General features: G+C 38.2%; 46 protein-coding genes and 1 pseudogene (2 of these 47 cut by a window edge). 10 read left to right on the top strand and 37 right to left on the bottom strand.

Features of this window, described 5'->3' with window-relative positions; translation table 11 throughout:
- Together IGK54_RS00490 and IGK54_RS00485 are read right to left on the bottom strand one after the other, a co-directional pair.
- Positions 1–1,016: the 5' end (the start) of an EndoS/ChiA family endoglycosidase gene (locus IGK54_RS00490; RefSeq protein WP_002387476.1), read on the bottom strand. It extends 1,492 nt beyond the left edge of the window; 1,016 of the gene's 2,508 nt are visible here — the first part of the coding sequence; the start codon lies at positions 1,014–1,016; the stop codon falls past the left edge of the window.
- Positions 1,017–1,226: 210 nt separating this feature from the next.
- Positions 1,227–2,243 carry an NADP-dependent oxidoreductase gene (locus IGK54_RS00485; protein WP_185931596.1) on the bottom strand — a complete coding sequence of 339 codons (1,017 nt, stop codon included), beginning with the start codon at positions 2,241–2,243 and terminating at the stop codon, positions 1,227–1,229.
- A gap of 179 nt (positions 2,244–2,422) precedes the next feature.
- Between IGK54_RS00485 and IGK54_RS00480 the strand changes: the two genes are divergently transcribed.
- Together IGK54_RS00480 and IGK54_RS00475 are read left to right on the top strand one after the other, a co-directional pair.
- Positions 2,423–2,758 (top strand): ArsR/SmtB family transcription factor, encoded by a 336-nt coding sequence (locus tag IGK54_RS00480; RefSeq protein WP_002356136.1) that lies wholly within the window; start codon positions 2,423–2,425, stop codon positions 2,756–2,758.
- Positions 2,755–3,435 carry a type 1 glutamine amidotransferase domain-containing protein gene (locus IGK54_RS00475; protein WP_002386380.1) on the top strand — a complete coding sequence of 227 codons (681 nt, stop codon included), beginning with the start codon at positions 2,755–2,757 and terminating at the stop codon, positions 3,433–3,435. The genes IGK54_RS00480 and IGK54_RS00475 overlap by 4 nt, the downstream gene beginning before the upstream one ends.
- 90 nt (positions 3,436–3,525) lie before the next feature.
- Here IGK54_RS00475 and IGK54_RS00470 read toward each other — a convergent pair whose 3' ends face one another.
- From IGK54_RS00470 to IGK54_RS00445, 6 genes are all read right to left on the bottom strand, one after another.
- The gene (locus tag IGK54_RS00470; protein ID WP_002356134.1) at positions 3,526–4,977 is read right to left on the bottom strand and encodes a YfcC family protein; all 1,452 of its coding nucleotides are present in this window, start codon (positions 4,975–4,977) and stop codon (positions 3,526–3,528) included.
- 47 nt (positions 4,978–5,024) lie between these two features.
- Positions 5,025–5,717, bottom strand: a complete 693-nt coding sequence (locus tag IGK54_RS00465) for a Crp/Fnr family transcriptional regulator (RefSeq protein WP_002356133.1) — start codon at positions 5,715–5,717, stop codon at positions 5,025–5,027.
- A 24-nt stretch (positions 5,718–5,741) separates the two neighbouring features.
- Entirely contained in the window at positions 5,742–6,674 is a 933-nt protein-coding gene (gene arcC, locus IGK54_RS00460; protein WP_002356132.1) for a carbamate kinase, read from the bottom strand.
- A gap of 105 nt (positions 6,675–6,779) precedes the next feature.
- Positions 6,780–7,802, bottom strand: coding sequence for an ornithine carbamoyltransferase (argF, locus tag IGK54_RS00455; protein WP_161299076.1), 1,023 nt, complete (start codon positions 7,800–7,802; stop codon positions 6,780–6,782).
- 25 nt (positions 7,803–7,827) lie between these two features.
- Positions 7,828–9,054 (bottom strand): arginine deiminase, encoded by a 1,227-nt coding sequence (arcA, locus tag IGK54_RS00450; protein ID WP_002356129.1) that lies wholly within the window; start codon positions 9,052–9,054, stop codon positions 7,828–7,830.
- A gap of 296 nt (positions 9,055–9,350) precedes the next feature.
- A complete protein-coding gene (locus IGK54_RS00445; RefSeq protein WP_002387472.1) occupies positions 9,351–9,863 on the bottom strand; it encodes an arginine repressor in 513 nt (170 codons plus the stop codon).
- A 218-nt stretch (positions 9,864–10,081) separates the two neighbouring features.
- Here IGK54_RS00445 and IGK54_RS00440 point away from each other — a divergent pair, with 218 nt between their 5' ends.
- On the top strand, positions 10,082–10,561 hold the full coding sequence (locus tag IGK54_RS00440) for an arginine repressor (protein ID WP_002356125.1): 480 nt from the start codon (positions 10,082–10,084) through the stop codon (positions 10,559–10,561).
- A gap of 130 nt (positions 10,562–10,691) precedes the next feature.
- A complete protein-coding gene (locus tag IGK54_RS00435; RefSeq protein ID WP_185938135.1) occupies positions 10,692–11,642 on the top strand; it encodes an alpha/beta hydrolase in 951 nt (316 codons plus the stop codon).
- Positions 11,643–11,818: 176 nt separating this feature from the next.
- Here the strand turns inward: IGK54_RS00435 and serS are convergent, their stop codons facing one another.
- The 4 genes from serS to IGK54_RS00415 are packed head-to-tail and all read right to left on the bottom strand — an operon-like array spanning position 11,819 to position 15,813.
- Positions 11,819–13,090, bottom strand: a complete 1,272-nt coding sequence (gene serS, locus IGK54_RS00430; RefSeq protein WP_002356123.1) for a serine--tRNA ligase — start codon at positions 13,088–13,090, stop codon at positions 11,819–11,821.
- A gap of 26 nt (positions 13,091–13,116) precedes the next feature.
- A complete protein-coding gene (gene sdaAA / locus IGK54_RS00425) occupies positions 13,117–14,010 on the bottom strand; it encodes an L-serine ammonia-lyase, iron-sulfur-dependent, subunit alpha (protein WP_002356122.1) in 894 nt (297 codons plus the stop codon).
- A gap of 14 nt (positions 14,011–14,024) precedes the next feature.
- Complete coding sequence (sdaAB, locus tag IGK54_RS00420; protein WP_002387470.1) at positions 14,025–14,720, bottom strand: L-serine ammonia-lyase, iron-sulfur-dependent subunit beta; 696 nt, start codon at positions 14,718–14,720, stop codon at positions 14,025–14,027.
- On the bottom strand, positions 14,707–15,813 hold the full coding sequence (locus tag IGK54_RS00415) for a PTS sugar transporter subunit IIC (RefSeq protein WP_002383466.1): 1,107 nt from the start codon (positions 15,811–15,813) through the stop codon (positions 14,707–14,709). Before IGK54_RS00415 ends, sdaAB begins: the two co-directional genes overlap by 14 nt.
- Before the next feature lie 316 nt (positions 15,814–16,129).
- Between IGK54_RS00415 and IGK54_RS00410 the strand changes: the two genes are divergently transcribed.
- Positions 16,130–16,750, top strand: a complete 621-nt coding sequence (locus IGK54_RS00410) for a helix-turn-helix transcriptional regulator (RefSeq protein WP_002383467.1) — start codon at positions 16,130–16,132, stop codon at positions 16,748–16,750.
- Positions 16,751–16,808: 58 nt separating this feature from the next.
- On the opposite strand, the pseudogene IGK54_RS00405 reads toward IGK54_RS00410, so the two are convergent.
- From IGK54_RS00405 to IGK54_RS00370, 8 genes and pseudogenes are all read right to left on the bottom strand, one after another.
- A pseudogene (locus IGK54_RS00405) lies at positions 16,809–17,595 on the bottom strand (hypothetical protein).
- 155 nt (positions 17,596–17,750) lie between these two features.
- The gene (locus tag IGK54_RS00400; protein ID WP_002389593.1) at positions 17,751–18,512 is read right to left on the bottom strand and encodes a formate/nitrite transporter family protein; all 762 of its coding nucleotides are present in this window, start codon (positions 18,510–18,512) and stop codon (positions 17,751–17,753) included.
- Positions 18,513–18,688: 176 nt separating this feature from the next.
- Positions 18,689–21,514: an LPXTG cell wall anchor domain-containing protein gene (locus IGK54_RS00395; protein WP_430603107.1), complete on the bottom strand. Its 2,826-nt coding sequence runs from the start codon at positions 21,512–21,514 to the stop codon at positions 18,689–18,691.
- Entirely contained in the window at positions 21,511–21,750 is a 240-nt protein-coding gene (locus IGK54_RS00390; RefSeq protein ID WP_002356115.1) for a hypothetical protein, read from the bottom strand. Before IGK54_RS00390 ends, IGK54_RS00395 begins: the two co-directional genes overlap by 4 nt.
- 344 nt (positions 21,751–22,094) lie before the next feature.
- On the bottom strand, positions 22,095–23,600 hold the full coding sequence (locus tag IGK54_RS00385; RefSeq protein ID WP_002379255.1) for a helix-turn-helix domain-containing protein: 1,506 nt from the start codon (positions 23,598–23,600) through the stop codon (positions 22,095–22,097).
- Positions 23,601–23,681: 81 nt separating this feature from the next.
- On the bottom strand, positions 23,682–24,596 hold the full coding sequence (locus IGK54_RS00380) for a diacylglycerol/lipid kinase family protein (protein ID WP_002407569.1): 915 nt from the start codon (positions 24,594–24,596) through the stop codon (positions 23,682–23,684).
- A 273-nt stretch (positions 24,597–24,869) separates the two neighbouring features.
- Positions 24,870–30,968: a fibrinogen-binding MSCRAMM adhesin Fss1 gene (fss1, locus tag IGK54_RS00375; protein ID WP_430603105.1), complete on the bottom strand. Its 6,099-nt coding sequence runs from the start codon at positions 30,966–30,968 to the stop codon at positions 24,870–24,872.
- Between the two features lie 482 nt (positions 30,969–31,450).
- Entirely contained in the window at positions 31,451–31,600 is a 150-nt protein-coding gene (locus tag IGK54_RS00370) for a hypothetical protein (protein WP_002363506.1), read from the bottom strand.
- Positions 31,601–31,678: 78 nt separating this feature from the next.
- On the opposite strand from IGK54_RS00370, the gene IGK54_RS00365 reads away from it, so the two are divergent.
- Together IGK54_RS00365 and IGK54_RS00360 are read left to right on the top strand one after the other, a co-directional pair.
- Positions 31,679–33,166, top strand: coding sequence for a helix-turn-helix domain-containing protein (locus IGK54_RS00365; protein WP_142957468.1), 1,488 nt, complete (start codon positions 31,679–31,681; stop codon positions 33,164–33,166).
- Positions 33,160–34,644 (top strand): helix-turn-helix domain-containing protein, encoded by a 1,485-nt coding sequence (locus tag IGK54_RS00360; protein ID WP_002359246.1) that lies wholly within the window; start codon positions 33,160–33,162, stop codon positions 34,642–34,644. Before IGK54_RS00365 ends, IGK54_RS00360 begins: the two co-directional genes overlap by 7 nt.
- Before the next feature lie 155 nt (positions 34,645–34,799).
- On the opposite strand, the gene IGK54_RS00355 is transcribed toward IGK54_RS00360, so the two are convergent.
- The 8 genes from IGK54_RS00355 to IGK54_RS00320 all read right to left on the bottom strand — a co-directional run bounded on the left by IGK54_RS00355 (position 34,800) and on the right by IGK54_RS00320 (position 39,694).
- Positions 34,800–34,979 carry a hypothetical protein gene (locus IGK54_RS00355; protein ID WP_002381345.1) on the bottom strand — a complete coding sequence of 60 codons (180 nt, stop codon included), beginning with the start codon at positions 34,977–34,979 and terminating at the stop codon, positions 34,800–34,802.
- A gap of 20 nt (positions 34,980–34,999) precedes the next feature.
- Positions 35,000–36,235, bottom strand: coding sequence for an MFS transporter (locus IGK54_RS00350; protein WP_002356101.1), 1,236 nt, complete (start codon positions 36,233–36,235; stop codon positions 35,000–35,002).
- Positions 36,236–36,601: 366 nt separating this feature from the next.
- Complete coding sequence (locus IGK54_RS00345) at positions 36,602–36,844, bottom strand: GlsB/YeaQ/YmgE family stress response membrane protein (RefSeq protein WP_002356092.1); 243 nt, start codon at positions 36,842–36,844, stop codon at positions 36,602–36,604.
- Positions 36,845–36,867: 23 nt separating this feature from the next.
- Positions 36,868–37,428 carry an Asp23/Gls24 family envelope stress response protein gene (locus IGK54_RS00340; protein ID WP_002356090.1) on the bottom strand — a complete coding sequence of 187 codons (561 nt, stop codon included), beginning with the start codon at positions 37,426–37,428 and terminating at the stop codon, positions 36,868–36,870.
- Positions 37,429–37,486: 58 nt separating this feature from the next.
- Positions 37,487–37,999 (bottom strand): Asp23/Gls24 family envelope stress response protein, encoded by a 513-nt coding sequence (locus tag IGK54_RS00335; protein ID WP_002383483.1) that lies wholly within the window; start codon positions 37,997–37,999, stop codon positions 37,487–37,489.
- Between the two features lie 12 nt (positions 38,000–38,011).
- A complete protein-coding gene (locus IGK54_RS00330; RefSeq protein WP_002356087.1) occupies positions 38,012–38,203 on the bottom strand; it encodes a DUF2273 domain-containing protein in 192 nt (63 codons plus the stop codon).
- Positions 38,204–38,215: 12 nt separating this feature from the next.
- Positions 38,216–38,788 (bottom strand): alkaline shock response membrane anchor protein AmaP, encoded by a 573-nt coding sequence (gene amaP, locus IGK54_RS00325; RefSeq protein ID WP_002381343.1) that lies wholly within the window; start codon positions 38,786–38,788, stop codon positions 38,216–38,218.
- A gap of 12 nt (positions 38,789–38,800) precedes the next feature.
- On the bottom strand, positions 38,801–39,694 hold the full coding sequence (locus IGK54_RS00320; RefSeq protein WP_002356084.1) for an SDR family oxidoreductase: 894 nt from the start codon (positions 39,692–39,694) through the stop codon (positions 38,801–38,803).
- Positions 39,695–39,967: 273 nt separating this feature from the next.
- On the opposite strand from IGK54_RS00320, the gene IGK54_RS00315 reads away from it, so the two are divergent.
- Positions 39,968–40,621, top strand: coding sequence for a Crp/Fnr family transcriptional regulator (locus IGK54_RS00315; RefSeq protein WP_002356081.1), 654 nt, complete (start codon positions 39,968–39,970; stop codon positions 40,619–40,621).
- Positions 40,622–40,663: 42 nt separating this feature from the next.
- Here IGK54_RS00315 and IGK54_RS00310 read toward each other — a convergent pair whose 3' ends face one another.
- From IGK54_RS00310 to IGK54_RS00285, 6 genes are all read right to left on the bottom strand, one after another.
- Complete coding sequence (locus tag IGK54_RS00310; RefSeq protein WP_430603102.1) at positions 40,664–41,446, bottom strand: Cro/Cl family transcriptional regulator; 783 nt, start codon at positions 41,444–41,446, stop codon at positions 40,664–40,666.
- A gap of 677 nt (positions 41,447–42,123) precedes the next feature.
- A complete protein-coding gene (gene ygjK / locus IGK54_RS00305; protein WP_002386404.1) occupies positions 42,124–44,463 on the bottom strand; it encodes an alpha-glucosidase in 2,340 nt (779 codons plus the stop codon).
- 176 nt (positions 44,464–44,639) lie between these two features.
- Positions 44,640–45,338, bottom strand: coding sequence for an N-acetylmannosamine-6-phosphate 2-epimerase (locus IGK54_RS00300; protein ID WP_430603100.1), 699 nt, complete (start codon positions 45,336–45,338; stop codon positions 44,640–44,642).
- Positions 45,339–45,479: 141 nt separating this feature from the next.
- Complete coding sequence (gene ruvB / locus IGK54_RS00295) at positions 45,480–46,496, bottom strand: Holliday junction branch migration DNA helicase RuvB (protein ID WP_002381340.1); 1,017 nt, start codon at positions 46,494–46,496, stop codon at positions 45,480–45,482.
- 12 nt (positions 46,497–46,508) lie between these two features.
- The gene (gene ruvA, locus IGK54_RS00290) at positions 46,509–47,123 is read right to left on the bottom strand and encodes a Holliday junction branch migration protein RuvA (protein ID WP_002359241.1); all 615 of its coding nucleotides are present in this window, start codon (positions 47,121–47,123) and stop codon (positions 46,509–46,511) included.
- A gap of 244 nt (positions 47,124–47,367) precedes the next feature.
- Positions 47,368–48,342 carry an Abi family protein gene (locus tag IGK54_RS00285; RefSeq protein WP_002410386.1) on the bottom strand — a complete coding sequence of 325 codons (975 nt, stop codon included), beginning with the start codon at positions 48,340–48,342 and terminating at the stop codon, positions 47,368–47,370.
- 399 nt (positions 48,343–48,741) lie between these two features.
- Between IGK54_RS00285 and IGK54_RS00280 the strand changes: the two genes are divergently transcribed.
- Positions 48,742–49,728 carry an LLM class flavin-dependent oxidoreductase gene (locus IGK54_RS00280; RefSeq protein WP_002356071.1) on the top strand — a complete coding sequence of 329 codons (987 nt, stop codon included), beginning with the start codon at positions 48,742–48,744 and terminating at the stop codon, positions 49,726–49,728.
- Positions 49,729–49,742: 14 nt separating this feature from the next.
- Positions 49,743–49,967, top strand: a complete 225-nt coding sequence (locus IGK54_RS00275; RefSeq protein ID WP_002356070.1) for a DUF896 domain-containing protein — start codon at positions 49,743–49,745, stop codon at positions 49,965–49,967.
- A 46-nt stretch (positions 49,968–50,013) separates the two neighbouring features.
- Here IGK54_RS00275 and IGK54_RS00270 read toward each other — a convergent pair whose 3' ends face one another.
- The 3 genes from IGK54_RS00270 to glmU all read right to left on the bottom strand — a co-directional run.
- Positions 50,014–51,693: a peptide ABC transporter substrate-binding protein gene (locus tag IGK54_RS00270; RefSeq protein WP_002361487.1), complete on the bottom strand. Its 1,680-nt coding sequence runs from the start codon at positions 51,691–51,693 to the stop codon at positions 50,014–50,016.
- Between the two features lie 135 nt (positions 51,694–51,828).
- Positions 51,829–56,082, bottom strand: a complete 4,254-nt coding sequence (locus IGK54_RS00265) for a 5'-nucleotidase C-terminal domain-containing protein (RefSeq protein ID WP_430603098.1) — start codon at positions 56,080–56,082, stop codon at positions 51,829–51,831.
- 440 nt (positions 56,083–56,522) lie between these two features.
- Positions 56,523–57,671: the 3' portion of a bifunctional UDP-N-acetylglucosamine diphosphorylase/glucosamine-1-phosphate N-acetyltransferase GlmU gene (gene glmU, locus IGK54_RS00260; RefSeq protein WP_002356067.1), read on the bottom strand. It continues 237 nt past the right edge of the window; the window shows 1,149 of its 1,386 coding nt (coding positions 238–1,386); its start codon lies beyond the right edge, outside the window — the gene reads right to left on this strand; it ends in the stop codon at positions 56,523–56,525.

The following is a 57,671-nucleotide window of genomic DNA, read 5'->3' as shown; positions in this document are numbered from 1 at the left end:
TTTGTCCAAAGTAAATTAGAAGGTTTTATCTGATTTAAATCGTCTTCATTATAGGTGCGACCATCGCGATCTAAGGCATAGAGGAACATGCCCCCTAAATTATTTTCATAAGAATAACGAGCTACTTTATACATGTTACTTTCCATATACGGCTCTTTTGTGTCATACCAGCGGTTGCGATCTTGCTCTTCTGGGAAAGTTAATCCTGGAACAAATCGTTCCCCATTGAGAACCGGACTTAAATTATTTAATGCTCGTTGCGTGCGTTGGTCATCGCTGCCATACTGTTGATACGCGAGAAAATCGAAACAGTCACTGACATCTTGTAAAGGTGGTAAATATTCTGCATTGGTATCATACAAAAATGGACGATCCGTTCCCGACTTCGGTCCAATGTATTTTGATAATGCACGAATGACACCATTAGATAGAACAATATCTTTTTCACTTGGACGAGTTTCCATGTCAATATCTAACCCATCAATTCCTAAATCATCGACAAATTTGGTTAACAACTCTTTCGCATAAGCATCAAATTCTGCTTCTGTAGGCGTTGTTCCTGCATAAGGAACTTTTAATAGCTCGCTGTAATCAATCCCACGAACTAAACGAACACCTCGTGCATGCAGTGCTGGCGCATACTCATTTTTTAACGTATCATAAAATGGCTGTGCAAGTGCTTCTTGTCCTTTTGGCACATAACTAAAGACATTCACAATGTCAATACCATAAGGAATATCGTGCATCGTTAGCCAATTTTCATCTGGCAATGTTGTATTAACTCCTTGCATCGTTTTGTCACGCCAAGCCCGATAATAAACCATAAAATGTTTCTCTTGGGTCGGCTCATTGGCTTGGCTGATCATTGGTTGATGAAACAGACTAAATAAGATAAACGCCAAGCCAACCAATAACGAAAGACCCAGCCAACTGACAATTGTTTCTCTGTTTTCTCCTTTTCTTGTCGATAAATTGTTCCCCACTTTGAACACCATTCCTTTCTGCACTCCGTTCATTTTTGTGTATCCACCTAAAAAGAAAGCGTATACACAACCATCAATAGAATAACAAAAAATAACGAATTTGCAAAATAGAAACTGGAAAAATGAGGATTTTCTATAAAAATCTTTTCCCGCCTAAAATCACTTTTGTTAGACGGCGTTTAAATGGTAAATTTTGAGACTTGCAAGAAAAACAGGCCTATTTTTCTTGCAAGTCTCCTTTACCTAGTCGTGATCAACATCGGCGATTTTCACAACAATTTTCCCTTGCGCTCGTCCTGTCAGTGAATAATCTACCGCTTCTTGAATTTGGCTAAAAGGAACGACTCGGTCAATTATCGGCTGTAATTTTCCCTGTTCAATGAACTCAGTGAGTAAAGCTAATTGCTCGCCATCTGGACGCATAAACAAAAAATGATAACTAACATCTGTGGCTTGCTCCAATCGATGAATCTTGCGAGTAGCTATTTTAAAGGCCCATTGTTTCCAAAGCGGCAAGCCATACTCTTTAGCAAAACGTTCGTTGGGAATGCCTGACAATGTAACAACTTTTCCCTGAGGTTTAACCACTGAAAAAGCTTTTTCTAAGATTGTCCCCCCCATTGTATCAAACACATAATCATAGTCGGATAAAACTTCTTCAAAATTTTGTGTCCGATAGTCAATCACTTCATCTGCTCCCAACGCTTGAACCCATTCTTTATTTTTACTACTCGTTGTGGTGGCAACGTAAGCGCCCGCTAGTTTTGCTAATTGAATCGCAATGGTTCCAATCCCTCCTGAACCTGCTTGAATCAGGACTTTCTGGCCTGGCTGTACATTCATAATATCATGTAGCGCTTGATAACTTGTCAAACCGACTAACGGAATGGCCGCAGCTTCTTCAAACGTTAAATTTTTCGGCTTCATAGCTACAGCCGCTTGATCCACTGCAATATATTCAGCAAAAGTTCCCACGCGATTTTTGGGTACTCGTCCGTAAACTGCATCGCCCAGCCTAAAATTTTGAACATTTTTTCCAACAGAAACAACAATCCCAGCAAAATCACTGCCTAAAATCAGTGGCATTTGATAATTTAAAAGCATCTTTACTTTGCCATCTTTTGTTTTTAAATCAATCGGGTTGATACTGGCAGCGATAATTTTGACCAAAACATCATTGTCATGAATGGTGGGTAAGGGCACCTCCTCGATTGATAATTCTTTTTGTTCGTATTTATGAATTAAAGCAGCTTTCATCATTGAATCTTTCCTCTCTTTCTATCCCTTTTATTGGTTTAAAAGTTTAAACCTTTAATCAATTAGTATCTTAACGAAGAATGGGATTCACGTCAAGTTTCAGCCCTCAGCGTATTTCATTGACAAAAAACACGAAAAATGGTTTAATCGTTTAAAAATACGAACCAAAGAGGCGAAAAAATATGAAAGAATTAGAAGAAATTCAAACAGAATTTACTGCGCTTAGTGATTTTTTAATCGCATTGGGTGATGAAAAACGCCAAGCAATTATTATTGCACTGTTAGAAGACCAGGCCTGTGTTGGCCGTCGTGTCACTGAGTTAACAGAGGCGACACAACTCTCACGCCCCGCGGTTTCTCACCACTTAAAAATTTTGAAACAAGCCAAATTAATTGATTGTCGCAGTGAAGGAACTAAAAACTATTACTCTCTTTCTCACGATACCACCAAAATTGAGCAACTCCAACAACTATTGACCCACATTACGTCGATTATGCCAGGGAGGAAGCAAGCATGAAAAAAATTCTCGTGGTCCTCACAAACGTCTCTCGTTATCACGGCACCGAAGAACCAACGGGCCTCTGGCTAGGTGAAGCTACGGAGTTCGTGGAAGAAGTAACTAAAGCAGGATTTTCAGTTGACTATGTTAGTCCCCAAGGAGGCTATGTCCCTTTGGATCCCCGGAGTATGAAATATGTAGATTCATCCATTATGGCAGTTTATGAAAGTGCTGATTTTCAAAAACGAGCGCTAGCACATTCCCTCTCTCTTGAAGAAATTGAGCCAGATGAATACGCAGCAATTTACTTTACAGGAGGCCATGGCGTTATGTGGGACTTTCCTGATAATCCTCAGTTGCAAGCAATCACTCGTAGCCTTTACGAACAGGGCAAATACCTAACTTCTGTTTGTCACGGAATTGCTGGCCTTTTAAATGTCAAAGATGCGTCAGGAAATTATTTGATTGCAGATAAAACCATTACTGGCTTCACTACTGCAGAAGAAATTTTAGCCATGAAAAAAGCAGTTGTTCCTTTCTTAAACGAAACAATTGCCAAAGAACATGGTGCTACTTTTGCGAAAAAGCGTCCCTATAAAGAATTTGCGTATCAAGATGGCCGTATAATCACTGGGCAAAATCCTTTTTCTGTCCGCGCTGTCGCAAGATTGTTAATTCAACAACTATCAAAATGAAACAACAGCGACTACTTTTAGGTAGTCGCTGTTGTTTCATTGCTTCTTCTTTTTTCCGAAAGCTGAAGCCCTAACATAAAAAATTTTTGATTAGCTAAAGAGTAACATCGCGCCAATTAAGATAATTAGGTTAATTAAGCCTAAGACAATCATTGGTTTGGCCATGAATTTTGTCCAAGTGGCATATTGAACTTTGGAAATTTCCAAACCACCCATTACGACACCAGATGTTGGCGTGATCAAATTAATCAAGCCACAACCTGAAGCAAAAATCATAACCATCACTTCTGGACTTAAACCAATGTTTTTAGCTAACGCACCCATTACAGGAATAGAAACGTACGCTAAACCAGAAGTTGAAGGAATTAGGAAAGATAAACCTAAGTATAAAACAAAGGCACCGATGACAAATAAGACTGGGGAGAGTCCTTGTAATAAGCCTGCCGCTTTATCAAGGATAAATGAATCTAAATACGTTTTAGACATCAAAACAGATGCCCCGCGAGCAACTACGATAATTAAAACAACGGATAACATATCTTTGGCACCGTCGATAAATGCTTCAATGGTTTCTTTTTCAGTAAAGCGACCAATCAAGGCAGCAATGATCCCTAAAAGGAAGAACCACATCGCTAAGTCGCCAAAGTACCAGTCACCGAAACTGTTGCCTGTTAAAACAGACGTCCAGCCTTTGAAAATCGTCACTCCAAAGTCGTTCCATGGAATTAAGGAAACAATCATAATGACAAAACAGAAAGCGAATACCATTAAGATTTTTTTATGACGATTCGTAAATGGCATTTCTTTCGACGCTGCTTGTCCATACGTTTTTTCCATATCCTCTTGTTCTTGTAAAGATAAAATTGTTGAACCTTTGTCAGCCTTCACTTTTTTCGCATAACGCATCACAATGAAAATAGAATAGCTAGTAGAGGCCGCCCACAAAATAGCACCGACAATTAAAATAATTCCTGTATTCGGCTGAATGCCAATACCTCGTAACGCATCCATCGCTACCCCTGTGGAGAAAGGGTTAACCGTTGAACCGATAACACCTGATCCTGCACCCAATAGCACAGTACCCACTGCGACAAACGTATCAAAACCAGCGGCGACCATGGTGGCACTCAATAAACCATAAAAAGGAATTGTTTCTTCTGCCATTCCATAAGTCGACCCACCAATAGAAAATAAAATCATTAAAATCGGAATGATTTTCAATTCGTTCCCTTTTAACTTTTTAACGACTGATTGAATCCCTGCTTCAAGAGCCCCAGTTTGTGTCACAATATTTAAAAAGCCACCGAGTACTAAAATAAAAATATTAATTTCAATGGCATCTTTAAACCCATTGAATGGAGCCATGATAATATCCGATAATTTGGCCCCTACCACGTGGTCAACCATTTTGCCATCAATTTCTCTTGGGGTAAATGGCTGGCCATTTAGCAAGACCGTTACGATACCTAAAACAATTAAAATAATAAATAAAATACTAAAAGACGAAAGCTGTTTTTTGTTTTTCTTCTTTTTTTCTGCCATATCCTTTTATACAGGAACCTACTTTCCTGTATCTCCCTTCTCTATGATTAATTACTCAATCGATCAATAAAGAATGGCGTATCTAGAAAAGTTAAGAATTTATGACTGTAGCTAATACGGTTCATTTGGACTAATTTTTTCATAACACTGCTTGCTGTTTCCCGCGTAGTTCCACTCATTCGTGCAATGTCATTAATGGTAATTGGACAAGTAATTGCAACGCGTTCTCTGTTGTCAATTCGTTCTCCTAAATCATTTAATAACATCGCCAGTGATGTCACAATCCGTTCACATGCATCATTGGTTGTTCCTTTTTGGATTTTGATCATGCTTTCTTTTAAAAGGACCGATTGTTCTTGAATCCAATGAATCAATTGCTGGGGATTATTTTGGAGAAAACGCTCAAACAGTTTAACTGGCACAAACACAACCTCAATATCCGTATAGGCAATCGCGGAGTCGTAATGAACCTCATCTTGAAACAGTCCGATTCTCGGAAAAAGAGCCTGCTTTTTCATAAAATGCAGATAGGAAAAATTACCACTGCGATCATTTTTTTCAATTTTAATGACACCTGAAACCAATAAAATCAAATGATTTCTCGGATCACCTGGATAAAAAAGGACTTGGCCTTTTTTATAGGAGCGAACGAAACTCTCGTTGCGCAATTCTGTTAGTTCTGATTCAGAAAAGTATTGAAAATCTTGATTATTTTTAGTGATTATTTTCTCTATCATCATCTTAATTCTCCTAAATACTATACTTTATTTTGTCACAACCGTTCCTACGATTTCATCGCCGCTCATACTTCCTAAGTTTTCCAAAGAAGTGATAATTGCTTGTTTATTGGGTTGGCTTTCTACAAACTGAATGGCAGCTTCAATTTTCGGTAACATACTACCTGGTGCAAAATGACCCGCTTGTTTGTATTCTTCCAACTCTGCTACAGTGACATTGGTTAATTGTTTTTCATCTGGTTTGCCATAATTAATGCACACATAATCCACGCCAGTTAAAATAACTAGTGCATCCGCATCCACTAATTCTGCTAGTTTTTCAGAAGCAAAATCTTTATCGATTACTGCTTCGACACCTTTTAATTCTTGTCCTACGACAGGGATGCCGCCGCCACCACATGAAATGGTAATTATATCATTTTTTATTAAGGTATTAATAGTCTCAGCCTCGTGGATGTCAATTGGCTTAGGACTTGGAACGACTTTGCGCCAGCCACGTCCTGCATCTTCTTTAAAAATAGCACCTGCTTGCATTGCTTCTTTGGCTTCAGCTTCTGTTAAAAATGGACCGATCGGTTTTGTTGGATTTTTGAATGCCTCATCTGCTGGATCTACGACCACCTGTGTTAAAACAGTAGCCACTTGTTTCTTGATTCCTGCTTTGTTTAATTCTTGATTAAGCGCATTGGACAACCAGTAGCCGATACTTCCTTGTGTCATAGCAACACACGTATCTAGCGGCATCGCTGGATTTTTTTCAGAATCAGCTGCTTGTTGTTGCAATAATAGATTTCCGACTTGTGGACCATTGCCATGTGAAACAATCAACCGATGCCCTTGTTTAATTAAATGAACTAAATAGGCAGATGTTTGAACTAATGCTTGCTGTTGTGCATGTGCGCTAGCATCATTTGAAAGGATGGCATTTCCGCCTAGTGCAACGACCATTTTTTTCCCCATTACAAATCCTTCTTTCCTATCATAATAAAGAATAGGCCGCCCTTCAAAAGAAACTCTTAAAGGGCGAAACAACTATTCTTTTTTCAATGTTTTTTCAGTTGCTTCCTACACACGAGGAATGAATAAGTTGCCTAAAGTAGCTGCCATGATCGCTTTAATAGAATGCATTCTGTTTTCTGCTTCTTCAAATTGACGACCATATTTACTGCGGAAGACTTCATCCGTAATTTCCATTTCAGTAATGCCAAATTTTTCAGCAACCATTTCACCGTATTGTGTTTTCGTATCATGAAAGGCTGGCAAACAGTGTAATACGATTAAATCGCCATCCATGTTTTCGGTTTTTTCTAACATAGCCATATTAATTTGATAAGGTTTCAACAGATTGACACGTTCTTCAAATTTATCTTCTTCACCCATGGACACCCAAACGTCTGTATATAACACGTTGGCTCCTTTAACGCCTTTAGCAACGTCGTCTGTAATCATTAATTCTGCACCAGATTCTTTCGCAAATTCTTTTGCATAATTAACGACTTCATCAGAAGGGAACAATTCTTTTGGTGCACAAATGCGAACATTTACGCCTAAAATAGCACCTGTCACTAACAAGCTGTTTGCCATGTTGTTACGGCCATCGCCGACATATACTAAAGTGATTCCTTCTAAACGACCAAAGTTTTCTTTCACTGTCATAAAGTCCGCAATCATTTGTGTTGGATGCCATTGATCCGTTAAACCATTCCAAACAGGAACACCAGAATATTTCGCTAAATCTTCCACTACTTCTTGACTAAACCCACGGAACTCAATCCCGTCAAACATACTACCTAAAACAATCGCTGTATCTTCAACAGATTCTTTTTTACCTAATTGAATATCGTTGGCACCTAAATACTCAGGATGTGCCCCTAAATCAATCGCTGCTGTCGTAAACGCAGAGCGTGTCCGTGTCGAAGTTTTTTCAAATAAAAGAGCGATATTTTTTCCTTCTAAATAGTGATGTGGAATCCCTTTTTTCTTCAATTCTTTTAAGTGAATACTGAAGTCTACCAAATACTCTAATTCTGCTCTTGAAAAATCTTTTTCTGCTAATAAACTACGTCCTTGAAATACTGAATTCATGATGATTCCTCCTATTTTTGGGTGTTTTTTAAAGATCTTCACGGTAAAGTGGCATACTCATACAACGAGGGCCACCACGGCCACGTACTAGTTCACTTCCTGGAATGTAATTCAATTTCACGCCTGCTTCTTCTAGCGCTTTATTCGTAATCGTATTCCGATCGTAAACAACAACTTCCCCAGGGGCAATTGCTAATGTATTTGAACCGTCGTTCCATTGTTCACGGGCTGCTGCTGTTAAATTTCCAGCGCCGCAACGGATTAATTGAACATTGTCTAAATGCAAGTATTTGCATAAAATGTTATCTAATGTATCTTTTTCTTTTGTAATTTGGATGTCTCCATCTGCTTTTTCAGTGATCGAGTAAACAACCAAGCCGCCTTCGATTTCTGGATGAATCGTAAATTTATCATAGTCAATCATGGTAAAAACGGTATCTAAATGCATGAATTTACGGTGTTCACCGATATCAAAAGCCAAGATATTTTTAAACCCTAATTTTTGTTCAAAAATATTTCTCGCAATTTTTTCAATTGACGCGGCATCCGTTCTTTGAGAAATCCCAATGGCCACTACTTCTTTTGAAAGAATTAATTCATCGCCACCTTCAATTCTGGTTGATTCTGAACGATCATAGACTCTAGGAACCTCTTTTCCAGCAAAACGAGGATGATAATCAAAAATGTATTGCCCAAAAATGGTTTCCCGTTGTCGAGTTACTGAATACATATGATTTAAAGAAATCCCGTGCCCCATTGTCGCAAAGTTATCACGCGTGAAGTATAAGTTAGGCATTGGATCAATAATGAATGGATAATCCGCTTCAACCATATCTGTTAAAAATTCTTGCTCATATTTAGGTAATTCTTGTTTTTGAATGCCAGCAATCGCTTTTTGAATCAGTTCTTCGTTGTCGTCAATTTCTAACATTAACTCTCTAACTTTTTCTTTTGCTGATTCGCTGCGAATATTGGCTTCTTCTAAGAATTGGTCAATAAATTGTCGGCGGACCTCTTCATTAATCAACGCTTCAGCAGCTAAGTCCTCTAAATAGACCACTTCGATATCTTTTGATCGTAACAACTCTGCAAATGCATCATGTTCTGCTTGTGCTTTTTCTAAAAACGGAATATCATCAAACAACAGTCTCTCCAGATAATCTGGCATTAAATTTTCTAATTCCTTACCTGGACGATGTAACATCACTGTTTTCAATTTCCCGATTTCAGAAAATACATTAATTGGATGACTCATGTGAAATAACCTCCTCAACTTAATTACAAACACAGAATAACAGACCTGATTAACCTAGGACGTGAGCCATTTGCCAAACAAAATACCAAATATACAACGGTATTCTTTCTTATGCATATTTTCAACCCAAAAGAATGCGCTTTCATAGATATTCTAAAAAAATAATGCATAATTAAATAAAAAAAAATGCATTTATTCAAAAAAAATTATTTCTCCATGCATTTCATAAAGTTATAATCTTATAGAGGTAAAAGTAAGGGAGCCAGAAGTCAAAACGACTTCTGGCTCCCTTACTTTTATGCGTTACTTTTTGACAAAGGTGTTGGCTGAATAAATTGTTGAAAATACTGCTCTAGTTCTTGTGCTTTTTCCTCGGATGATGAAACAATAATAACAGTGTCGAAGCCAGCGACAGAACATTTCTTTTCACACAAAGACACTTCATCAAGTACAGCTGAAAACAATGTTGCGTTGTCTGGTAATGTATGAACCACTAGTAAAAAGGCGACACGTTCAACTTTGGTCACTACCTCACGAATTGCTTGTATCAACTGTTCTTTTTTTCGTTCTTCTAAAGAAGTGAATTGTTCAAAAATCGTTAACCGCATCTCGCCAGACTCATCTAATGCTTTGACGACTTTTAATTCCCATAAATCCCGTGAAATCGTTGCTTGTGCGACATTTATCTCGCGCTTTTTTAATTCTCTTAACAACTCATTTTGACTATGAATTACAGTTGTTTGAATGATTTCTTTAATCAAACTTTGGCGTGTTTGCTTATTCACAAATAACACCCTTCCTCCAGACATTTACAAAGCAATACTAGCAGAATCTCTCTAATTAGAATAGAAAAAGGGTCGTTTAGCTAAAAGGTTCTCATTGATTTTGTCGGATATTTCGCATTTAAAAAAGTGAGACTTGCACAATTTAGTAAAACGTTGTACAGTGATTTTAGGGAATTACTGGCACCGTTTTAAATAACAGCAATGATGTTTTTTTGCATGATTAACTGAACTGGAGGAAAGTAATGAACCGATTAAAACGCCAAACGATGATTAAGCGATTGGTCACAGAAAATGAAATCCATACACAAAGTGAATTACTAGCATTATTGGAAAAAGAAAATATTCACACCACGCAAGCAACTATTTCTCGTGACATTCGTGAGCTGAATTTAAACAAAGTAGACAATGGTCAAGGAGAAGCCTATTATCGTATCTTGAATAATTCTGCCCTTCGTCCAAAATATAAAACAGATGAAGAACGTCTTGTTGACATTATTATTGAAACTGGTGTTTCTTTAACACAAATAGAGTTCACAAATCTTTTAACCGTCTTACCTGGCAACGGGCAAGCCATTGGGGTTTTAATTGATCGCATACGTATCCACAACCCTCATATCTTGGGCTGCATCGCTGGGGATGATACCATCTTAATTCTTTCAAAAAATAAAGAAGATGCCCTTGAAGTTAACAACTATTTCCAGCAGTATTTGTACCACCCATAATTCATCACTTAGTAAAATCGACTATTTTTTGACATCATTGCTATTTTTATTAAAGATAAATAAAAAAAGGCGTCTCAGTGAAAGCTGAGGCGTTTTCTCATGAGTTTTTCTTTTGAACACCGTCTTTTTTTTGTATAATAATCAAAAAGCAAAGAAAGGGTTTCTTATGACTGAACAATTCATACTCACTTCAAACGATCAACAAACTCAGCTCAATGTACGTCATTGGCCCTGTCCTTCACCCAAAGCCGTAGTTCAATTGATTCACGGCATGGCAGAGCATATCCAACGTTATGATGAATTTGCTCGTTTTTTAAATCAATTAGGGTTTGCCGTAATTGGGCATGATCATCTAGGTCATGGCGAATCTGTACAACCAAGCGCACCGATCTATGGTTTTTTTGGAGAACAAGGGCCTGAAAATGTCGTTACAGATATTCATCAAGTGAAACAATGGGCTATGAATCACTATCCACAATTGCCCTATTTTATGATGGGTCACAGCATGGGGTCTTTCGCCTTGCGCAACTATCTGCAAGACTATCCTGTGACTATGCAAGGAGTCATTTTCATGGGCACTGGAACAAGCCCGTTACCTTTAACCGCCGCATTGCCTTTTATTAAAAAAATGGCCGAGAAACAGCCGAAAAAACCAGCTCCGTTCATTGATAAGCTGGCATTTGGTTCTTTTAGCAAAAAATTTCCTGAAGCAAGTTCCTTTAATTGGCTTTCTAAAAATCAAGCCAATGTGGCTGACTATGAAAATGACCCATTAATGGGCTTCGTATTTACCAACAATGGTTTTGCTACCCTTTTTTCGCTTGTTAAACGAGCCAATCAAAAGAATTGGTACCAAGCGATCCCAAAAGAATTGCCTATTTTGATCATTAGTGGCGCTGAAGACCCAGTTGGTGATTTCAGCAAGGGGCCAGCGAAAATTCAAAAGCAATTAAAGCATGCAGGTTTTCAGCACGTGACGTTACGACTATTTCCCACATTGCGTCATGAAATTTTATTAGAAACGGAAAAAGCAACAGTTTTTCAAGAAATTGGGCATTGGTTAACGGATTTAACGAATTAAAAAGAGCGTGGGACAAAAATCACTTTGGATTTTTGCTCCACGCTCAAAAACTGATAAACGGCGGGAATAGAAGCAACTCCTTCGGAAATAAGCCGAAATTATCCAAAAATCATAGAACAATTTTCGGAAATTCCTTCTTATTTCTCGGAGTTAAACACTTCTATCCCGACCTCTTTTTAATCTATTTTCGTTAAACCGCCCATATAAGGACGTAGAACTTCTGGAATCGTTACCGTGCCATCTTCATTTTGATAATTTTCCAAAATGGCCGCCACTGTTCGACCAACAGCAAGTCCTGACCCATTAAGAGTATGGGCATATTGAACATGACCTGTTTTATCACGATAACGAATCAACGCCCGACGTGCTTGGAAGTCTTCACAGTTTGAACAAGAACTAATTTCTCGATACGTTTTCTGTGCCGGAATCCAAACTTCTAAATCATAGGTTTTCGCTGCCGAGAAGCCCATGTCACCTGTCGAAAGAGTAATCACTCGATAAGGGAGGCCCAATTTTTCTAAAATGTCTCCAGCATTGTTGGTCATTTTTTCTAATTCTTCATAGGAGTGTTCTGCATCACTAAATTTAACCATTTCTACTTTATGGAACTGGTGTAAACGAATTAATCCTCGGGTATCACGACCTGCACTACCCGCTTCCGAGCGAAAAGAAGGACTTAAAGCAGTAAAATAAATCGGTAACTCTTGCGCATCTAAAATTTCATTATTATAGTAGTTAGTTAACGGGACTTCCGCTGTGGGGATCAGCGTCAAATCACTTTCTGCAACTTGGAAGACATCTTCTTTGAACTTAGGAAACTGACCAGTGCCAAACATTGCTTTACTATTGACCAAATAAGGAGGAATCACCTCGGTATAACCATGTTCATTAACATGTTGATCTAACATAAAATTATAGACCGCTCGTTCTAAACGAGCCCCTAAGCCTTTGTAATAAAGAAAACGGCTACCAGATACTTTCGCGCCTCTTTCAAAATCTAAAATTCCTAAGGCTTCACCGATTTCCCAATGTGGTTTCGGTTCAAATGAAAAAGTTTTCGGCGTACTCCACCGCCGAACTTCTACGTTGGCGGCTTCGTCTGCGCCAACAGGCACGCTCTCATGAGGTAAGTTAGGCAGACGTTCTGCAATGGCTGTGCATTGTTCTTGCAAATGAACAACTTCTTGGTCTAAAACTTTAATTTGCTCGCTAACTTCTTGCATATTTAGCAACTGTTGTGAAGCATCTTTTTGTGCACGCTTTAATTGTGCAATTTCTCCTGATACCTGATTACGGTGTTTTTTCAGTTCTTCAACTTTAACAAGTAACGCTCTCCGTTCTTCATCTAAAGCCAAAAAGCGTAATAAAACTTCCTCGTCCACACCACGTGTTTTTAACTTTTTCTGTACCACTTCTACATTTTGGCGAATTTTTTTCATATCCAGCATCTTATTTCCCTCTTCATGATTAAATTTTAAACAATGGTGAATTTTACTTTTTCAAAAATTTCATTCTTCATTCGTTGGCCAGTCGCTGTGCCAGCTAAGCCACCTAAACCCGTTTCTCTCAATTCTCGTGGTAATTGACGGCCGACTTTATTCATGGCTTCCACCACTTCATCTGCTGGTATTTTATTTACAATTCCAGCTAAAGCCATATCTGCAGCGATTAACGCATTGCCTGCACCTACTGTATTTCGTTTGACACAAGGAATTTCGACTAACCCAGCCACTGGGTCACAAACTAAACCTAATAAATTCCCTAAAGCCATAGCAAAAGCTTCAGAAGATTGGCGTGGTGTTCCGCCAGCCGCTTCAACAGCTGCAGCGGCGGCCATCGCTGAAGCACTGCCTACTTCGGCTTGACATCCACCAACAGCACCAGCAATCATCGCATTGTTGGCTGTGACCATTCCAAATAAAGAACTGGTAAACAAGAAACGAATTTGTTGATCACGCGTTAAATTCAAGGTATTTTTAATCGCTGTTAAAACCCCTGGTAAGGTGCCACTTGCACCAGCGGTTGGCGTTGCGCAAACAACGCCCATTGCTGCATTGACTTCATTAGTACCTAGTGCGGCTTGAACTGCAGACATCATTAAATCACCTGATAACGTTTTGCCAGCTGCGCGGTATTTTTTTAAACGCGCTGCATCACCGCCCGTTAACCCAGTAGGAGAAAAAACGCCTGCTCCTTCTTGTGAGCGTTTGACAGCAGCATCCATGACATCCAAATTTTGACCCATCTGTGTCCAAATTTCTTCATAGCTTTTTTGGCTACGCTCCATTTCTTGCTCAATCATCAAATCAGAGATTTTTTTTCCTGTTTTTTCAGCTTTATCGATAAATTCTTCAATCGAAAGGTACATATGTCAAACTCCTATCATAATAAGATTATTTTCGATGTGTCATCTAGTGAAAACAGTTGTTCTTTCACCGAGGAAATTGGTGCCGAATCTAAGTCAAAGATGAATAAAATTTGATTCCCTTCCACATAACGAGACACCGCATTCACTTGAATATTATTTTTTTGTAACGTATCTTTAAAAGCTTGCATCGCCTGCTCTTCTTGATTAATGACTAACAAAATAGGTAAAGGACCATGTAGTTGGACATTGAAACCGTCTAATTCAATGTATTTCACCTCGATAGTACCGCCACCTACAGAAATTCCTGTTAAATGGATTTCGTGCGTTGCATCACTGAGTGTCACACATGCTGTATTAGCATGCTTCACTGGACTTTCTTCACTCATTTCTAAAAATTGAATCTCAATTCCTTGTTCTTCCGCAAGTTCAATGGATTGTGTTACGTTGGCATCATCTGCTGCTAGTCCAAGAATTCCACCAATAATTGCAAAATCAGTTCCATGTCCTTTATGCGTGTCTGCAAAAGATTCATAGTATTTAATCACAATTTTTTCTGGCGTTCCGCCGAATAACTTTCTTGCCGCTAAGCCAATTGCTAAGGCCCCAGCTGTATGCGAACTAGAAGGACCAATCATAATAGGACCGATAATGTCAAAACAACTTTTGTAGTTCATTACTTTGTTCACTTTTTTAGGTTTATTGATGGCCATAGCTGTGTTCATACGTAACTCCTCCTTTGGTTTTTACTGCTTCTTTTTCTTTTTCACTGGTTACTTCCGTCGTTCCTTCAAATTCTGGTGTATTATCCACCGCTTCAATTCTGTAACGTTTAAAGACCAGCGCACCTAAAAATCCAAACATCAGACTGACCACTGTGATAATCGCCACTGCTAGTAAAGTCGTTTGAATGGCATTGTTACCTAATGTCACAAGTAAACCAGCCCACGGTGTTGCCATTCCTGTCACAGGTACTTTTAAGCCAAAGAAAGTCACTACAATACCACTAACCATTCCTGAAAATAAATTCGTTGCGTAAATAGGTATTGGATTGGAGCTGATGATATCGACTTGTGTTAATGGCTCAATTGCCACAGCTAACGGGGTTGAAGCTGTGCCTAGTTTTAACTTTTTAAATAGCGCCGCATTGACAATGGAACTGCCGTAACAAGTCAACGCACCGACAGCCATTGGTACACCAGTCAAACCAATCAAGGCAGTTAAAACCATTGAACTTAACGGTGTCATACCAACAATCGGGATAATAGCACCTAAAATTGCGCCCATCACATATGGATTGCCATCTACTGCACTTAAAATCGTGCCCCCAATAACTTCTAGGACACCTAATACAACGGGTTGAATAAAACCAGCAACTAACGAAGCAGCGACTGGAATGACTAAAATAACGACTAATAAGTCAATCCCTTCTGGAATACGTTTTTGCATCTGCTCAACAACAAAAGATAAAAGATATGCGGTAATAAAGGCTGGTAACAAGCTGACTTTAATCAATGACAGACCTAAAATAATTGAAAAAACTGGACTAATCCCGAAAGCGAGCGGCACAAGAGCTCCAGCTGCTAAACCACCTAGACTACCCATAGTTTCACCAATTTGCGACACATAATCTAAATGAAAAACGCCGCCTACTGCATACCGCAAAAACGCCTCTGGTAGAAAGGTGGCACAAGCTGCACCAGACAAAGCACTTAAAGATTTTTTCCCTCGCGGTGCTTTAAAAGAGAATAGGGACATGCCACATAAAACTAAGACTAACATCAAGATTCCTGATAACGTTTTCATTTCTTTGCCTCCAACTATATTTTTTTATAACAGATGGTACTCCTGAATAAAATTTTTATTGCTCAACAAGTGAAAGAATGAGCGAGCATTCCGATGAACTAAAGTACAATGAGTAACAAAAATTTCATTCCACATTCAGAGTATACGACTAAACAAAAGTTTAGTCAATGTATTTTTTTAACGTAAAGAATCTTATTGCTTTTCCATTAAAAAAGTATTACACTAAAATTAATTTCAGTGTAGGGGAGGATATCACTTGGAGTCATATTTACGTTTAAGTGAAGTAGATAAACAAATCTTACATTCACATGCCTTAATGCTTGATGGATTAGGGAACTTCTTTGGTAGTACCCATGAAGTCATTCTTCATAGTTTAGAAAATTTGGAAAGTTCAGCTATCAAAGTCATCAATGGCCATTTCAGTAACCGCAAGGAAGGTGCCCCCATTACTGATATGGCGTTAAAAATGTTAAGTCAGGTAGAGTCGGAACATGATTACGCTGTGAAACCCTACTACAATAAAAATCAAAAAGGGGTTATTTTAAAATCTTCCACCATTCCAGTTATCGGTGAAAATGATCGTATTATTGGATTGATCTGTATCAATATGCATTTAGAAATGCCATTAATTGATTACTTGCAAGACTTATTACCTTCAGGACAACAAAATGATATGTCCCAAGAGCTTAAAAATTCTGAACATTTTTCTGACAATATTGACGAATTAATCACTACTTCACTGACAAAAGTAAAACAAGCAGTAGAAAGCGATCCAAATGTATCACATTTGAATCAAAATAAAGAAATTGTTATTCGTTTATATGATCAAGGAATTTTTAATCTCAAAGATTCTGTCATAAAGATTGCCGATCGATTAGGTATTTCAAAAAATACCATCTATTTACATATCCGCAATCATAAAAAAGAAGAAGCTTAAAACATCAAAGCCACCAACGCTAACTAGCGTTGGTGGCTTTGATCACTTCTCTTCTATTTTAATTTGGTAAATCAAACAAGTAAGGTGTCCCTATTTCTCCATTTAACGTAACGTCTAAGCGATTTTTTGTGCCGGGAACTAAATTACTGGCTGTGAAATTCCCTTGGGCATCCGCAGTAAAACTTGCTAAAATCACCCGCGCATCATCTGCACGTGACACTAAAATAGTTGCATTAGGTGCTGTTTTACCAGAAATTGTCCCTTGTTTCGGATCAATCGTAATATTGCTAAAAGAAAGCGCTGCTTCTTGTCCTGAACTTGGAATATCAATTTGGACCGGTGCACTATTCCGTTGATCAACGGTTGCGATTAATTGAGTAGTCGCTCCCGCTCTGGGACTAATTACTGTAAAATTGCCATTGGCATCCGCATAAAAAACACCTGCTTGTGCAGAAGCATCACCGACTACCGTTGCTGTAATGGTTGCATTAGGTAATGTAGTACCATTAATTTCATTTCTTTCAGGATTGAAAACAACATTGGTAATTATAATGTTTGTATCAGGTGTTTGATTTTGAGGGACTTCATTCGTTTCATCAGTTCCTGCAGAAGGCTGCGTGGCATTTTCTGACGGATTTTCCCCTGTCACATTAGAATTTTGACCCGTGACAGACGAATGACTACTTTTCATTTCTTGTTGACTAGAGGATTTCTGCGTGGCTTTCTTTGTTTCTTGCTTTGGCTTAGAATCATTTGTGCTTGCTGTTTTTTTTGTTTCCACATCCTGCTAGACTTAAAGACAATACACTGAACGTTAACATACTGAACAAAGCAATTTTTTTCATTTTTCGTTACCTCCAGAAATCTTTTTGTAACATTAATGTAACATTGTTTTAAAAATCTAGCAATAATTTTTCAACCGTTTTCCTTTTTGTTTAAAAAGAAAAAACCTGCACAAAGGCATTTAGCCTTTGTGTAGGTTTTTATCTGCTAAATGGATTTAATGTTTGCGATAGCTTAAATAGTAAAAGCCAGAAACAAAAATGGCACCACCAATGATATTACCTAAATAAACAAAAATAAAATTACGGAAAAAATCCCCCCACTGAACGCCGCCTTCAAAAATTGCGGCTGGAATGATGAATGCATTCGCCACACTATGCTGAAAGCCAATTGCAACAAAAATCATTACTGGAAACCAGATGCCTAATAGTTTCCCCGCTGCATCTTTCGCACCATAACAAAGCCATAAGGCCAGACCTACGAACCAGTTACAGCCAATACCTGAAATAATTGCTTGAAGCCAAGTTGCTGCAACTTTATGTTCTGCAAGAGAAAGAACCTGATTTAAATAGGCGCCGCTACTGGTTAAACCTAAATAATGGCCAAAAAAATAGGCAACAAATAGGGCGCCAACCATATTTGCCAATGTAATTGTGACCCAGTTCACGAGTAATTCTCTGAAAGAGACCTTTTTAGCAAACCAAGCCGTACTCACCGCCATCATATTTCCTGTGATTAACTCACCACCAGCCATTAAAATAACAATTAGACCAATCGGGAAAACCGCAGCTCCCACTAAAGCTTGAACACTGGCTAAATCTGCTGGAATAGAGGCGGAAACACGCACATAAGCCAAATAGCCGAGGGAAATCATGGCACCGCCGATAAATCCTAAAATGAGTTTTGCTACCAAAGGCTTTTGAATTTTTTTCTGACCATTTTCAATACTGATACTTAAAATTTCATCTGGTGTATACAAACATTTCACTTCCTTTGTTTTTTGTCCTCCTTTACTTTACCCTTATATCACAGAAATTCAAGTACTTTTGTGTATTTTTTCACTAAAAACTGTAGTTCTTTTAATTTTATATGAAAACATCCTGAAACAAGTCCTATTTCTTGTTTCAGGATGTTTACTTATCCGTTTTTAAAGAGTTATCTTTTCACTTTAAAACAATAGGTTGCTATGGCTAACGATAAAAAGCTCAGGCCTAGGAAGCTCCCAACTGCTGAAGATTGTTCCCCTGTTTTGGGGAATTTTTTCTTGGCAATTTTGGTCGTATTATCCGCTTTTTTAACTGTTCCTGACGATTCTTGATTCGTCTGTATCTGTCTAGTTGTTTGGTTTTCTGCTGCAGATTCCTTTTTTTGACTAGCCTTGGCAGAGAGCTTTGAATTACTTTGAGCGTCATTAGGATCTTGATTCGACTCTTCCGCGTAAATGACAGAATTCTGGCCTTTGTTTTGGCTGCTTTCGTTTACGGTGCTTGGGGTGCTACTCTCACTTGTACTGTTGGTTGCGCTGGTCGTACTTGAAGCACTACTTTCGCTGGTACTACTTGTTTTACTGGTTGTACTTGGTGTGTTGCTTTCATTTGTATTGCTTGTTTCACTTGTCGTACTTGAGGTGCTGCTTTCACTTGTATTACTGGTTTCGCTGGTTGTGCTTGGCGTGCTGCTTTCGCTGGTATTACTGGTTTCACTGGTTGTGCTTGAGGTGCTGCTTTCGCTTGTGTTACTAGTTGTCTCTGTTGATTTTTCAACTAACAGAAGTAACGCCGTTTTTATGGTTTGTGTTAATTGATTAATACGCTTTTGTGCATCTGCAGGCGTTTTAAAGTCACCAAGTGTTGGCTCCAATAATTCTTCATCTGACCAAGCAAGCAATTTTTTTAACTGTTTAGGACTTTCTTCGCCAGTTGTTGTATCTATTAAGGCTTCTTGCATGGCTTGCCAAGAGTCTGTGGTATATACAGATTCGTCTAATTTATGGACGATTGCCAGTTTAGTTTCTGCTTCTGCACGCTCTAGCGTGATATCGGCTTTTTTGACTAATACTTTCATTGCAGATTGCAAATTAGCTGTTAACTGATCCACTTGCTCTTGGGTTTTGTCCTGACTCTCCTGACCTTCTGCTAACAATTGTGTCGCCTGCTGATAATAGGAAGGAACAATCGTTTTAGGCCCAATGGCAGTGAATAACTGCCAAGAGTAAACCGTATATTGGTTTGCTTCACCAATCGAAGCATAAACGGTTTGTAGTTGGGACAAATCAAGCTTTTTTGCCGGGGCCTCTACCGTCACCGGTACGTTCACTGTTACCAATGAACCTGTTTCATAAGTTAATTGAACAGTCACTTTTTGTTGGCCGATTTCATTTAAGACCTCTGGATTGACGATTTTAGCGGCTGGGACTGCTTCATCCGCGTCATTTGTATTAGCAACCAGTTGCTGCGGATCGATTGATTGTCCTTGCACAATCGTTGTGGCCACAGGGGTTACTAAAGTATTTCTAACCGGAATTGGCGTATTTTTATATTGCTCATAAAGCGTTGGTGAAATTAATGATTCCCATGTTTCTGGCATTAAGCGATAGTCCGCCTCTGTCCAATTTTCTACCAATAATTGGCCGTTTTTAAGGCCATCATCTCGAGTATTGTCTTTCACAAAACTCGTTTCTGGTCGGAAACCACCGCCACTAGCGATTAACAATTCCCGACGTCGGTTTTGCGGAATATTATGGTAGTTAACAAACTGATTGTTGATAAATACGCCATTGAACACATTGTTATTTCCTGTATGTCGATTGTATTCCATTCCAATTGCATATTGATTGTCCCAATACTTCCAATCAAAAATGTTATTAGCCACTAGCCAGTTGGATAATTCTGAAATAGCTCCCTCTGCTTGTGTTTCTGCCAAACCAATCTCTGGTGTTCCATACATAATGAGACCTGTATTTCGCAAATAATTATTCATAATCGTAATATTACGGCCTGATTTAAATTTAAATCCGCCAGCTGGACCATTTTGTAGTCCACGTAAATGATTCCCCACCACCGTGATGTTTTGAGCACCACGGAAATAAATTGCATGATCTCCCACCAGACCATTCAAGTCTTCATTATCATAAGGTGAATAGAAAAAATTATGTTGAACAGTTACATCCTTCAGCATATTAAAAGAATTAACCCCGGTGGATAGATAGTTTTGTTCATTAGGTACTGAAATAGCACCAGCTTCAATGGCTGTTTGCAAACGTGTAATAGTCGCTGCTAAATCTGAACGACTGGTACTTTTAATTGCATCTAATTCTGTCACTTTTAACCCAAATAGATTGTCCACGATGTCTACATCTGACATATACTGGAAACGACTTGGTGTTGAATAACCACCAATGTAAATCGCTCGGTTAAAATCAATCTTGGGTTGCATGTGTGCTGTGTCTCGCATGAAAATATTGCCTGAAATCTTAACGCCAATATCTGCATTTAAATTGACCACGAATCCTTTTAATGGATTATAAAAGATATTGTTTGCTAGCGTTAATTGATTCGTCAATTTCAAGGTCACATTGATGCCGTCAAAAGCAATATTTTGAAGTCGTACATTGGTTTTCGTCCCGTACGTTGTGTCTGTTAGCTGAATCGGTGTACCTGTAACGTTATGTAAAATAGTGGCTCCTGTTGTATCGCCAATTAACTGATAATTTGAAGAAATCGTAATATCTTTTGACAAAGCATAACTTCCCTGTGGTAAAAATAATGCGTTTCCTTCCTTTGCTGTCTGACTCAGCAACGTCTGTAACTTATCTGATTGATCTTCTGCACTATTAGGCACCATCGCTTGCGTACCAAAAATCGTTGTATCTGTTGCGTTAACTGGTTCAACCGCTTCGGTCACCATTGGTAGACCAACCACTGTTAATAAACCAAACAGAAGCATGAGCATTGTTTTCTTCATGGAGTTCCCTCTTTTCATTCCGTTACTTCTAACGGCTTATTTTGTAAAAGTTGATACAGCGTAATAACACGACTGTCTTCGTATGCATAAATTTTTTTGAATTTTGGATTCATATGTAAGATACTTGTTACCTTTAACAAGTTTTGATTTGTGACTTCTAATTCTAAGGCCTCAACCAATTCCTTTAATCGAACACCGGCACTATTTTCTTCACAACTTAAGATTTCTTCAATTTGTTCCATCCGTTTTTTCATTTTATCCCGCCTTTCTTCCCTTGCTCTTTCTATTATATAGAAAAATCCTTGTGAGAAACCTCAATATTTTTTAACTGACTGTTAAAAAAAGTAGTAGTTCCTTTACTATCAATAGCTAATCATCTATTATTTACGATAAAAAAAGCAAAAAAAGTACCTTTTTGACCTAATTTTCAGAAGAATTGACGCAGTATTTATAAAAAAACAACGAGAAAACGTCAATAAGTAGGTGTTGATTACCTACTTATTGACGTTTTCTTCTTGTCTTTTTTTACTTTTTAGAAAAATTTTTTTACAATTTATCGGACATATGCATCAAAAAAGCCCATTTTTTTGATTTTTTATTAAAGTGACGTGGTTCTTTTCTCGTTAATTTTTACTATTTTTTGGTTCAAACGATTATATTGCTCAAACGTTAACTCACTTGAAAGTAAAAATATCTCTGGATGACCCGTTTCCACATCTGTCAAAGAAGTCACTAATAGTAAATCAATATTTTGCCATTCTTCTTTGCTTGCTTCACTGTATCGTAAAACTTCCAATGCATAGAACCGACGAAAATTATTTTCAATCGAAAGTTTCACCCGTTCTTCTTCCAGTACTGGCAAGCCTGATTTTAAACCTAAAACAATTTTTTGTTCGCGATGAATTAAATCATCGGAAAGCGCCAAAACACTAGAATAACGCAGAGCCAAAAATTCTTTATTTGTAAATAATTCATTGCCTGTTTGTTCGTAAAGTTGATTTAAGCCTTGGCTTAATTCTTCTAAAAGAACCGGATATTTTTCTTTAACTTTATTCCAAAAGACATTGTACATTTTCACATTTTGGACATAGTAAAGTTCGGCAAATAAATGTGTAGCAAACAAATAATAAAAAATTTGCGGACGAATTTTCTCCAATTGCGGCGTCATGTGTATTTCTTCTAATAAGAAATGTTGGACTAAATGAGTCAACATGTAAACAGGTGCTTCAGTCTCATCAAAATGCGCTAAAATTGCTTGTGCAGTGGCTTCATCTTGATAAAATTGGTCATTGGCTAACAAGAAAAAGTACACAAAAGTTAAATCGTTTTTGTTAAGGAAAAGGGTTGTAGCTGTCATCTCTTCTATAAAGGCTTGGTAATGTTTATTACCTTCTAAATAAGTTTCTTGCTCGGCTGAAGGTCGATATTCGGCGCCTTGCGCACTACGGACTTTTGAGATAGCGACCATATATTTAACTCGGCGTGTCACCGTTTCCGCAACTTCTACGTTGAAAAAAGCCATCATTTTTTGGACGGTTTGTGCGACTTCCGTTTCTTGTATATAGTCAAAAGGCCAAGTATCACGGATTAAGTCCATAAAAATAGTGTAAGCAAAATGGCGCAAATACGCTTCATTGCCTTCAATTTTCCAAGTACTTTTATTAATTACTAAACCCAATGGTGCTAAAATTTCTGTAAACCCTTTGAGCAAGCGCCGAATCGTGGCATCACTAGTATGATACTTTGCTGTCGCTGGCACAATTCCATTAAATCGACCCCAGAATAAATCTTCCATTACTTGATAAGTTAAACTATCCCGAAAAATTGCTGTATAAAGTTTCTGGAACGCTTGGCTAGACGCCAAGTTCAAGCGATAGCCATGCCCCTTTTCAAAAGCCAAAGAAGCATCATTATCCACAGCATAATACGTAATGTCATCTTTTAGAAGTTCTACGTATTTTTTGACTGATTTTTTGTTTAATTGTAATTCTTCTGCTAACTCATTGATGTCAATCCAGCCTTCATTAATTGGCAAGTTTCTTAAAATAATAATTTTAGAAACGACATCTGTATCGAATATATCAACATATTCATCCCATTTCACTGTTCACTCAACTGCCTCTCTTCTGTTCTATTGTACACAAAATGAGAAATCTATTCCACGAAAAAATAACAGTTGTTTCTTTTATTCTTTCGTAGATGTGGACGTTTCAGGAACAAACACGTTGAGTCCCCCAGCTTCCACCGTTACTTTAATCGGTAAATCATCAGTAGGGTCGCCATCTGTTCGTGTTTGGACTTTCTTGTCTTTTTCGCCACTAATTTTAAATTGACTCCCAGAGAAATACACGACACCAGGAATTTCATTTAATTGTCCTCTGATAATTTTAGGTAAATAATAGACAAACTTGTAAAAAACTAACTTAGGTAAAATGATAATGTGGACTTCGCCGTCATCTGGCGTAGCATTGGCATCGAAATTGGTAAAGCCACCAGCAGAATTCGTCATGGTCATCGTTAATAATTGGGCTTTGCCATGCCAACGTCTTTCATCGCCATCAATTTTTAGTTTGTATTTTTTCTTTTTCATTAATAAGCGGAAAAATTGCTTTGTAAAGGCTAAAGGACCATATTTTTGTTTCTCCTGTTGGGTCACATTTGCTGCTGTATCTGCTAATAGTCCAATCGTTAAGGTCGAAATCATCACATCTTGATTTACCATCCCAAAGTCAACTGGTGTGGTCTGTCCTGCCAAAATGGTCTCAAAGGCGTCTTCTTCTTTCAAAGGAATACTTAACACACGTGCAAAATTATTGACTGTTCCACCTGGAATAATCCCTATTTGATAGTCACGAATGGTGTCTTTAAAATTTTGAACGGCATGATGAATGGTCCCGTCACCACCAATGACGACCAAGACTCCCACTTGATTTTCTTTGGCATTTTTCCGCATTTCTTCAGGATCAATGTCTGGATTGGAAGGTTGCAAAATAACCGCTTCCCCTTTCGCTTCTGCAGCTTTTTTAAAGCGTTCTGCAATCTCTTTACTTTCACTACTTCCTGAAGTTTCGTTGTATAAAACCATCATCTTTTTCATCATTCTATCCTCATATCTCTAACTAAATTTCTTGCACATGTAAAGTGTACAATATTTTAGCCAAAATACCTAAAGATAGCATCGAAAAACAAAGGCTGAGGCACAAGCGGTTATCTCCAAGAACCCAGTAAGTTCTGTTCAAAGGCTAAACTGAGATGAAGGCTTACCTGAGAATATCAATAAGAAGGAGCTACTTTTGTTCAGTTGATTAGCTTAAGATGAAAAAACAGGCCATCCGTCGAAAGGACGGATGGCCTGTTTTTTTATAGCTTTTGCTTATTTCTTGCTCTTTTTATAGAAGAGCCAACTTGCCAAACCGACCAACAGGAGGCCGATAAAGACAAAGAAGTAATTGACTTGTGTGTTGGTTTTCGGTAAACCAAGCCAACCTGTCTCTCTAGCTGCTTGTTTCGTTGTTGGCTGATTTGGTTTTGTTTTTTTGGATACAGGTTGTTTCTTGTTAACAAACGTGCCCGCATCCACGAGTTCAGGTTTGTCTTTCGCTGTTGCCGCAATAGTGAATGTGACAGCTTGCTTAGACAGTTGGTAACCATCCGGTGCTTTTGTTTCCACAAAGGTATATTTTCCTGGTTGTAAGTGTTTCACTTGAACTAACCCTTGGTTGTCAGAACGTAATGAACGAGCGACAGTTTGCCCTGTCTCTGCATCTGTCACTTTAAATTCAGCACCTGCTAAGGCATTCTTTTGCTGATCAATTTTCACCAGCTTGGCAGCACCTTGGTAATTAATAAAAGGTGCTTTAAGTACCACAGTGGCTGGTTTGCCTTGGTTGTCTTTGGCAATCGTAAAGCTTGCGCTTGGCGTTTCATTAAGAAGATAGCCAGTTGGCGCTTGTGTCTCCACAAAACGATACGTTCCCGGTGCTAAGTTTTTCGCAATGACTTTGCCTTGCTTGTCAGACATCAGATTGGTTTGTCCAGCTACAGTTTGCCCTGTTTCATCAATGACCTTAAACACCGCACCTGCCAATGCTTCACCTGTTTCGTTTTCTTTGGTTAATTGAGCAGTTCCTTGATAATTGATAAGATCGCCTAAAGCAATTGGCTGCTCTTTTCCTAATTGGGCGGTTACATCAAATGGATGTGGCGTTGTGTCTAACAGATAGCCTGTTGGTGCTTTCGTTTCCACTAAAACGTAATGCCCTTCATTTAGCCCTTTAGCGTAAATTTCGCCAGTCTTGTCCGTTGTTATTTCAGAAACTTTCTCTCCTGCACGATTCAAGAATGTTATTGGTGAACCTTGTGGCTGATTCTGATTATCGGCGTTGTAAATTGCAAAAACTGCACCCGCTAAGGTTTGACCTTGCTCGTTGACTTTACGTCCCGTTACTTCCGCTTGATAATTTACAAACTCTAACTCATCTAGTGGTTGTTTATCATTTGAATTCTTCTTCACTACAAAATAAATGGGTTGTTTATTGACGATATAGCCATCCGTTGCATCCAGTTCATCTAATTCATAGCTACCAGCGCCTAAATCCTCCATAGCCAATGAACCATCTTTTTCAGCAGTTACTTCTCTTTCAAAGATTTTTTCCCCGTTTTCTATTCGATACAATTTAAAAATCGTTCCTGGAAGTGGGTTCGCATTGGCATCAATTTTCTTAAAGACGGCACGTCCTTTGAAATTGGCGAAGGCCCCTAATTGGAAGATCTCCGGGTCGCCTTTGAAATCACCACGAATTTCTACTTTTACTAATTCAGGATAAATAATATAATCTGCGCCATCTGGTAATTTTGGTGCTTTGATTTCTTTGTAATAATAGGTACCTGGCGCCAAGTCTCTAAAGATAATTTTGCCATCTTTGCCACTCGTTGCTGTAATCCCTAATGATTGTTTATTGTGATCATATAGTTCAAAAACAGCACCTGCTAATGGTTGGTCTGCGCTATTCGTTTTCACGATTTGGAAAGCCCCTTTGTAATTCACAAAGTTGTCACTAGCAACAACGACCGCTGGTTTACCAGCATTTTTCTCAGCAATTTCAAATGGGACTGGCGTGGTATTTAATAAATAGCCTGTTGGCGCTTTGGTTTCTACAAAGCGATATTTTCCTGGGGCTAAGTGCTCTGCAACAATTTCCCCTTGATTATTTGTCGTCAAGCCTGTTTGAATCGTTTGTCCCTTCGCATCAAGCACTTTAAATGTCGCACCACTTAATAAGTGTCCATTCACATCTTTTTTGATTAATTTAGCCGTGCCTTGATAGTTAACAAAGTTAGCCGTTGCTATAACTGTTGCTGGTTTGCCCCGATCGCTTGCTGCAATCGTGAAAGCACTTGGTTCAGTGTTTAAAAGGTACCCTGCTGGCGCTTTGGTTTCCACAAATTGATATTTTCCTGGGGCTAAATCCGTCACTGTGACTTTTCCGTTTGCATCCGAAACTAAGTGTTCTCGAACCGCTTGTCCTGTGGTATCAAGGACTGAAAATTCAGCACCTGCTAATGGATTGCCTGCTTGGTCTTTTTTAATTAGTTCAGCAGAACCTTGGTAATTAAGCATTTTAACATGAACATCACGAATTTGTCCGCTCGTGTTTTGTGTCACAATGAACCGTTTGGGTGTCGTGTCTAAAAGATAGCCTGTCGGTGCTTCGATTTCTGTGAACTGATAAAGCCCCGGTTTTAAACTATCCACCTCTAACTGGCCATTCGCGTTGGTTCGATCCGGCGCAAGGGGAACTTCTTCCCAATGAGTAAACGGCGTGGTTACGGCATGCTCTAATTTAAAGCGAGCATTGACTAACTTTTTACCCTTCTCATCTGTTTTTTCTAAAAATACTTTACTGACATCGTTTTTAATAATGGTTGGTTGTGCTCCTTCGGCTGAAGTTTCTTCATCAATAGTAATGACTCGGCCTTTAGCTAATTCGTCCGAAACTGTATAGCCTTCTGGTGCTTTTGTCTCCACCAAAATGTATTGCCCTTGCGGCAACCCACCAAATGTGATAACCCCGGTGGCATCTACTGTACCTTCACGTAGGACTTGTGTTTTAGCTTGGTCCCAAATTTGGAAATGGGCGCCTGCTAAAATAGTCGTCCCATCCATGGCTGTTTTCTTCAGCTGAATTTTGCCTTTAGTCCCTGTGGCATGCCCGCCACTGTGATCAATGTCAACGACCACATCGCCATTGTCATCCCCATGAACGACTTCTGAACCATTTCCAGTAATTGACACTTGGTTGGATACCGTGTCTGTACTCCCCGCCGCTGAAGAAGTCACTAAACTACGATATTCCATATAATAAGGTGCTTCAATATGGGCCATTTTAACGACAATTTTTTGTTGTCCTGTTTCATTATCGGTGGTAACTTCCAGTGTGTAATCTTTTCCTTCTTCTAAAATAACAGATTTATCTGGCGTAATAGTTCCGTCTTCTGTTACGTTGGTACCGTAAATCACCAATGACTCGGGATCTAGCACTTGGTTTGGTGAGGGTGTATCAGTAATAACCACATCGTCTAAAACCGATTGGGCGCCATTGATCATTACATGCCAGTACACATGATCTGGATCATCTTTGTGGTATTCGCCACCTTTTTTCACTGATTCGCCACCATGTTGAATAGAAACTTTTCCTGTCACATCACGTGAAGAACCTTGGTTTGTATAAGATGCGGTATTGTCATAGCTAGCCGAACCTTCGATAACTTTTTCATCAACAGACGTCTTAAATTCAATCACATACGTACGACTATCATTAGGAAAATCAACACGCCAAGTATTTTGGTTTTTCTCGCTTGGTTCTTCCATTGTGATATCCGTCAACGGTTGCGTTGGTTTCACTTTTTCAACCGAACCATCTGGTTTTGTATTGCCTTCATAGACTTTCAAGCTCCCAGACAAATAGGTTTGATTGGTTAAAATTGGATCCGTCAAAAAGGCGTCGACTAAACGATTATTACTTAAATTAACCGCAATCGTCCAAGTGATTTCTTTGGTGACGGCATTGTAAACACCGCTTTTTTGCGCATTTAAATCAAAAGCAGGTAAAGGTTTAAACGGTTTACTATCTTCTGAATGATGATTATTTCCTGCTTCATCCGTCCAATCAATGGCAGCAGTATTTCGGTAATGGTCCAACGCGGGATCATTAGCGTCTAACTCGGTAACATCGAAAAAGGTAGTATAGGTTATGTGGAAAGCATCACTTGTTTTGGCATATGCCCCCATGAAACTTAACTTAAAGCCTGTTTCACCATCTGCATTACGAGTTATTTCTACCATGAAATCCTTGCCTAACGTCAACTGAGCACCAGTGGTTGTATCTTTGACAACCAACGAATTGGGTACCATAGTTAAGCCAGGAACTGGTTCGTACGTATCCGTAATCACGGCATTTTCCATCAAATAATTATTTTGATTCACAGCTAGCGTCCAACCAATCGTTGAATTTTGATAATCAACTGCGCCAGTGTTTTTAATAATATTTTGTTGACTGGCTGTGCCATCACCTTCTGAATGCTGACCAGTGCCAACATCCACACGATTATTCACGGCAACATCGCCTTCGACAATTCCATCAACTTTGGTTTTATAATCAATCTTGACTGCGCCAGTCACATCATGTAAAAAGTCAATTGCAAAGGAACCGTCTCCGTTGATTACCACTTTGTAATCTTTTCCTTCCACAAGTTCTGCTCCAACGACTTCATTTCCTTTGTCATCAAACGTCACTGAATATAAATGTAAAGAATCTGGTTCAAACGTTAAATTATCGCCCATTGTGTCTGTAATGACTGCTTGGTCTTTTGGAATGATTTGTTCACCATAGTTGTAGTTAATTTCCCAAGTGAATTCTTGATTGGTTTCATCGTAATCTATGTTGCGCTTGTCTAACATTTTGCCATATGTGGCGGTAACAGTTGCTTCAGCATCTAACCCATTTGGATTATTATCACTTGTTAACGTCGCGTGATTTTTAAAAGGCACATCGCCGCCGCCATCTGGAATAACCGCCTCGTCAATCGTCGTTTGGTACTCAAGACGATACGCTTTGTTGGTGTCACCTTTAATCGTCACATTGCCATTTTTATCAACGGTATATTCATCTGGACTAAGTTCGCGACCCACTTCTTTAATTGTTCCATCAAGATTCATCACTAACTCATAGACTTTCACGGACTTAAAGGTATTCCCTGTTGGCCATGTTTCCGTCACAGTTGGATTTGTTTGATCTTTCATCGCTTGATTGATATCTACCGTCCAAGTAATCGCACTAGGATTGGGCGTTCGATCAAAATGGCCTTGTTTATCAATTTGTTGTTCGGTATCTGGGACAATTGGAATCACTACAGGCGGCAAATCTTCTTGTGTAGGAATATCAATCACCCAATCTCCTGGGCCCCGCCCATCTGAATCATTCAAATGAGTATCTAAAGAAAAGTCCCCGTGAATGTCACTTTCAGACGTGATTCGCTCATTAAAGGTAAAACGAACCGTACCATCTTCACTAATTGTGTAGGTTCCATAGACATTGCCTTCTGCATCAACTAAATCACCTGAACCTGGTTTATTAGGTTTCAAATTGCCAGGTAATTGAAACTCGAAGTAATCGCCTGCTTTCATTTGTTCCCGCACATCTTCTGGAATCGACCAGTTAAAGTTCCAATGAATGGTCACATCTTCTTTATACGGCGGTGTTGCTGGTGTGCCATCAGGATTTAAATAAATCGGATCTTCAAAATTATCGATAATCGTTGTTTCATCACCTGTAAAATAGTCACTGATATCTGTTGGTCCTGCTACGCGCGGTTTGACAGTCGTCGATTCAGTTGTTTTACTTTCTATCGCTTTTGTCGTGCTGGCGACAGTTTCTTCGGACGAACGAGGAACAGAGGAGTTTGTAGATGCTTCTTCTGTTGAACCTTCATTCGCTGATGCGGCTGGCGAACTCGTGATTGCCGTTGATTCTGTCGGATCAGTACCAGTATTTAACGTCAACGCTCGTTGCTGTTGTCCATAAGAAAACGTCACATCTTCTGTAGCTGTAGGGTTCAACGTTAAGACTAACGTATCTGCTAACGCTTGCTGATTCAATTCAATTTGAATCTGTTTCTTCTGGTCATCCACTTGAATCTTGCGCGTATTATTGGGCGCTGCCCAATGTGCAGCTTTGATTGACACATTGGCACTATAATGCACTACAACCTCTTGTGTTACTGGTTGTGCTTTTCCTTGAAGCGCTAAGGTCATTTCTTGCTGGCTGGTTTGCTTCACTTCTCCCAACGTTAACTGGCCATCGCTGTTAACCTCTTCCGCCAAAGCCATGAGTGGTGTGCCATAATTTAGAACAAGTAACAAACACATCAACCCGTAGAGCCAACGGTTTACCATTGGACCATTCTTTCTCATTTCTTTCATCCTTCCTCTACTAACGACACATAGAAGAGAACGTTCACTTCGTACCAATTTTTTATTTTAAACCAAATAAGTGAGTGCTCTTCTGTTGTCTTTCTTCCTTGCTAAAACAGACAGCCAACACACCTTTTCTTTTTATCTCCTCAAAACGCACTCTTACTTCGAATGCGGATTCATTTTCTGCTTTTTCCTATAGACTCTTCTATAAGAATAAGAAGAGTATAACGGGATTTTTCATCGAAAATTATCAACAACTTCTCCTCCAAATAGAAAAAGTTGATGAAATCCCAGAAACCCTTTTCATCTTTATGAAAACACGCCCTTATCCTTTCTTATTTTTACTATTCCTCCTTCCACTATACCGTTTTTTTAAATTTTTTTCATAAGAACTAACCAGACAAAAAAGCCTATTTGTATGAGCTATTTAAGCTAAAAAATCAACAGACTCAAATTATCATTTTTGTTATTTAAATGTTTTATATAAACTGGTTGTTTTTCTTAATAATTTTTTGCTCTATCATTTTTTGTCCATGTTTTCTTCCATTTGACACATTCAGTTCTTCTTGATTTTTAAGAATAGATACAGTAGCATAAGAACAACTAGTTCTTTCACTGGCAATCGTCAAATGTCATTTAGAAATGAATGCCCTATCTGTATTATCTGAAAAATCAAACAATCATAACCAATTAGAAAGGTGGTTATTATGCATAACTTATTAACCAAACAGGAAATTCAGTTGCTTTCCCTAATTGAATACTTGTATGACAGTAAAGAAAAAGTCCCCATGCAAGTACTCCGGCGAAAATATGAATTTTCCCATTACAATATCAACAATTTATTGAATCAATTGACTTTATTAATTTCTCGAGTCAATACACATGAAAATGTACATATTCGCATCATTAATAATCAACAGTCCATAGAATTAGTTGCCGATGAAAATATCCCGATTGAGTTAATGAAAGAAGCTGTTGTCCGCGGGTCACTAACCTATATGTTAGCCCTGGATTTACTTTTAAAACGCTACACTTCAGCCAAAGATTTTTGTGAAGAGCACTTTATTAACTTTTCTATTTTTAAACAAGTCAGTGACCGTTTAAATAATCATCTAGCTAGATTTAATTGTTATTTAAACTTAAAAAGACGAGAAAAAATTTGTGGTGCTGAAAAAGATTTTCGCAGTTTCTTTTATTCCTTATTCTTCATTTCAGGAACTTCTCTAGTACCATTTTTATCTAAGACTAATCAAGCGCAATTGCAGAATTTTATTGAAATCATCAAAAACCGTTATCCTTACTTTACATATACCGATTTACGCAAATTAAAATTAATTATGTCCATAGGTTTACTCCGTTACCAATCTGATTTTACAATCAGCGATTATCCTGAAATTGCTACGATCAATTTAGCCTTTCCTTATTCAGAATTTCAATTATTAGTGAATGATTGTTTTATTAATGAACAAAAAGAACCCGATACTTGGCGGGCTGAAATTCGTTTCTACTATGATTTTTTCAGTACACTAACGATGTATTCACTTGAACAAATAGAAACGGTCAACTTTGCCAACTTAGCGATCATGGGAATGGATAACAGTCCACACGCTACTTGGATTTTTGAAAAATGTACGCAATTACAGTTGGATTTAAGCGCAATAGAAGTGGTCTTTTTGTTGGTTAATTTATCCAATGCCAGTGAACGACTGATTCATTTCCCTGTGGAAGAGGAATTGAGCTATGAGGTTGCTAATGTCTCTTTGTATGAAAAACAATACCCAAATGTTTCACGAACAACCAACTATTTCTTAAAGCGTTTGCCTTTTGACAAAGAGCACCCACTAGATGCATTATTTAAAGAAACCATTTTTTTAATTATTCGGAGTGTTTTATTAAACAAACAAATTCCTGTTAAAATTTTGCTTCATTCATCTATTAATCAGATACAAGAAAATTGGTTAGCAAAGGAAATCAATAATTATTGTGATGTTCCTTTGAAATTCGTCAATCATATTCAAGAAGTGCCTGACCTAGTCATTACTGACAAAAATAATCCGCTTTTTCACGCCAGCAAAACCTTTTATTGGCATCCCGTTCCTTATTTAGACGAATACTATAACCTAAAACAAGTAGTTCGCAAAATTTATTTTGCTAAATTGCGTGGGGAAAACAGTTTGGAGGGAATCGGATGTTAACAGGGTTACTTGATGTACCTTATCGTAAAAGTTTTGCTCTTTTAGAAGAGTTACTCGAACGTCGTGAAGCAGAAGAACAAACATTGGCGATTTCTACTTTAGCGACTCAATTAAAAATGCAACAAAATACCATTCTACAATCTGTAGCTTTGCTCCAAACAGAAATTGAAAAAAACGGCTGGGAGAACTTATTTTCTTTATCAGCAAATGCCAAAGAAATCACATTTTGGTTTGCACCCTATTTCCAACTGTCGTTTTTGATGCCCTACTTTGTCAAAAAAAGTTTCGCGTATCAAGTACTGACCTATGCCTTTAACCATAATGCAATTGATAGCAAACATTTTGAAAAAGTCCTAGAAATTTCTTCATCAACCTTTACGCGAAAAATTGGACAATTAAACCAATGGCTCCAAAAATATCAGATTGAAATCAATTTAAAACGTACCAATGTGTTGGTGGGCAAAGAAAAAGATATCCGGATTTTCTTTATGATGCTTTTTTGGAACAATTACTCTGAAGGGGATTGGCCGTTGCACACGATTACTAAAAAAGAAGTCCATAGTCTCTTTCGACGTTTAAAACACTCTGTTTCTTTCAATACAACACAAGATTTTACAAAAGACTTAATTTTTTCTGCGGTGATTTTAGCGCGTTGGAAAGAGGGCTTTTTTATCAAAGAAACTTTCGTGGAGGAAGAAGCGATTGTTAATCCCTTTGTTAATCTGAGTGAATTTGAATTGTTTTTTAAAGAAGAAGCCTTACACCAAGTTCCAACAAAATTTATACAAAAAGAAGGCCTTTTTGCCTTTTTCTTATTGACGATTAGTGTCAGCTACGCTACACAAGATGTCTTGGAAATTCCAGCAGCACGGATGCATATGGTCCAGCTATTAGGCTCACCCATTAAAGAGATCATTTATCAACTAACGTCTTTTTATCAAATTAAATTGACATTTCACGAGTATCTTTATCTATATACTTCTATCCAAAATTTAAGTGTCTTTTTTAAGACCTTTGTCACGATTGCCAATCCATTTGTACAAGAAAGCTTTTTAAAAGAAGCGCTTCAAAAAAATCCAAGTCTCTACAAAGATGTGAAGCGACTTACAATCGAAATGCTTCCGACATTGATTGGCAATGAAAAATTGTTAGTTGACTGCTTGTTTATTCTTTTTTGTACATTGAAAACGAAATCTTTACCACCGATTCGTGTCTTAGTAAGGACCAATCAAAGTAATTTAATTTTAGATACCCTTTATGAAAAGCTAAGTAAAGCCGTGGATAAAAAATTAATTTTTGTCGCTTCACCAGAAAAGCCTTTCGATGTAATTATTACAGATATCTTTTCAGAAGTTAGTGTCAAATCAACGGTTCCCACTTATTATGTTGATTTTTCTGCTAGCATTGGTGAACTAGCGCAAAGCTTAGAAAATTTAAATACACAAATTGTCACCAAACAAAGTCCACGCCACTTTTAAAAGTTTTCACGTGAAACATTTTAAGTGATAAAAATTACAAAAAACGCCAAAAGGTAGCAGAAAAACTGCTACCTTTTGGCGTTTTTTACGAAAATTTTCAATGTTCCACTCTAGTGATACCGAAACGTAGAACATTCATTTACTAACTACTCACTTTACATGACGTTGTTATTTTCTGTCACCAATTCTAGCTCTTGCAAGTAATGATCCAAAGTCGCGTGATGTTGATCGACATCGGCTAACTCTGTTTCAATTTTAGCTAAACGCGTGTTCATGCGTTGAATTTCCGTTAGTGTTTGTTGTAAAACGTTTAAAATCCGTTCATCGTTAGGCATTGAAATCACTCCTTGTCCATTTATAGTTCTGAGCCGTGTTCAATCTCTTCAATCGTTTCAAGAGACAAATCTTTGGCATCATTTTTAGCTTTGTGGAAGACCATATATAAAATAGTACAAACGATTGGGATACAGCCTGCTAAGAAGTACATTTGTTGGAATGACATAAAGTTACGTAATTCACCTAAAACGTACGGACCAACCCCTAATCCAAGGTCTAAACCGATGAAATAAGTTGATAAAGCAATCCCGATACGGTGAGGACTTGGGCTTTCTTGAAGACAAACCGCTTGGCCATTTGACATAAAAGTACCATAACCTAAGCCAATTAACCCACCTGAAACTAATAACATCCAACCAGACGTAGTCATACTTAATAAGAATAAGCCTAGTGTTAAGAAAATGTAGCTCGGATACATGACGTAGCGTTCACCTTTGACATCGAAAATCCGACCTGTCGATGGACGTGTTAAGGTAATCACGACTGCATAGACGATAAAGAAGAAGGTGCTGACGTCAACTAAATCGATTACTTTGACATAAGAAGATAAGAAAGATAAGACACTTGAATAAGCAAGACCCATTAAAAAGGCGATAAATGTAATAAATAAAACTTTCTTTTCAACAAAACTATCAAAATTCCATTTAGATAAAGCTTCACGATGTTCAGGTGTTAACTCAATATTTTTCACTGGGAAAATGAAGCAAGCAATGGTTGTTAACAAAATTAAAATAATTGAAAAGTTAATAATGACATGGAAGTTGGAAACATTTAACAATAACATCCCAATAAATGGCCCAATGCCGGCTGCTAAACTAGTACTCAACCCATAATAATTGATCCCTTCCCCTTTTTTATTTTTAGGGATATAGGCGGTAACAATTGCGTTGGTCGCTGTCGAAACGGTTCCGTAACCAAACCCATTTAAAAAACGGACCAGATAAAGAATGCCCATACTTGGCATATACATATACGCAACAGTCGTTAAAAGATAAAACAAAGCCCCATAACGTAAGACTTGTTTGCGCCCAATCAGTTCAAGGAGTTTTCCCATGAAAAGTCGTGCAAGCAATGTCCCGATGATGTAAATTCCTGAGGCCAGACCCGCTTGACCTAAAGTAGCATGTAAGCTATCTTGCGCAATCACCGCAATAATAACCATTAATAAATAATAAACAAGATAGACAATGAAATTAATCACTGTAATACTGATAAAGCCTTTATTCAAAAGCTTTGTTGGTGTTTGTTCTGTCATAATTCTTTGAATTCCTCTCTCTTTTGTTCTGTTTATTTTGTGTTGCTATTTTTCAATAAAAGACCGCTATCCCCTCACTTTGATGACTTATCAAAAAATTTTCTGAAATTCATTTGCAGTTATTACTATACGAGATATCCGTTACAAAAAAATGTAAATTTGTGAATGATAAACGTTATCTACAAATAACTTCAACAAATGTTGTTGATTTTTGTTGAAAAGCCAAAATGATTAATGATTTTAATTAAAATAAGCTCTTGGCTAATTGCTCAAAATTTACTTTTCATACGAAACTTCCTCATACATAGAAAAAGAAAAATAGGACATAAGCCGAAACGACTTATGCCCTATTTTTTTAAACTTTCTCTATTTTCGTCCTAAAATCCATGAAACGATGGCAACTAAAATCACTGCCCCGATAATCGATGGCACAATAGCCATCCCAGCTAAGCTTGGTCCCCATGTGCCTAAAATGGCTTGACCAATTGTTGAACCAACTAACCCTGCAATGATATTGGCAATAATGCCCATCGATGATCCTTTTTTAGTAATTGCTCCAGCGATTGCCCCAATGACACCACCGACAATTAATGCCCAAATAAAGCCCATGATTGTTTCCTCCTTTTAACCGTTTATTCTACACGTGGTTCCATGTTTTCTTTGACTTGTTCTGTTCCTTTATTCACAGCTTTTTTTGCTTTTTCTGTTTGTTCAGAAGCAAATTCACCGGTACTTTTGGCAGCGCCTGTGACTTTATCTTGAACCGTTTCGCTATCTTCTTCGTATTCTTCTTTTGATTTGATATCGACTACGTTAACATTCACTTCAATCACATCTAAGTGGGTCATTTTTTTCACTTCACGACTGATTAATTCTTTCATTTTTTCGTAAATGTCTTGAATATCTTTGCCGTATTCTACCACGATATCCATATCAACAGCGACTTGTTTTTTACCAACTTCGGTATCAATACCCGCTGTGACGTTATCTGTGTTTACTAATTTTTCAGCAATATTTGAGAAAAAGCCGCCATCGACTGTTAATAGACCATCGACATTTTCTAAGGCTAAACCGATAATTTTTTGAACGACTTTATCTTCAAATGTTAATTCACCTTTAATTGCATGATCTTCTGGTGTGTGTGGTCCGTTTCCTGCTGGTTTTGGTACATTATTGAATTTTTCGTTACTCATGGTTCATTCCTCCTAGTTTCTTCTATTATTGCTTTATTTTTAATAAAATAATAACCCATTATTGAACACGAGGTGCCGTGTTTTCTTTGACTTTTGTCTTGCCTTTAGTTACCGCATGTTTGGCTTTGTTGGTTTGTTTTGACATAAAACTACCTGTCGCTTCAGCGGCGTTGCCAAGTTTATCTTGGACTGTTTCACTTTCTTCTTGGTACTCTGCTTGTGTTTTGATATCTACTACGTTGACATTGACTTCGATTACTTCCAAGTGAGTCATTTGTTGGACTTCACGAGTAATAACCTCTTTCATTTGATCATAAATGGTCTCGATATCTTTCCCGTATTCGGCTACAATGTCCATATCCACTGCGACTTGTTTTTTGCCGACCTCGGTGTGAATGCCTGTTGTAACATCTTCACTATTAATCATTTTATCTCGTAAATTCGAGAAAAAACCACCGTCCACAGTTAACAAACCGTCGACTTCTTCCAAAGCAATGCCAATAATTTTTTGGATTACTTTATCCTCAAACGTCAACTCACCTTTAACAATCGATACATTTGCATTTTCCATAGCCAAAACCTCCTATTTATGATGAAAATAATTTTTGACAATGCCTGTCTGTTCCAAATACAAACCTAGCCAAATACCTAGTCCTGTCAGGAGTACTACTAACAATGTTTTAAAGAAGCCGATTGACAGAAACAAGATTGCAAAAACTAAGCCGACTAGGCCACCAATTAACGGAACGGCATATTGTTTTATCCATTCAACCATTGTACATCCCTCCTACTCCACACGTGCTTGTGTTTGCTGTTGTTGTGGTCGTTTCATTGATTGAATATCTTCAAAATGAACATCAATCGTAATCTTGTGACCAGTTCCCACCAAACGAGCAAGCCGTTCTTCCATTGTTTTTGACCAAGCTTCTGTTTGTCCAATTAAATCTGCCGTTCGTTTCAGTGTGCCTTTGACATTGACCTTAATGCGCCGTTTTGTCGCCTTTACACGAATGGTTGGTGCTTCCAGAAAGTCACTGTCTTGCAAGCTAGAGCGTACAAATCCTTCGATGGCTTTACGGTGTAACACTAACTTTCCTTGCTCTTCTTTTAATTCAAACGTGCCTTTTCTTCTTGGGAATAAAAGAATGAATAAAAATAGAAAGAGCATAATTCCTAGTAAAACCAGCGCTACCCAAAAGATTGCTTGACGTGCGTACTCGTTGTCTTGCAAGAACCATTGGACATTATCTGGTGGTTGCCAAGCTGTATCGGCTGACCAAGTGGTGATGGCCACCGCGCCAAATAATGCCATTAAAATCAGTGAACCTAAAAGCAAAAGTATTTTAACAACTTTATTCACGGAACATCCCTCCTAAAGATTAATTGCTTCTCCACCAGTTACGCCATAAACTTGAGCCGTAACATAACTTGCATCATTGGACGCCAAGAAAACATAAACAGGGGCTAATTCAGCAGGCTGACCCGCACGTTCCAGTAAAGAATGTTGCCCAAATTCTGGCAACTCTTCAATTGGTTGTCCATGATCTAACTGTAACGGTGTCCAGATTGGTCCTGGAGCCACGCCATTTACCCGAATGCCTTTTGGTGCCAGTTGTTTTGCTAAACCAACGGTAAAGTTGGCAATTGATGCCTTCGTTGCTGCATAATCCAACAAATGCTCACTGGGATTAAAGGCTTGGACGGAAGTCGTTGTCACAATGCTACTTCCGGCAGGCAAGTGAGGCACTGCTGCTTTGACAATGCCAAACATCGCAATAATATTAACATGGAAAGTGTCTATCACTTGTTCCATTGGTAATTCTTCAATAGCGGCACAGGAAATTTGTTGAGCTGCATTTAAAACAAGGGTATCCAAGCCGCCTAATGCTTCATGAGCTTGTGCAACCAATTTTTCAGGTGCCTGTTTATCTCTTAAATCTGCTGGCAAAAGAACGACTTTTCGGCCAGCTTCTCGTATATAGTGCGCCACTTCTTCGGCGTCTTTTTCTTCACCTGGGAAAAAATGTAAGGCGATATCTGCGCCTTCACGAGCAAAAGCAATCGCCGCAGCTCGTCCAATCCCAGAATCACCGCCTGTAATTAATACCCGACGATTTTCTAATTTGTGATTTCCGACATAGCTGTCTTCCCCACAATCTGGTTTAGGGACCATTTTGTCCTGTAATGCGGGAGTTTCTTGATCTTGTTGCGGAAATCCATCACTATAAAATAACTTTCTTGGGTCTTTTAAGTTTGGTTCTGTCATTAAATCTCCTCCCTTTCTACTATTACCTTAATACAATTTTTTCTTTTTGAAAAATATTTGAGCACATAAAATAAAAAAAATATTTTTAATACTCATTAAGCGAAATTTTTGGCAAAATTATCTAAAAGCTGATTTTATTTTTCAAAATAGCGTTTAATTGACCTTTTTTATCAACATTTGTTATTGACATATGATGTCCAATTCGCTTAAATAAGAAAGAAGCCCAACAGGCAAAAACAAAAATATTTAGAGATAATTGAGGAGTTACCGCCAATGAGAAATGTTTTACAAGACTACTTAGATGAACATTCCTTTCGAGTCGTTGTAAAAAAGAAGAAAAATTATTTAACTTATGAAGGACTGCAAGATCGTTATGCCTATATTTTAAAAAGTGGCATCATCAAAACTAGCGTTATTTCCAAAGACGGTCGTGAATTTAATTTACGTTATATCAACAATTTGGAAATTGTTTCATTGCTACGTGATGAATATTCAGAATTTATTGATGCACCTTTTAATATTCGCATCGAATCTCCACAAGCAGAACTTTACCAAATCGACCGTGTTCAATTTTGGCGGGATATCAATAATAGTAAAGACTTGCAAATGTATGTCAAAGAATACTATCGGGACCGTTTAATGCATTCCATGAAAAAGATGCAGCAAATGTTAATGAATGGCAAATTTGGGGCCGTTTGTACACAAATCTATGAAATGTACGATTCATTTGGCGTAGAAACAGAGGAAGGTATTTTAATTGATTTCGTGGTGACCAATGAAGAAATTGCGCATTTTTGTGGGATAACTTCTGCTAGTAGCGTTAACCGGATGATGCAGCAACTAAAAGAGTTAGGGGCAATCGAATTACGTAACCGCAAAATTTTGATTAAAGATTTAGATATGATTAGAGATAACATTATTGTTTAACATCAGCACCCCCCGCAAGTTTGACCTTGCGGGGGGTGCTTTTTATTTTTCAGTGACAATATTCACAGGAAATTGTCCATAATCTAAATTAAATGTCCGACCAGCCGTCAGCTGAAGCATTTCTTTTTTCATGCCTTCCGCCAAACGTGCATCCCCAAAACTTTCAATCATATCAATAACGGCGATTACTTCTTTATAATATCTCATTTTGCCAGTGTACAGATAATACGTAAGATTTTTTAAGTAACGTAAGTTAAAATGAATATAGTAGATTTCAGCAGGAATCGTGGTAACACTCATTAGCGCTAAATATTCCCGGGCTTTCGCATAATTTTTCTTATAAAGTTGCGCTGTAATGATATTTAGGTAAAAACCATAGGCGACATTTAATGTTTGGGTATCACGTAATTCAGCATCTTTGACAGGAAACATCTGCTCAAGAATCTGAAGGACTTCGTTTTCAGAAAATAACGCCCCTGTATTAGTCACCATTTGATAATCGTAATATGTATAGTAGCTTTTGCTAGAGATAAGTGCGAGAATTGCCATTCGATCGGTTTCATCAAATTCTGGAATTTCCTCCCAATCATTACTGAAAGTTAGCTTAATATCTGTATAAATAGACATCTCTACTGCGTTTTTGTGGGGATTGCGCTCTAATTGATAAAAGTAATGAATCAGGTTCTTTTTTTCACTTGTATTGTTCAACCCCATTTGACAACATTCAATTTGATGCATAATTTTAGATGAAGCCGTACTTCTTGTTTCAGAGACCATATGAAAAAATTCATTAAAGGTAATCCCCAGTGACTGTAATGCTGTCATTAAATCCTCGTAACTTAGCTTGGCTTCACCAATTTCGATTCTTCGATAGGTTTGTTTCCCTTTTTTTGGTAAAACATCTTTCTGAGCAATTTTTTTCTTTTTCTAAAATACTTTAATGCCTCTAACACATCCATAATATGCTCCTTTCTATTAATAAGTTAATATTAAGTATTATTTTTTTATTAACTAAAATATAACATTTTATAAAAAATTATTTTTACGAACTTTAATATTACCAAATAATCAAATAATATATTTGTTTGAATTATTTTTTTGCACATTATAATTGTTAGACGTCAACAAATTAAAAAAAACTTTTCTAATTCGTTCTTGAAGAAACTAAGATATCTGTCTTATAATGAAATTCAACATAACTTAGAGCAGGAGGTGTCGCAATGTTTGGTTTCAATATTAGTTTATTTCTTATTACTCGGTTCCGTTAAACCCACTCTTCACTAACCATTGTACAATCAATTCCATTTAATATCTATTTCATTTTTATTAAATAACATTTTTAATAAAAGTACATATCGTTTATTTTTAGATATTTTATTTAATTATTTGAAATATATTTATTTAAACAAATAAATTACATTTAATTAAATCAGAGGGAAACAGATTGTAGCAAGTGAAGAAAAAAATAGCTCTTGAGTGATATTTTCTCAAGAGCTGTTTTTCTATTTTATTTCAAAAGCGGTTTGCGTTGTGGGGTTATTACTTAATAAGGTGTTTTTATACAGTAAATAGTATGCTGCTGCTGACCAACTAAAGTTTTTCGTACTTAAGCCCTTCCCTGTCAGTGGATCATAATTTTCATGAATAGGGCCTTCTCCCATCAATCCTTCGGCATGTAAGAAGAGTTTTTGTGTCATTTCTTTTGCTTCTTTTGTATAGTCATAGTTTTGAAGAGCTTCTACACCAAACAAGGCTTGGTCAAGCCAAACTGGTCCCCGCCAATATTTCGTTGCAGCAAATTTTTCATTGTCTTTGGATGCCGTTGGGAATGGCATAAAGGTATTGAACATTTCTTGATTCATCATGTTTTTCTTAACTGCCGCCGCCTGTTCTTTGGTCGCTACTTTTGCCCAGAGCGGCAACCAGCCTTCTGTTCCTTTGCCACGATTGACTAACAATTTCGTTTTCGAGCCGTCTTCATTTATTTGTAAGTCATAGAAGAAGCCTGTTTTTTCATCAAACATATTTTCTTGAATATATTTTTTTAGTTTCTTCGCTTCTTTTTGATAGTTCTTATAGTCCTCTTTTTTGCCTAATTCCTCTGCTATTGAAGCTAAATAGCCCTTTTCAGCGTAGAGATACGCATTCAAATCCACTGATTCTTGATTAATTGAATACCCCACTACTTTTCCTTTATTTTTATTTTCAAAAACTTTAACTCCGACATCGCCTTTGCCCACACCTTCTTTGTCAAACCGTGTAGCGTTATCCATGCCACTTTCCCACGCGGCTGCTTCAATAACAGCATCATCATCCACTTTAGGTTGGCCATTTTTATCTTTAATGATTTGATCCTTGTCGTCTTTTTGCCAGTGAGCATCACTGACCATGCTTCCATATTCTGCTATCCCATTTTTATTGTGGTCTCTGTTGGTATACCACCAATTATGATAAGCCACAAGTTTGGGATACATTTCTTTTAAAAATTCCTTATCTTTGGTTTCTTGATAAATATGCCAAACTGCCCATGCAGCCAATGGTGGTTTAGAATTTCGTTCATTCCAGTTGCCACCTTCACCACCACGCGCACTGTCTTGATTGTAAAAGACAGCATCAATGATCGCTCCTGCATCTTGTGGACGTACGGTATCATCTTTTTGAATTTGATAATCAAACAAGGCCCGCATATTATTTTTAGCTAACTCAGGATTAAAATCAGCCGTTGCTACATCCGCTTTCCACGAATCCCAAGCCCACATACCAATAAACCATTTATAAGACATGGACGGAACAATCCCGTCATGCTTAAAGGCACCTGCCGCGCTTCGCCAATTGGTATTAATCGTTTCAATCGATTTGACTAGCGCATTTTGATATTCAGGAAATTCTGCTGTTTTCTTTTGATCAAACGTTTTATCTAGATATCCTTGCCATCTTTGCTTGTTCTCTTTGAAATAGCGCGCCGCATTTTTGGTGTATTCGGGTGCTTGTTGTTGTTCCTTTGCCTCTTCTTCTTTTGTAAAAGTATAGCTTTCTGTCGTATAGGTGTTGTACGTTTGTTTAGGCTTCAATTCAATTGGTTCAGCGGTTGCTGTATAATTCCGATTATCAATTTTTGTTGAAACTTTATCCGCATGATGAATCGTATATTTTGTGTCTTTCGTAGCAAAATAATTCCACGTTTCTCTGACTTCACCAAAATTCACTTGAATGTCATTGTCTTTAGCAGTTAAACGAGTGCCAATATCTAAGGTTTCCGTTCCCTCTTGAATTTTGTCAAAGACCGCACCTGTCCAGCTTGCTTCAAGTGACAAGGGCTCTTCACCAGTGTTTTCAAGTGTCGTTTGGATAAGCGCCGTTCGATTGCTGACAAAAATTAAAGCTAAATGAATCGTTAGATCGTCTAATTCATAGGTTTGCTCTAGGCGCCCAGGATAATAAGACAGGTCCATGCGGTTGCTTTGGCTTAAATCATAGGTTTCTCCCGTTTTTTTATTTTTGACCGTTAATTTGTTTAAACTTGCCGCCAAGTTTACTGGATATTCTTCCGCAATAATCAATGGCCCCGCAAAACCACCCAGTAGCTCTTTATTGCTTTTTTCAGGTAAATAGTAGCCATGCCATGCACCTAAATCAGAAAAATTATTAAAATAATTGGTATCGTATACGCCATTCGTCCGTTCGGTTGGTGATGCACTCACATCTAAAACATTTGCAAATTCATCAACTTTTGTTCTTTCAACACTTGCTTGCACTTCCCCGCTTAACGCAAAACAGCTGACTACGGTGATTCCTAACGCTAACCAAGTAGACACCCGTTTCTTTTTTGATAAACCCTTCATAAAACCCTCCTATAAAATGATAGCGCTTTATACACTGATTTATTATCAGCAAGGACTATGCCAAATGGAGTGTATCCCTTTTTATTATTGAAAGATTCAACTTTCTCTAGAAAAAAAGCGACCGTATCGAAGTGTATTGATCAAAAAATAACGAGTGTATCGATAGTGTATTTAGTTTATGCTTGATTCTGTTTTATTTTCGTAGCTTCCACAAATTTTTCAGTAATTTTTTGCGGTCGTGTAATAACAGATCCCACCACCACGCTATAAGCACCTAGCTCCAGAACACGTTGGACTTTTGCTGGCGTATCAATCATTCCTTCTGCAATGATTGGTGTAGTAAAATGCTTCTTTGCTTCTCTTAACAGTTCAAAATCATTTTGTTCAATCCGCTGATTTTCACTTTGCGGCGTATAGCCGACTAACGTTGTGCCAATATAATCAAAGCCTAACTCCGCCGCTTCAATCATCTCTTCCAGCGTGGAACAATCCGCCATCCATTCTTGGTTAGGATACTTTTCTTTTATTTTTTTGAAAAATGTGGCTAACGTTTCGCCATTTGGTCGTTTCGAATGGGTTGCATCGAGAGCGATAATTTCTGGCTGAACAGCCATTAATTCATCTACCTCACGCATAGTTGCGGTAATATATACTTCTGCGCCAGGATAACCTCGTTTAATAATCCCAATGATTGGTAAATCAACCTCTTTCCGGATTGTTCGAATGTCTACCACAGAATTTGCTCGAATGCCTTTAGCCCCTCCTTGTTTAGCGGCCAAAGCCATCTTGGACATGATAAAAGAACTATGCAACGGTTCGTCTGCCAACGCTTGGCAAGAAACAATTAATGCCCCTTTGATTTCTTTATTCAACATTGATCCCTCCAATTTAAAAGCGATTACAAACACAGTATACCTACAACAGCTGAAATATGCCACTCTTCTAAATAAGAACAAACGTTTCACGTGAAACAAAAGAAAACAAGCGGTTAGGGCTTGCTTTCTTTTGACTTATTTTTAATTTTTACGACCCTCTAAATAATCATACCCAAAATGTGCATACGCAAATGGCGTTGCAATTCGTCCTCGCGGTGTTCGTTTAATGAAACCTTTTTGAATAAGATAGGGTTCATACATATCTTCCACCGTTTCGGTTTCTTCACCGATGTTTACAGACAAGGTACTTAAACCAACCGGACCGCCGCCGTATAAATCAATCATTGTTTTCAACAATTTTTGATCGACATAATCCAAGCCTTGATGGTCCACTTGCAGTAAGGTTAACGCTTTGTCTGCAATCGCTCGGTCGATTTTGCCATCTGATTGGACTTGTGCAAAATCACGGACACGTTTTAACAAACGGTTAGCAATTCGGGGGGTTCCTCTTGAGCGGCGCGCAATTTCAAAGGCACCTTCCTCAAAAATCTCCGTTTGAAAAATATCCGCGGAACGAAGAACGATTTCTTTTAAATCCTGCTCTTGATAATACTCCATGTGAGAAATAATCCCAAAACGATCTCGTAATGGCGCTGAAAGCATCCCTGCCCGTGTGGTAGCGCCCACTAAAGTAAAAGGCGGTAATGGAAAATGAACGGGATGTGCCGTGGTTCCTTGACCGACCATGATATCAATGTAAAAATCTTCCATTGCGGAATACAGCATTTCTTCCACAACTCGCGGCAAACGATGAATTTCATCGATAAATAACACATCACCAGGCTCTAATTCGTTCAAAATAGCGACTAAATCTCCCGCCCGTTCGATGGCTGGTCCACTTGTGGTACGAATGTTCACATTCATTTCATTGGCGATGACCATCGCCATTGTCGTTTTCCCTAAACCTGGTGGACCATAAAGAAGGGTATGATCCAACGCTTCATTCCGATTTTTCGCCGCTTCAATATAAATCGTTAGTTCTTGTTTTACTTTGTCTTGACCAATATATTGTGCTAAAAATTGTGGACGTAACGATTTTTCAATTGAAGCTTCTGCTTCTTGACTTGCAGCTGAAAGCAACCGTTCTTCTTCTGTCATCGTTATTCCTCCTTAGCGTTTCATCATGAATTTTAACGCATTGCTCAAATAAACATCTGTCGTTGTCTCACCTAACGCTTCCAATTGCTTAGTGATACGCTTAATCTCTCGGTCACTGTAGCCTAGGGCACTTAATGCTTCTAACGCTTCTGCCAATGCTTGATTGCTTGTTGTCACCGCTTCGGTTGCGGTCATGGCAGCCACCGCTGCTTCGGAAGACTCTAATTCGCCTAGTTTTCCTTTTAAATCTAAAATCATTTGTTGGGCTGTTTTCTTGCCAACACCTGGGAACTTCGTTAAATATGTAACATCTTCCCCTTCAATTGCATTGATTAAACCACCATGATCAGCCACAGAAGCCATGATAGCCAAACCACTTTTAGGGCCAATTCCAGAGACACTGATTAATTTTAAGAACAATTGTTTTTCTTCTAAACTGCCAAAACCAAATAAAAGTTGTGCATCTTCCCGCACGACTTGGTGAAGATATAGTTTAATGTCCGTATCCATTTTTCCTGAATAGCGATACGGGTTATCGACTGAAATCTGATAGCCAATGCCATTTGTTTCAACGACAATATAGTATGGGCTAACAAACGTTACTTTTCCAATAATATATTCGTACATGTTGTCACCTTTCCAATTGCTGATTGCGTACATATGTTCCATTTTACTTGATTCATTTATTTTAAGCGATATCTTCATCGTTTGCAAATATTCCTATGAGCAATCTATACTAATAGTCTGAAAACACTCTTTATAAAACAGCTTTCTATTGATGAAGCAAACAATAATTAATAACTAACAGAAGACAGATCAACACGCTCTCCCTAGTAGACAATAATTTTATGTACAACTTATTCTAATAATTCTATCTAGAAAGCTGTAAAAATTTAGGATTGATATTACTTTCAGACAAAACTAAATCATAATCTTCTGGGTAAACTTTTAAGTGCTGATCTAACGCAACAGATACCCCTGCTTGTAACCTTGCTAAAGCTACTTTATTATCCATCCATGTCAATGCATGAAATAGGGTACCTAAACAGGATATTCCTTTGCCTTTTCTATACTCTGCCTGAGTAATATTTGCTCGGGGATGAAAATTTTCACTATATCTAATAACTGCTTTAGCCGACCGATAGTTATACATTCGTCCACCATGTGCAGCTCTATTCCTATAACTATGACATAAAAAGATAATGTCAGTAAACATATTGGTAATCCCTTCATCCACGATTTCTTTAGGTATTCCTAGAATCATCGCTATAACTTCTTTTTTATTTTCACTTTTTTGTAATTTATAAAAATTAGCCAGGTTTCCAAATGTTGTTCCTTTTAACATAATCCAAGGTGGAACGTTTCCATGATAACCACGATAGTGTTTCATGGGTTCTATATCATCGTAGATAATCTTTTTAAACTTTGTAATTAGCTGATCAACTTTATATCCTTGTCCGTTTTTGTTTTTCTTTCCAGTTTGATAATGACGTCTATTCAAATAGTCTATTTGTTGTTCACCTATATTTTTACTGACAACGTAAGAAATAGCTGCTCTTACATACATCTCAACATCACATGTCGCATCAATTACAGATGAAGTTATTGTTTTGTCCATCATAAATAAAGAAAAAATATGATCAAATGTACTGTTTTCTATAAAACATTCTTCTTGATGGTCAGTTATTTTTTGCTTTTTTTCCAAAAGGAAGTCTTTATAGCCATTGATAATCTCATAATAGCCATAAAAAGATAATTTCTTTTTTGCATTTTCTTTATCCGAGAAAACCAATCCTCGAGCTTCCAAAATAGCTAATTGTTCATCTAACGTTTTAAAAGGCTTCATATACTGTTCTCCTATTAATTAGCACAAGAACGTCTATTAGAAAAACTAATAGACGTTCTCGGTTAGCCGCACAGCAGCTCTTCTTTAAGGTTATCTCTATGCTATCATTTGTTTTGTAGCTAGTCAATAGCCCAATTTTCTAAAGAAAATGCTTTTTATACTAAAAAATACAATACGTTGTATAAAAACAGAAAAAATATTAAGTATATTTCTATACATTGTCCAAAAAATCAAAATGCACACAGCCATAGCGGAGAATTTTTTATCATCGACCTTGGCTACATCTATTTGTTACTTTTCGCTCACTAGGGAATTAAAAAGTGCGTACTGTTTTTTTTGACATGCTTGCGTGATAATAGCGGTAGCTTCAAAAAAATAACCAAAAAGGAGACTACATACATGAAATTAAGTATCTTAGATCAATTAACGGTTCCTAAAAATCAATCAGCAAGCGACACATTACAAGAAGCCAAAGAGCTCGCTCAATTAGCGGAAAAACTTGGCTACACAAGAATTTGGTATGCCGAACATCACGGTTCAGACGCCTTTGCCAGTGCAACGCCAGAAATTTTAGTTGCACATATTGCTAGCGCCACCGAAAAAATTCGTGTTGGCGCAGGTGGCATCATGACCATGCATTATGCGCCATTTAAAGTCGCAGAAACGTTTAAAACGTTAGCAGCTTTATATCCTGATCGAATCGATTTAGGCATGGGCCGCTCGCCTGGTGGCAGCCCTTTAACTACGTTGGCGTTAAATAATGGTCAGCCACCACAGCTAGACCAATTTGATAAATTACCTGAAATTTTACTCTTTTTAAGAGAGGAATTTCCTGAAGATCATTTATATTCTAAAATTTCAGCTGTTCCGCGGGAAGTTCTATTACCACAACCCTGGTTACTAGGTGCTAGTAAAGAAAGCGCACGTTCAGCTGGTGAATATGGCATTAATTTTTCCTTTGCGCAGTTTATTCATGGACATTTGCCCAAAGAAGTATTGTCAGCATATTACAAGCATTTCCGACCAGTAACTGAACAACAAGAGCCTCAAGTGAGCGCTGCGTATTTCACTTTCGCCGCCGACACGAAAGAAGAAGCAGAATACCATGCGGCTAGTTTCGAGCATTATATCTTTGCCACCGAACATGGGCTTCCAAATAAATTTTTATCGCCAGAAGAAGCCCTAGCTTTCCCTTACAGTGAAATGGACAAACTGGTTTTAGAACAAAATAAACAACGCTTTGTCATTGGCAGTAGCCAAGAAGTTGCGGAGTTTTTCCACCAACAAGAAGAACTAGGGTTGACAGAAGCGATGCTAATCACCCCAGGTTATGACAAACAAACGCGCTTTCAATCGTTTGAACGCCTAGCAAAAGAATTATTATAGAAAGGAAATGAGAAATGTTAGAGGTTTTAAAAAGAATTAATACGCTTGCACAAAAAGAGCGTGAACAAGGTTTAACATCTGAAGAACAAGCTCTTCGTGTCGATTTGCGACAGGAATATTTGCGGACCATTCGTGAACAATTCAATAAAACATTAATGGGCGTCACTATTTATGATCCTACTGGTGAAGATGTGACCCCAGAAAAATTAAAAGAAGAACAGCAGAAATATTTTGATTAAAAGAGACACAGAACAGTCGATTTGACTATTCTGTGTCTCTTTTTAACTACTCTTCTGTCACATATGTCCACTTATAATCATATTGTGCGCCAGCACCATGGGCAACGACGCCTTTCACTTCTTTACTGCGTAGATGGGCAGTCGCCTTTTGATAAAGTGGTGCTAAAGCGGTCTCTTCACCAATCAATAACTTCTCAGCCTTAACCATGTCTTCCCAACGTTTTTCAGGATCTGAAGCATCTCTTGTAGCTGAAGCCTCAATCAACTCATCGTAGGCTTTACTTGAAAAACGCCCGCGATTATAATTATTACCAGTAACAAAAAGATCTAAGAAACTACTTGGATCTGCGTAATCCGCAGCCCAACCACCTAAGATTGTCTCAAAATCGCCGCGACTACCTCGATCAATTCGCACTGAAAACGGCACTGGGCTCACTGTTACATCAATACCCTCTAAAGTATCCTTTAACGTACCTTGAATATATTCCGCTAACTTTTTCGTAGAATCGACATCATCGGCAACAATATCCATTTTGAGTGTTGTTATGCCCAATTCTTTCTTCGCTTTTGCCCAATATTCTTTTGCTTTTTCTGGGCTATATTCAACAATTTTTTTATTTTCATCAGCAAAATCTTTGTCATCTGTCGGCGAATAAGACATCCCTTCTGGAATTAAGCCGGTAGCGACTACTGAGCCGTCGCCTAAAATTTTATCTACTAATGCGTTGCGATCAATCGCTGCTGAAATTGCTTTGCGTAAATTCACATTATTATACGGTGAATTTTTATCTCGCTGATTAAATTCCAAATAGCTGGTTCGTGCTTCTTTTTCGATAACCAATTCTGGATCCTTTGCCATTTGCTGGGCCAATTCGCCACTTAAAATAACATCGTCTGCTTGACCATCTTGGAATAAGTTCAAGGCAGTTGGTGCCTCCTTGACAACATCAAAATTGATTTTATCTAATTTGACATTGTCTTTATCCCAATAGTTTTCATTTTTTTCCAAAGTCCAATTGGTATCTGAGCCAGCCCCTTCAAAGTTAGCTAAGACAAACGGACCATTATAGACTGCTTTTTCACTGGAAGCAGCGTAATCTTTGCCATATTTCTCTACGGTTGCTTGATGTTGAGGGAAAAATAGTGGAAAGGCCAGTAAATAATCAAAATATGGTGTTGGTTTTGCCAGTTTAATTTCTAGCTCGTAATCTCCGTTTGCTTTAATGCCTAATTCAGAGACTGGTTTCTTACCAGCTACAATATCTGCGCCGTTTTCAATCATTTCTAGAAAATAAGCATACTCAGCGCCAGTCTGAGGATCTGCTGTACGTTGCCAACTAAAAACATAATCGGCAGCTGTGACAGGATCACCATTGGACCATTTTGCTTCTTCTCTTAGTTTCACTGTGTACGTCAGACCATCATCACTGACTTGCACTTTTTCTTTAGCCCCTGCTGGTTGCGGCTTGCTTTTATCATCTAAACGATAAATTCCTTCATACGCATTATTCAGTGCCGTAAAACTAATTGTATCTGTTCCTAAAGATAAATCTGCAGAAGGCATTTCTTGTTGAACTACTACTTTAAATTCTTGTTTAGCGGCAGTTTTCTCTGATCCGCCTTTTGCTTTTTCGGCGCCAGCTCCCCCATCACCACCACAAGCAGCTAAAACTAACAGCGTTGTTAAACTTAACCCGATAAGTCCTTTTATACGTTTACTTTTCATGCCTTTCTCCCTTCACAGAAAAAACTCTTCATTTTTTAATTTTTAGAATATTCTTATAATACTAAAATTAAAAACAAATGGCAAGCATTAAAATAAAAAAAGAACCAATCCCGAAGGACGGTTCTTAAAAAATGACTAACTAGCTTTGTTACGTCGTTTATAAATATACCAGCCAGAAGAAGAAAGTCCAACGAACAGTAAACCATATAATGCAAGCGTTTCTGTTTCTGTACCTGTTTTAGGTAAAAAGCCGCCATACTTTTTCTTCTCTGTTACGGATGGATTGCTCTGTCTTGCTCCCGCTTGGTTTTGTTTATTGGTTGCTACTGGTGTTTCTGGTGTTGGTTTTGGATCTGGTTTCGGATCTGGTTTCGGATCTGGTTTCGGATCTGGTTTTGGATCTGGTTTTGGATCTGGTTTCGGATCTGGTTTCGGATCTGGTTTTGGATCTGGTTTTGGATCTGGTTTTGGATCTGGTTTTGGATCTGGTTTTGGATCTGGTTTTGGATCTGGTTTTGGATCTGGTTTTGGATCTGGTTTTGGATCTGGTTTTGGATCTGGTTTTGGATCTGGTTTTGGATCTGGTTTTGGATCTGGTTTTGGATCTGGTTTTGGATCTGGTTTTGGATCTGGTTTTGGATCTGGTTTTGGATCTGGTTTTGGATCTGGTTTCGGATCTGGTTTTGGCGTCTCTCCTCCACCAATTAACTCTTTGTAAGCTTCTTCCGAAATAGAAACAATTCGTTCGCCTGGGAATGGTTCTTTATATTGTGCTAAATCAATCGTCGTTGCTGCACGATACAACCGCAAGCTGGTTGCACTTTTCAAGTATTCAATTAAGACAGCATCTAGTGAAATCCCTTCTTCTCGTTCACCACCTAGCATATCGTAACCATCACCACCAGCAGCTAAGAAATCATTGGTAGCCATCCGGTATTGTTTCTTCTCATCCAATGGTTCAAACTTTTGTGTTTGCCGATTTTTAATTTCTATTCCTAATACGCGTCTACCGACAATCGTTTGTCCTGTTTCATTGCCTTCGTCACTAGCCAAGCGAGTACCTGGTTTTGTGGAATCATAGTGGATACGAATGGAGCTTGAAACATGTAGGAAACCACCATTTGCGCCAAGTTTTGGTTGGCCAGCATCATCTAGTAAAATTGTGCCATTCTCATCTTTTTGTGGAATCGAACGAACAGACATTTCAAACATTTCTTTAACTTGAGCGCCGGTTACTTGAATTTGCGCAATGCTATTGCCAAAAGGTAACACAGCAATGACATCCCCAACTTTAATTGGCCCTTGTTTAATATCAGCGCGAATGCCGCCACCATTAGTTACTGCAAAATCAGCAGGTTGACTAAACGCGTCTTGGCCATATGACATAATCGCATCACCAATCAAATTCCCTAAGTTGGTCTCTCGTGTGCGCACATTTTCTCGTTGTCCATCCAATGTGAATGGAATATAATCGACAATTACTTTTTCATTTTCAGCGTTAAAATTCGTTCGTGCTTCATCAACGATGGCTTTAACTGCCGGGTTTTCTGGCAATTCTAGCAACTCTGCTGCTGAAATCAATTTTGCTGTTTTCTTAGTTGGTTCACTCTCTGGTGCTGTGACAATTCCAACATTATTTAAATAATTACCTGTTTGAGCATAGATCACTTTGCCATAACGTTTGCCACTTTCGACGGCTGTATGCGAATGTCCATCAATCACAGTGATATCTAACTCAGGATATGTTTGACTAAGGGTTTCTGCTAGCGTATCACCACGCCAGATATGCGGCGTCGTTTCATCTACGCCTAAATGCCCAGTAACCACGAAAGCTTGAATATCCGCGTACTTCTCTTTAATTTCCTTAATCACTGCTTCTACTTCTGGAATCGGGTCTTTAAATGTCACCTTCTCCACGTTTTTCGGGTGTGTTTTCGTTGCTGTTTCTGGGGTCGTCACACCTACAATGGCAAACTTTTTCCCGGCTTTTTCTACGATTGTATACGGATCAAAAACCCGTCCACTGCCATCTTTGTAATACGTATTACTAGATAAAATCGGAAAATTCAGTTGGTCTTTATAACCTAGTGCAATCTCTAAACCAAAATCAAACTCGTGATTTCCCACCGCCATGGCATCATAACCAACTTCATTCATTGCTTTGGCCATATCCGCGCCTTTGGAGAAATTGGAGATTGGTAATCCTTGGAAAACATCCCCTGCATCCACCATCAAGGTTGGGTTTTCTTGGTCTTTAAAGGTTTTTAGACGCGCCATACCCAATTCGCCTTTCCCTGCTTCTAGTCGGCCATGAACGTCATTTGTGTGCATAATGGTATATGCATTATCTAAATCAAAGCCCGCATTACGGACGTCTTGTTTCGTAATAGCAGCGGCGTTTGGTGTACGTCCATCAGGAGAAGTCGGAATTTGAAGAGTGCCGTCATTCACTAACTCGATTGCTTTGGCACGCCATTTTTCATCAAAATTTGTCCCAATAATTGACCAATTTCGTTCGATTTCTTGTTCTGGATCAAGCGTTCCTTTTTTCTTAATATAATCAACAATCATTCCTCGTAAGGTTTCTGGATCAGAATTTTTAATAGGTTCCCCTACTTGAATCCCTTGGCTAGCTAAACCGCCGTAACGATAATTATTCATAGCAATCGTATATTCTTTGGCAGGATCCAACGGTTGGCCGTCGATTTTCGCATCTACAATTCGTTCACCCACTGGTTTTGAAATGTCAATCTTGTAGTCCACTCCAGAAATCATGTCATAGTTATATACACGAATGTTTGGATTAAAACTAATGGTCAAATCATCTGGCTGTGTTTGGTTATAGTACGCCCCTTGTTTTTCTAAATACTTCAGTAAGTTTTCACCGTTAATGGGAACACTCACTAAGGTATTTGGGTATTTGTAGATATCAAAAATCGTGGCATAGGAAATTTTCCCCGCAGGTAATTTACTGTCGTATTTAAACAGCGCTGCCGCACTTAATTGTGCGCCTGTTACTTCTTTTTGAACGTTATTAATTAAAGAAATCATCGCTGTTGGTTGTAATTGTGCTTCGGGAATTCCTTTAATTTCTTGTTTTGGTAAAAAATCAGCTGTTGCTGTGCCGATCTCCTCCTGAATAAACGCTCGCGTTTTTTCATGGTATTCTTTTGTCGCTGCCTTAACTGCTTCATCTGCTGGAACATTCGTTGTTGGTACAATCGTTGCTGTACCTTCTTGCACTTCCCACTTATCGGCATTTTTAGCAACTGAAAGATCAATTTTGACAACTTCTGTCCCCGTATCTTTCGGTCCCCCTACCGGTACAGTTTTTCCATTCGGCGCTGCTCCTTGCTTGGTAAAAGAAAGGTGGTCATGACCCAGAATATACGCATCAATCCCCGCGACATTTTCAATTACTTGGTCGGCACTGGCAGCCGGATCACTATTTTGTTGTCCCGCATGAATCGAAGCAACAATAATGTCAGCCTGATCGTTAGTTTTCAACTCAGTAACTGCTTTTTCTGCTTCTTCTTTCAAAGGTAAAAAATTAAGCGAAGTAACACGAGGGCCATCCCACAAAGGAATGTGCGGGATTGTTAAGCCGATAATCCCAACTTTTAAATCTGGCTGCCCATCTTGATTAAAATCAAGTTCCTTCGTGGTAGTCCCTTTAACAAAGCGACGACCATCTTCCTTATTGTAGGTATTCGCAGACAAAATTGGAAAAGTGGCTTCTTGTTGAATTTTTTGGATTAACGGTAAACCAAAATTAAACTCATGATTTCCCAAAACCATTGCATCATACTTCATCACATTCATGGCGGTAATCATTGGATGGGGCTTTTCATTCACTAAAGGCGCTTTATTATACAAGTCATCTGTTAAAATAGTGCCTTGAATATTGTCGCCATTATCAATTAAAACGGTGCCTGCTGGGTTTTGCGCCCGGACTTGGTTGACGACTGTACTTACTTGGGACAAACCAACTGGTAATTCTTTATCATCTTCATAAGACCAATTCCATAATTGACCATGAACATCTGACGTACCTAAAATTGTTATTTTTTGTGGTGTGCTCGTTTCTTCTTTTTCAGCGGTTGACGTTTCTAAATTCGTCGTTTCTGCTGGTGCCGTGGTTTCTTGTGACTGCTTGACACTGTCACTCGTAGCCTGATTTGGTGCTTCTTGCTTGATGTCTGTTGTTTCCTGTGTGATGATTGGTTCTTGTTTTCTACTTGAATCGGTGGTACTTGTTACTGCTTCTGAACTTTGTTGACTCGTTGTTTCTACTGCATATGCCGTACTAGTAACGCTTGGCGCTATCAACGCAACAGCCATTAAAAAATGCATGCCCCACTTCACTTTTTTAAAGCTCAACTTTTTCACAAATTTCCTCCTTGTGTTTCAACCCATTTGCAACAAACAATTGTCAAAGTAACAAACAACAAAAAGAGCCTTCCCCCATCACGCTGCTCTTCTTTTCCTATCATAATATATCCGTTAAATAAAAAACAGTAAATTCCGTTAAAATAAGATGTTTTTCCTGTAAATTGTTTTTATTTTTGGACAATACAGCGGATTTGTTTGTGAAAAAAATAGTAATTTTGACCAAAACACGAACTTTATAAAAAAGAAAGTCTTTTTATATTGGAAAAGCAGAACAAAAACTATTTTTTTGAAAAAAATAACTAAAAATACCGAATAAACAGCATTGGTCTAGTCCTCGAATGCCTCTAAACAAATATTAGCAGCAATTGGTCTAGTCTTTAAGGAGGAAAAAGAACGCTCTTTTGCTTAAGCAAAAGAGCGTTCTTTTTTATTTGAGGTTAATCCTTCATGTAAGGTAACTTTTTAGCATAGCCTTCTTTATTCACTTGACGTGCCCGGGCAATCGCCAAATCTTCTGAAGGGACATCTTCTGTGATGGTTGAACCAGCAGCAGTCACCGCATGATCACCAATCGTGACTGGCGCAACAATGTTCGTTGCAGAGCCAATAAACGCGTGATCACCCACGACTGTTTGGTGTTTATTTTTGCCATCATAATTAACAAAAACAACGCCGCAACCGACATTAATATCTTTGCCTAATGTTGCATCACCAACGTATGTTAAATGGCCCACTTTTGTTCCTTCATCGATTGTTGCATTTTTTACTTCCACGAAGTTACCAATGTGTACGTTTGCCCCCACATCTGCTTTAGGACGTAAATGTGCATACGGACCCACATCGGCCCCCTCGCGAACCACACTTTCTTCAATCACAGACTGTTTAACAACCACTTGATTGCCGATATGACTATCAACGATTTCTGAATGTGCGCCAATCAAGCAATCTTCGCCAATCACTGTTTTTCCTTTGATAGTGACTCCCGCTTCAATGACTGTGTCTGAACCAATTACCACGCCTTCATCAATATATGTTGTATCTGGATCAATAAATGTAACACCATTTCGCATATGCATTTCATTTAAACGACGATGCATAATTTTATTAGCAGTGGATAAAGCGACACGATCATTTACACCCATTGCTTCGTCAAAGTCTGCCATTTGATAAGCAGCGACAGCTTTGCCTTCTTTTTTCAAAATTTCAATGATATCTGTTAAATAGTATTCCCCTTGTGTGTTGTTTGTATCTGTTTTCGCTAACGCTTCAAACAATGATTCATTATCAAAACAGAAGGTTCCTGTATTAATTTCTTGAACACGTGCTTCTTCTTCACTGGCATCTTTTTGTTCCACGATTCGTTCAACAATGCCCACATGGTCACGAATAATTCGACCATAGCCTGTTGGGTCTTCCGCATGCGCTGTTAAAATAGTCGCACTTGCATTCTTACCTTGATGGTAATCGAATAAGTTTTTCAAGGTTTCTGCAGTTAATAACGGCGTATCCCCTGTAATAACTAATGTTGTTCCTTGTTTGCCACCTAATAACTCTTGTGCTTGCATGACTGCATGCCCAGTTCCCAA

Origin of the sequence: Enterococcus sp. DIV2384, assembly GCF_050534975.1 — a bacterium.
Taxonomy (GTDB): Bacteria; Bacillota; Bacilli; order Lactobacillales; family Enterococcaceae; genus Enterococcus; species Enterococcus faecalis.
This window is presented reverse-complemented; position numbering and strand designations above follow the sequence as displayed.

Bases quoted from the DNA above. Each gene is read 5' to 3' on its own strand.
- IGK54_RS00485 (WP_185931596.1), bottom strand. From the start codon at position 2,243: ATGATGAAAGCTGCTTTAATTCATAAATACGAACAAAAAGAATTATCA.
- IGK54_RS00480 (WP_002356136.1), top strand. From the start codon at position 2,423: ATGAAAGAATTAGAAGAAATTCAAACAGAATTTACTGCGCTTAGTGAT.
- IGK54_RS00475 (WP_002386380.1), top strand. From the start codon at position 2,755: ATGAAAAAAATTCTCGTGGTCCTCACAAACGTCTCTCGTTATCACGGC.
- IGK54_RS00470 (WP_002356134.1), bottom strand. From the start codon at position 4,977: ATGGCAGAAAAAAAGAAGAAAAACAAAAAACAGCTTTCGTCTTTTAGT.
- IGK54_RS00465 (WP_002356133.1), bottom strand. From the start codon at position 5,717: ATGATGATAGAGAAAATAATCACTAAAAATAATCAAGATTTTCAATAC.
- arcC (WP_002356132.1), bottom strand. From the start codon at position 6,674: ATGGGGAAAAAAATGGTCGTTGCACTAGGCGGAAATGCCATCCTTTCA.
- arcA (WP_002356129.1), bottom strand. From the start codon at position 9,054: ATGAGTCATCCAATTAATGTATTTTCTGAAATCGGGAAATTGAAAACA.
- IGK54_RS00445 (WP_002387472.1), bottom strand. From the start codon at position 9,863: ATGTCTGGAGGAAGGGTGTTATTTGTGAATAAGCAAACACGCCAAAGT.
- IGK54_RS00440 (WP_002356125.1), top strand. From the start codon at position 10,082: ATGAACCGATTAAAACGCCAAACGATGATTAAGCGATTGGTCACAGAA.
- serS (WP_002356123.1), bottom strand. From the start codon at position 13,090: ATGCTGGATATGAAAAAAATTCGCCAAAATGTAGAAGTGGTACAGAAA.
- sdaAA (WP_002356122.1), bottom strand. From the start codon at position 14,010: ATGTACCTTTCGATTGAAGAATTTATCGATAAAGCTGAAAAAACAGGA.
- sdaAB (WP_002387470.1), bottom strand. From the start codon at position 14,720: ATGGCCATCAATAAACCTAAAAAAGTGAACAAAGTAATGAACTACAAA.
- IGK54_RS00415 (WP_002383466.1), bottom strand. From the start codon at position 15,813: ATGAAAACGTTATCAGGAATCTTGATGTTAGTCTTAGTTTTATGTGGC.
- IGK54_RS00410 (WP_002383467.1), top strand. From the start codon at position 16,130: ATGCTTGATGGATTAGGGAACTTCTTTGGTAGTACCCATGAAGTCATT.
- IGK54_RS00395 (WP_430603107.1), bottom strand. From the start codon at position 21,514: ATGAAAAGAGGGAACTCCATGAAGAAAACAATGCTCATGCTTCTGTTT.
- IGK54_RS00390 (WP_002356115.1), bottom strand. From the start codon at position 21,750: ATGAAAAAACGGATGGAACAAATTGAAGAAATCTTAAGTTGTGAAGAA.
- IGK54_RS00380 (WP_002407569.1), bottom strand. From the start codon at position 24,596: ATGATGAAAAAGATGATGGTTTTATACAACGAAACTTCAGGAAGTAGT.
- fss1 (WP_430603105.1), bottom strand. From the start codon at position 30,968: ATGAGAAAGAATGGTCCAATGGTAAACCGTTGGCTCTACGGGTTGATG.
- IGK54_RS00365 (WP_142957468.1), top strand. From the start codon at position 31,679: ATGCATAACTTATTAACCAAACAGGAAATTCAGTTGCTTTCCCTAATT.
- IGK54_RS00360 (WP_002359246.1), top strand. From the start codon at position 33,160: ATGTTAACAGGGTTACTTGATGTACCTTATCGTAAAAGTTTTGCTCTT.
- IGK54_RS00355 (WP_002381345.1), bottom strand. From the start codon at position 34,979: ATGCCTAACGATGAACGGATTTTAAACGTTTTACAACAAACACTAACG.
- IGK54_RS00350 (WP_002356101.1), bottom strand. From the start codon at position 36,235: ATGACAGAACAAACACCAACAAAGCTTTTGAATAAAGGCTTTATCAGT.
- IGK54_RS00345 (WP_002356092.1), bottom strand. From the start codon at position 36,844: ATGGGCTTTATTTGGGCATTAATTGTCGGTGGTGTCATTGGGGCAATC.
- IGK54_RS00340 (WP_002356090.1), bottom strand. From the start codon at position 37,428: ATGAGTAACGAAAAATTCAATAATGTACCAAAACCAGCAGGAAACGGA.
- IGK54_RS00335 (WP_002383483.1), bottom strand. From the start codon at position 37,999: ATGGAAAATGCAAATGTATCGATTGTTAAAGGTGAGTTGACGTTTGAG.
- IGK54_RS00330 (WP_002356087.1), bottom strand. From the start codon at position 38,203: ATGGTTGAATGGATAAAACAATATGCCGTTCCGTTAATTGGTGGCCTA.
- IGK54_RS00320 (WP_002356084.1), bottom strand. From the start codon at position 39,694: ATGACAGAACCAAACTTAAAAGACCCAAGAAAGTTATTTTATAGTGAT.
- IGK54_RS00315 (WP_002356081.1), top strand. From the start codon at position 39,968: ATGAGAAATGTTTTACAAGACTACTTAGATGAACATTCCTTTCGAGTC.
- IGK54_RS00310 (WP_430603102.1), bottom strand. From the start codon at position 41,446: ATGACAGCATTACAGTCACTGGGGATTACCTTTAATGAATTTTTTCAT.
- ygjK (WP_002386404.1), bottom strand. From the start codon at position 44,463: ATGAAGGGTTTATCAAAAAAGAAACGGGTGTCTACTTGGTTAGCGTTA.
- IGK54_RS00300 (WP_430603100.1), bottom strand. From the start codon at position 45,338: ATGTTGAATAAAGAAATCAAAGGGGCATTAATTGTTTCTTGCCAAGCG.
- ruvB (WP_002381340.1), bottom strand. From the start codon at position 46,496: ATGACAGAAGAAGAACGGTTGCTTTCAGCTGCAAGTCAAGAAGCAGAA.
- ruvA (WP_002359241.1), bottom strand. From the start codon at position 47,123: ATGTACGAATATATTATTGGAAAAGTAACGTTTGTTAGCCCATACTAT.
- IGK54_RS00285 (WP_002410386.1), bottom strand. From the start codon at position 48,342: ATGAAGCCTTTTAAAACGTTAGATGAACAATTAGCTATTTTGGAAGCT.
- IGK54_RS00280 (WP_002356071.1), top strand. From the start codon at position 48,742: ATGAAATTAAGTATCTTAGATCAATTAACGGTTCCTAAAAATCAATCA.
- IGK54_RS00275 (WP_002356070.1), top strand. From the start codon at position 49,743: ATGTTAGAGGTTTTAAAAAGAATTAATACGCTTGCACAAAAAGAGCGT.
- IGK54_RS00270 (WP_002361487.1), bottom strand. From the start codon at position 51,693: ATGAAAAGTAAACGTATAAAAGGACTTATCGGGTTAAGTTTAACAACG.